This window comes from Brevibacterium senegalense, from assembly GCF_000285835.1.
Classification (GTDB): domain Bacteria; phylum Actinomycetota; class Actinomycetes; order Actinomycetales; family Brevibacteriaceae; genus Brevibacterium; species Brevibacterium senegalense.
Map to the genome: position 1 here is coordinate 324399 of NZ_HE978602.1, position 56965 is coordinate 381363.

Consider the following 56965-nt stretch of genomic DNA (forward strand, 5'->3'; position numbering starts at 1 on the left):
CGGATGCTGGGACGCAACCGGCGCCGAGGCCGTGGCCGGCTGCCGCTCGGAGCCGCCGCCCTGCCGCGGCGGGTGGGCGGGCCGGCCGACGCTGAGGCCGCGGACCCGTTGCGCACTCTGCGCCGGGCCGCTGCGGTCGCGGCCGCCGCGGGGGTCGCGGTGTCGCTGCGGGACTCGGTGCGCTGGCAGGCGGACGTGGCCCGGCGCACCGGTGTGCGCGAGGCCTCGCCCGTCCACCATCTGGCCGGGTATGCGGTGGGGCTGGGCGGCTGGGTCGTGCTGCACGGCGCGGGGCGATTGTCGCGGGGACTGCGGCGCAGGCTCGTCGCCCGTCTGGTGCGTTCACTGCCGATCGTGCCGCCCGCGCTGGTGGCCGGGGCCGCCGCCCTCGTGGTGATCCGGTTCTACGGCTGGATGCTGGCCGGGGTGCTGGCGCAGGCGGACCAGAACGCGGTGATCCAGTCGTTCGCGCAGGTGGGCGTGGGAGCGGGGCCGGCGGAGCGTGTCCGGTCCGGGTCGCGGGAGTCCTTCGAACCGTTCGCAACGATGGGCCTGCACGGACGCGCCTTCGTGACGGGAGGCCCGCGCGGGGCGCGGATCCAGGAGGTGTGGGGCTCGCTGTCGCCGGGCGCGCGGGACACGGCGGCGCGCGGGCGCGGAACGACGGAGCCGATCCGCGTGTTCGCGGGCAGACTGGGCCACCCGGATCCGCGGGATGCGGCCGCGGCGGTCGTCGCGGAGCTCGAGCGCACCGGTGCGTTCTCCCGCCGCGCGATCCTTGTGGCGATCGGGACCGGGTCCGGCTGGGTGCCGCCCTGGTCGACGAGCGCCTTCGAGTACCTGCACCGCGGCGACTGCGCCGTCGTGTCCGCGCAGTACAGCTTCGCCGGGTCGTGGCTGGCCTTCCTCATCCACCGTCGGGCGGCGCGCGAGGTCGCGCGGGAGGTCATGCGCGCGGTCCGTCGGCGGCTGCGGCGGATCCCGCCGGAGCGTCGTCCGCGACTGTATGCGGCGGGGGAGTCGCTGGGTGCCTACGGCGGGCTGGGCGCGTTCGTGTCGCCCGGCACGATGCTGCGCGTCGTGGACGGGGCGCTCTGGACCGGGGCGCCGCGCGGCGCGCGTGTGTTGAGCCGGATCCTCGAGGATCGGCGGCACGGGAGCAGCGAGGTGCGTCCCGTCTACGGCACCGGTCGGCACGTCCGGTTCGTGACGCGCCCGGAGGAATTGACCCAGGCCCCACCCGGTTTCACCTACGCGCGCTGGGTGTCGCCGCGGGTGGTCTTCGCGCAGCACGGCTCGGATCCGGTGGTCTGGTGGGATCCGTCCGTACTGCTGCGGCGGCCCGATTGGCTGCGCGAGGCCCGTGCCGCCGACGTGTCGCCCGGTGTGCGCTGGCGGCCGTTCGCGACGTTCTGGCAACTGACGGCGGACATGCCGCGGTCCGTCGAGCTGCCCGGCGGGCGCGGCCACAGCTACCACGGCGAGACCGTCCACTACTGGAACGCGGTCCTGGATACGGGCCTGAGCGCGGAGGACTGCGACGAGATCGCCCGCGCGATCAGCGTCGACCTGGCACCGTTCACCGGCGCCCTGCCGCTCACGGACACGGGTGCGCGCATGCGGGCGGGGACGTCGTCGTTCCCTGCGAAGCCCCTCGGGTGAGTGCCCGGGGATGCAGAAGGGCCGGTCCGCTGGTTGCGGACCGGCCCTTCCTCACGGGGTGCGCCTCCTCAGCGATCGTGCGTCACCCGCGTGTGTCCCTCAGAGGGTGCGGCGTCGTGCTGCGAGGAGTGCGATCGCACCGACCACCAGGAGTCCGCCACCCACCACCAGTGCGGTGAGGCCGGTACCCGTGCGGGGGAGGTCTCCGTCGCCTCCCTGGTCGTTGCCGCCCTGGTCGTCGTTGTCTTCGCCCTGATCGTCGTCGCCCTGGTCGTCGTCACGACCGTCGTCCGTCGGATCCGCGGAGGGGTCCTGCGAGGGGTCCGTGGACGGGTCGTCCGTGGGATCGACGCTCGGATCCTGCGAGGGATCGTCGGTGGGCTCACCCGTGGGGTCCTCCGTCGGCTGATCCGTGGGGTCGCCGGTCGGATCCTCGGTCGGCTCGTCCGTGGGATCCTCCGTCGGCTCCTGAGTGGGCTCGTCGTCATCCGTGGTCCGGTTCAGTCCCATGACGAGCGGGTCGTGGTCGGACGACCGGAACGGTCCCTCCGCGTACAGGTTCGTGACGTTGCCGTTGTAGCGGCTGTACTCCAGGCCGATCGACTCGACGGAGTTGATGTTCCAGATGTCCGCGCCCGCGACGTCCTCGACGAGCGACTCGGAGGTCAGCACGTGGTCGAGGCTGCCCACGCGCGCGCCGAACAGGTAGGTCTGCTCGTCCGTGAACTCCTTGCCGATGTTCGTGTACCCCGCCTCGTAGAAGACCTGCATGGGGTCCTCCTCCGTGTACGAGTTGAAATCGCCCAGCAGCACGACGTCCTCCGTGCCCGCGGCCTCCTTCTGCTCGTCGGCGAAACCGACGAGAGTCTGGGCCTGCGCCACGCGATCCGCGTTCGAGTTGCCCTGGCCGTCGCCGTTGTCCACGTTGCCGTCGCCCGAGCCGGAGCCCTTCGACTTGAAGTGGTTGACGATCGCGACGAACGGCTCCTCGTCGTCACCGGTGGTGAAGGCCTGGGCCAGCGGCTCGCGCGCGTTCCCGAACGCGTCGCTGTCCGTCAGGATGGCGGAGTCGCCCACCGGCTGGACCTCGTCCGGCTGGTAGATGAAGGCGGTGCGGATGACGTCCTCGTCCGCGGGCAGCGACTGGGGCGACTGGGCGAACGCCCAGCGCTCACCGCCGGCCTCCGCGTTGAGGGCATCGACCAGGATCGACAGCGACTCGTCGCGGTCCTTGCCGAAGGCGTCCGAGTTCTCGATCTCCTCGAGCGACACGACGCTCGCGTCCAGGGTGTTGATCGCGTCGACGATCTTCGCCTGCTGGCGCTCCAGGTTCGCCGCGTCGTACGCGCCGCGCGCATCGCAGCCGCCGCGCACCGTCGTGGGGTTGCCCTCGCGGTCCTCGTAGTACGTGCACCCGTCCAGCTGCTCGCCGGTGGTCGTGAAGTAGTTGAGCACGTTGAAGCTGGAGACGGTGATGTCCCCGCCCACCTCCTGCGGGGCGGCCTCGCGCGTGTCCGCGAACTCGACCGGCTGCGCGTCAGCGGCGTTCTCGCCCGTCAGCCACGTGGTGGGCTGCAGACGCCACTTGTCGAAGCCGTAGCCCACGACGACCGGAGTGGTGAAGGTCGTCGCCGCGCCCACGCGCACCGGCGCGTCCGTCGACAGGTAGGGGACGGGCACGTCGGAGGCGCTGCCGGTGTAGTCGACGCTGCCGCCGTCGTCCAGGACGACCTCGCGCTGCAGGTTCTCCGCCTCGTACTCCTGCGCGGGCGCGCCCGGGGCGACGACGTCCGTCGCCTGGAACAGGGGCTCCGTGCCGTTCACCAGGCTGATCTCGCCGTAGCGGTTCGTGCCGTAGTTGTCCGTCACCGTGATGTCGCCGGTGGGCAGGACGAGCATCGACTCGTGCGCCTCGCGGGCGTCATCGCCCTCCGGGAAGACGCCCTCGATGGGGGTGGGCGCCTCGAGCGCCTCGTCCAGCTGGACCGGGCCCTGCGAGTCGACGGTGATCTGCGTCTGTCCGTAGTACTCGGAGACCCGCCCGGACACCCGCACGGAATCCCCGGTCGCCACGGACGACGCGGTGTCGGGGGCGTAGACGAAGAGCCCGTCGGAGGCCTCGACGGCGGCCTTCGCCTCACCGCCGGAACCCCCGGTCTGGATCGCGAAGCCGTTCAGTCCGCCCTCGGACCAGACTGCGGTGACGACGCCCTGGGTCGTGACGGTCTCGCCCACCAGCGGCGATTCGGCTCCGGTGCCCTGGATGTCCGCGATCGGGGTGATCTCGCCCGGTTCCGGGGGATCGGTGGGGTCGTCGGTCGGGTCCTCCGTGGGCTCGCCCGAGCCGCCGGGGCGCTCGCCCGGGGTGGGCTCGCCGGCGACCCACGAGCCGTCGATCAGCTGGATCGACTGGCCCGCGGGTGCGGTCGCGCCGGTGGGGGTGGCCTCCTGGCCGTGCACGGCCTCGGGCATGAGTGCCGAGGTCGTGGCGGTGACGCCCTGTCCGCCCACCACACCGCCGATCTGGTCGAAGTCGACCAGCGCGCCGTCCGCGTCGACGACGAAGGCGGAGGAGCCGTACGATCCGTCCGCCCGGGACCCTGAGTTGACCGAGTTGGTGATGGGGACCTCGACGGCCAGCGCGCCGGAATCGGGGACCGTCGTGCCGTCGTCCAGGGTCGTCACGTGTCCGGCGGACTGGGGGCTGCCGCCGCGGGTGACGGTGCCCACGGTCCAGCCGGAGACGTCGGTGCCGGGCTCTGCGACGATCTCGACGAAGTCGGTGTCGTCGCCGCCGGCGTAGGCGATCTCGGAGATCTCCGCCGCATCCGCCGCCTGGGCGGAGATCGGCAGGAGTGCGGGGGTGACGGCGACGGCGGCGGTGACCGCGGTCGCCAGTGCCGCGCGGACGGGCACGGGTGTCGTGAGACGCATGGGGTCCTCGTTCGGGGGAGGCGGTTCTGTGCAGACGTTCACACGCTACCCAGGGAATCCACAGACGGGGAGAGTCTCAGGCGAACAGGACATGAACGCAGCGAAGCGCAGAGGTCTTGACGGGGCCGGTCCCCTGTCTTACTGTATTAATCACTTAGTACAGTAGGACAAGGGGTGCAGGAATGGAGTTCGACACCTCATCCCCGATCTGGGTGCAGCTGGTCGGCGACTTCTCCCGTCGCATCGTCACGGGGGAGTGGCCGGCGGGTGGCCGCATCCCCGGGGTGCGGGAGATCGCGGTCGAGGTGGGAGTCAATCCCAACACCGTGCAGCGAGCACTCGCAGAGATGGAGCGGGAGGGGCTGTGCCGGTCGGAGCGCACGGCCGGGCGCTTCGTCACCGATGACATGCAGAGGATCGACCGCGTGCGCGCGGCTCTCGTCCGGGACGCGGCCGATGACTACATCCGGCGGGCCCGCGGCCTGGGGATGGGCCGGTCGCTCGCGCAGGACCTCCTCGTACAGAGATGGAGTGACCATGACGACAGTGCAGACCGGGACGACGACCAGACCGTCGAGGCGGGAGGGGAGTGACATGAGTGGAGCACCGACTGGCGGCGCTGAGGCGCCGCAGGACCTCGCAGCACAGGGTGCCGCCTTGGTCAGTGTGCAGGGCGTCGCACTGCACTACGGCGGAGTCCGCGCCGTGGACGGTGTCGACCTCGAGCTGGCGCCGGGCCGCATCGTCGGCCTCCTGGGCCCCAACGGATGCGGGAAGACGACCCTCATGAAGATCCTGGCCGGCGTGCTGCAGGGGTATGACGGCCGGGTGCGCATCGCGGGACACGAGCCGGGGCCGGAGTCGAAGGCGCTGGTCTCCTACCTCCCCGACTCCGGTTCCCTGCCCGGCGGATCCACGGTGGAGGCGTGCCTCGAGCTGTACCGCGACTTCTTCGCGGACTTCGACGACGCGAAGGCCAGGGAGATGCTGGGCTTCTTCAACCTCGGCACCTCGATGCGCCTGCGGCAGATGTCCAAGGGCATGCGGGAGAAGGTCCACATCGCGCTCGCCCTGTCCCGACGGGCGCGTGTCCACGTCCTCGACGAGCCGATCTCCGGAGTCGACCCGGCCGCCCGTCAGGTCATCATGGACGGGATCCTGCGGGGCTTCGACGACGATTCGCTCATGCTCATCGCGACGCACCTGGTGCACGACCTGGAGCAGATGCTCGACGAGGTGGTCGTCATGGACCGCGGGCGCGTCGTCCTCACCGGCCAGACGGATGCCCTGCGCGAGGAGCACGGGGCCGGCCTCGACCACATCGTCAGGGGGATGTTCTGATGATCACCGCACTCCTCACACACGAATGGAAGCGCACCCGCACGATGCTGGGACTCGCGACGGGCATCGCGGTCGCCGCGGTCGTCGTGGGGTCTCTGCTCGCGGCGACCGGCTGGGTGGGCGTCTCCCAGACCGGGATCATCCTGGCCGGGCTTGCCACGTTCGGCCTGGTGCCTGCACTCCAGGTGCTGCTGGCCGTCGACTACTGGCGCTCCAGCCACGGCCGCGGTGGTGCGTTCACCCAGACTCTGCCCATCCGCGGGCGGCGGATCTTCGGCGCGAAGCTGCTCCACATGTGGCTCGTGACACTGGCTGCCCTCGTCCTCACCGTCGTGGTCCTCGCCCCCCTCCTGTGGTGGGGCACGGCGACCGCGAACGGATCGGACACCGGCATCATCCGCGTCGTGCAGGACGCGTGGGCGTCGATCAGCCCGTTCGTCACGCCGCTCATGCTCACCCTCCTGATCCTCCTGTTCGTGGGCTTCCTGCTCCTCCCGCCGCTCCAGTACGCATTCTCCGCGTCGATCGGCAGCGAGAAGCGGTTGGGCAGGTTGGGAGTGGCGGGCCCGGTCATCGTCTACATCTGTCTCTATGCCGCGATGCAGGTGCTGAGCTTCGTGGGCCTCGCCGCCGTCCCCCTGGGGATCGGTCTGGTCGATGGGTCCCTGGGTCTCGTCCCCTGGAACGTGTTTGCAGAGATGGCGGCCGGCGAGAACGCTGCGGACGACATCATGCCCATCGGCTTCCTCCCGGTGTTCCTCGTGGTGGCCCTGGTGTGCCTCTGGCGCACGGCCCGGTCGTGGGACCGGAAGATCGCGCTGGCCTGACGGCCCCAGCGGGGCAGAGGATGCCCGGGCGGCCCTCCCGCGCCCGGGCATCCGCTGTTCCCTCCGGCCGTGAGCGGGAGCCGGGTCCGGACGGACGGATGCGGGTTCTACTGTGGAGCCATGAGCTCGACGAACGACGGCGGCGGCGACGACGTCCGCCCGCCGCTGCCGGTGGCCGCGGCCGCGTTCGTCAGCAGCTTCGACCGCTTCGCCGTGAGCCCGCTGCTCATCCTCGTCTCGGTGGATCTGGGGGTGTCACTGGCGCAGGCGCTCGCGATCGCCAGCACCTACTACCTCGCCTACGGGGTCAGCCAGCCGCTGTGGGGCATGCTGTCCGACCGGTTCGGCCGCCTGCGGCTCATGCGCTTCACCCTGCTGGGCGCGGCACTCACGGGGATCGCCTCTGCGGCCGCCCCAGGACTCACGACGCTCATCCTCGCCCGCGCCCTCACGGGCGCGCTGTACGGTGCGGTCATCCCCGCCTCGCTCACGTACGTGGGCGACACCGTGGTCGAGGAGCGCCGTCAGCCCGCGCTCGCCGACCTCATGGCCGCCGTCGCCTGCGGCACCGCTCTGGCGACCGCGCTGGCGGGCGTGATCGGCGACAGTGCGGGTTGGCGCGTGGTCTTCGCCGCCCCCGTCCTCGTGAGCATCGTCTGCGCCGTCGCGCTGGGCCGCCTCACGGAACCGCAGCGCGAGGCCCCGGCGGGCCTGCTGCGCACGGCGGGCCGGGTGCTGCGGAACCGGTGGGTCCTGGCAGTGCTGTTCCTCGCGTTCGTGGAGGGAGCCGTCGTCCTGGGCGTGCTCACGCTGCTGGCACCCGCACTCCAGTCGCAGGGCACGGGTGCGGGCGCGGCCGGAGCCGCGACCGCCGCCTACGGCGTGGGCGTCATCCTCACGAGCCGGCTGGTGCGCCCCCTCTCCCGCCACCTGTCGATGCCGGGACTCATGGGACTGGGCGGTGCCTCGGCGGTGGTGGGCTACGCGATCGTCGCGGTGCACACCTCCGTCTGGACCGTCGTCGCCGTGGCCCTGCTGCTGGGTGCGACGTGGTCGTTCCTGCACTCGTCCCTGCAGACCTGGGCCACCAGCGTCGTGCCGGAGGCGCGTGGCACGGTCGTGTCGCTGTTCGCGGGGTTCCTCTTCGCCGGCAGCGCGGTGGGCGCGGCGGTGGGCGGCCCGCTGGGCGATGCGCAGCAGTGGGCGCTGCTGTTCGGCTCGACCGCGGGAATCGCGCTCCTCGTCACCAGTGGGGCGGTCGTCTTCCGCCTTCGCTATGAGAACCCCGGCGCGCGCGACTGAGCACAGTGAAACCCTCCTGATGTCCCAGGTCATGTCCGACCCCGCCCCTAGACTGGGGGCGCCATCGCGGGCCCGGCCCACGCCGGTCCCGTTCCCCGACCGGCCCAGCCGCGAAGGAGCTCACCCGCCCATGACCAGCGATCGCCCCACAGCCCACCCGCAGCCGACCCCCACCCGGACGACTCCCGCCGGCCGATTCGCGATCGGAGCCGCGGCGGCGGTGCTCGTGGCCTCGGGGCTGGCCGCCTGCGAGTCGGGCGACACCGCGACCGTCGTCACCGCGGACGGCGGCGGCGACACCGCGACCATCGGCACGGACGACGCGGTGCAGGCGACGATCCTCGCCTCCCGGGCCGCCTACGAATCCGCGGAGCTCGTGGTCGCGGGGCCGGTGGACGACGCCCAGGCCGTGGCCGGCATGTCCGCGGACCTGGGCGTCCCCGGTCTGCTGGGGGAACCCGACGAGCTGGGGGACGAGTTGGACCGCCTGGGGGCGGAGACCGTCCTCGTCCCCGCGGGGACGGCCGCAGACGCGAGGGAGGGCCGCGAGGTCCTCGAGTTCGATCCCGCGGACCTGTCCGTCGACGGCGACGTGCCGGACGTGGAGGGCACGACCGCAGGGGACGAGGACGCCGGCGAAGAGGACACCGCCGCCGAGGCCGCGGTCACCCTGCTGCTGGACCCCGCGGATGCCGACGGTCCGGCCGTGCAGGTGGCCCGGGCCTCGGTCGAGGCGGCCGGCGGTCAGGTGGTCGAGGCACCGGGTGCCGACCCCCGGGCCACAGCGGACACGGTCGCCGCGGCTCAGGACGGCGACGGAGACACCGTCGTGGCGCTGGGCGAGGCCTTCGGCGATGCGGAGGTGCTGGACGCGCGGATGGCGACGGCACGCACGGCGCCGGAGCTGCCCGGCGGCGGCCAGGTCGCCTTCCCCGGCCGCCGGATGATCGCGGCGTACGGCTCGCCCGGCGTCCCGTCGCTGGGCATCCTGGGCGAGCAGGACCTGGACGGGGCGGTCGACCGGGTCCAGGAGCTGGCCGCCTCGTATGAAGAGTCCTCGGACGAACCGGTGATCCCCGCGATGGAGATCATCACGACGGTCGCCTCCGGCCAGCCGGGCGCGGACGGGGACTACTCCTCGGAGATCGACCCGGAGACGCTGCGCCCCTGGATCGACCGCGCCGCAGAGGAGGGGATCTACGTCGTCCTCGACCTGCAGCCGGGCACCACCCACTTCCTGGAGCAGGCGAAGCTCTACGAGGATCTCCTCAAGGAGCCCCACGTGGGACTCGCGCTCGACCCCGAATGGCGGCTGGAGGACGGGCAGCGCCACCTCGCGCAGATCGGCTCCGTGAGCGCGGAGGAGGTCAACGAGGTCTCCACGTGGCTGGCGGACGTCACCGCGGAGAACGACCTGCCGCAGAAGGTGTTCATCCTCCACCAGTTCTCGCACTCGATGATCAGCGACCGGGAGGACATCGACGCCTCCCGTGACGAGCTGGCGGTCCTCTTCCACGCGGACGGCCACGGCACGCCCGACCTCAAGCTGGGCACGTGGAACAACCTCAAGGAGGACCTGCCGGACGGCGCCCGCATGGCGTGGAAGAACTTCTACGACGAGGACACGCCCACCTTCACCCCGGAGCAGACCATGGAGGTCGACCCGGCGCCCTGGTTCGTGTCCTACCAGTGAGTGTCAGTCGCGCAGCCGATCCGCCAGTGCGTGGAAGGAGCGGTCCGGCGTGCCGAAGCGGTGCAGCGTCATCGACACGGCCTGCTCGTGCACGTAGTGGCGCAGCTCGACCGCGCCGGAGGCGGTGACGGGTCCTTCGAGGACCGCGACCTCCGGCCGGTCCTGCGTCGTCCGCCGCAGGGCGTCCTCGACCTCGCCCACGACCCGGACCCGGGCACCCACGGTGTCGTCGATCCGACCGGAGGCCACGCGGGCGGCGAACGCGTCCGCGTCCTCGACCACGACCTCGGCGGCGGTGGGGACCGCCTGCGCAGCCTGGGGCACGACGCTCCAGGACACGGGTGAGCCGGCCGTCTGCGCGGCGTGCGCCAGGCGGGACAGCACCTGCGGTGCGACGGCCTCCGTCACCCGGATCGTGACCGGGCGGGGGAGGACCCGCAGGATGTTCGCCTCCGAGGCGAGCCCCGTGGGGTCCTGCGGCCGCATCGCCTCCCAGGCGCGACGGTCCGAGGCCTGCGCGGCATCGAGCCACGCGTCCGGATCCGCGGGGCCGGCGTCGTGCCACGTGCCGAACTGCATGAGGTAGCGGGGCCCGCCGGCCTTCGAGCCCAGCCCCACGCTGGACTTCTTCCAGCCGCCGAACGGCTGCCGCTGCACGATCGCGCCGGTGATCCCGCGGTTCACGTACGCGTTGCCGGCCTCGACGCGGTCCAGCCAGGTGGCCACCTCGTCCGCGTCGAGCGAGTGGATGCCGCCGGTGAGACCGAAGTCGACGGCGTTCTGCAGGTCGATCGCCTCCTCGAGCGTGTCCGCCCGCATGAGGCCCAGCACCGGGCCGAACACCTCCGTCAGGTGGAAGTGCGACCCGGGGGCCACGCCCGTCTTGATGCCGGGCGACCACAGGCGGCCGGTGTCGTCGAGGCGGCGCGGCTCCAGCAGCCACTCCTCACCGGTCTCCAGGGTCGTGAGTGTGCGCAGCAGCTTGTCCTCCGGGTCGACCGTGAGCGGACCCATCGACGCGGCGTGGCTGTGGGTGTGCGCGGCGCCCTCGGGGCCGGTCGTGGGCCAGCCGACGATGAGGGAGGCCGCCGCATCGATCAGTTGATCGTGGAATCGCTTCGAGTCCGCCGTCGAGCCCACGAGGATCGCGAGCGAGGCGGCTGAGCACTTCTGCCCCGCGTGCCCGAATGCAGACTTCACGAGGTCCGCGACCGCCAGGTCCCGGTCCGCGGACGGGGTGATGACGAGCGCGTTCTTGCCGGAGGTCTCCGCCGCGATCTGGAGCTCCGCGCGGAAGGACCGGAAGAGCGAGGCGGTCTCCGAGGACCCGGTGAGGATGACCCGGTCGACGTGCGGATGGGAGACGAGGGCGCGGCCCACCTCGCGCTCATCCGTCCGCACCAGCTGCACGACGTCCTCCGGCACCCCCGCCTGGTGGAGGCACTCGATGATGAGGGCGGAGCAGCGCGGCGTGGGGGAGGACGGCTTGTGGATCGCAGACGCACCGACCGCCAGCGCGGCGACCGTCGAACCGGTGGGGATCGCGACCGGGAAGTTCCACGGCGGGGTGATGAGCACGACGGAGTCCGGTGCGAACTCCGCACCCTCGACGTGCTCCAGGTCCTGTGCACGCTGCGCGTAGTAGCGGAGGAAGTCGATGGCCTCCGACACCTCCGGATCGGACTGGTCGGGGGTCTTGCCGACCTCGTCGGCCATGACGGACAGGAACTCGCCGCGTCGTGCGCCCATGATGTCCGCCGCGCGCAGGAGGACGCGGCCGCGGTGCTGGGCACCTGTGGCCCGCCAGTCGGTGGCCGCATCCCGCGCCCGGGCGACCGCCGCATCGACCGCGGCGGAGTCTCCGAGGTGCTGGGGCTGGAGAGACGCTCCGGCATCGCCGTCGCGGTGTGCCGCCCACCAGGCGCGGTTCGCAGCGAGTGCCGGGTCCGTGTCCGGCTCGTTGCGGAACTCCGCCGGCAGCGCGGGCAGGTCCGCGGCCTCGGCGGAGCGGTCCTGCGTGCGGCGCGGTGGCGGCGGCGTGTCGTCGTGGGTCTCGATCGTGTCGCGGACGATGCCGATGGCCGTGCGGAAGCGGTCCTCCTCCCTGCGGAAGACCGCGTTCCCGTTGCTGAGCTCCGTGATGCCGGACATGAAGTTCTCCGGCGACGAGTTCTCGTCCAGTCGGCGCACCAGGTACGACACCGCGGCGTCGAAGTGCGCGGGGTGGACCGCGGGGACGTAGAGGCGGATGTCGCCCACGTCCCGCCCGATCGCGGCCGCCTGCGCCCGCGCCATCCCCTGGAGCATCTCGAACTCGATCGCGTCGTGGACGCCGCGGGCGCGGGAGAGCTCGTGGGCGAACGCGATGTCGAAGATGTTGTGGCTGGCCACGCCCATCCGCAGGCCGGTGAGGTGCTCGCTCCGCAGCACCCAGTCGAGCACCCGCTTGTAGTTCGCGTCCGTGTCCGCCTTCGAGGGCTCGACCGTGACGGGCCAGCCGGCGAGCTCTGCGTGCACCTGCTCCATGGGGAGGTTCGCGCCCTTGACGAGGCGGATCTTGATGCCCGCGCCGCCTCGGGCCACCCGGTCCGCGGCGTACGCGGACAGGCGCTGGACGGCGCCCAGCGCGTCCGGCAGGTAGGCCTGGATGACGATGCCGGCCTCGTAGTCCATGAGCTCCGGCTCGTTCAGCAGCCGGGTGAAGACCTCGATCGTGAGTTCGAGGTCCTGGTACTCCTCCATGTCGAGGTTGACGAACGCGGCGTCGGCCGGCTGCGCGGCGGCGGAGAGCAGCAGCGGGCGGAGGCGCTCGCACACCATCTGCGTCGACTCCTCGAAGGCCCACAGGTCGATCTGCGAGGCGATCGAGGACACCTTGATCGAGACGTAGTCCACGTCCGGACGGGCCAGGAGACGGCGGACCTCCTCCGTGTGGTTCTCCGCCTCCGCCTCACCCAGCACTGCCTCGCCCAGCAGGTTCACGTTGAGCTTCGAGCCGTCCGCGCGCAGCGCTGCGACGGCGCGGCCGAACGGGCCGGGGCGCGCGTCGACGATCATGTGCCCCAGCATCTGGCGCATCCGCGCGCGGGCGGCGGGCACGACGATCTGCGGCGCGATCGGGACCAGGGCGGCGCCGGCGCGGATCTGGGCCCGGTCCAGCGCGGGCAGCGAGGGCGGGGTGTCCTTCACGAGACTCGCCAGGGCGGCGCCGGCCGCGTGCGTGTCCTCCGTGCGGATGACGCGGTCGACGAAGCCCACGGTGAAGTCGACGCCGCCCTCGTCGCCCAGCACGGCGGCGAGCCTGTCCGCGGACGGGTCCTTCACGTGGAGTCCCGCCGCGACCCGCAGCCAGCGGCGGGCGGTGTCGACGGCGCGGTCGGCGATCTCCTCGAGCTGAGCGGAGCGCTGGTGGGCGGGTGAAGAAGCGGTGTGCGAGATCGTCATGATGCTCTCCTTCGCGTCGTCGTCGACTGCTGCAGGCGGTGTGTGCCTCCAGTGTGGAAGCGGCGGACCTGGTGCGGGAAGGGCGCTGTGAGTCAGAATTATGTGTGAGTCAGAAATGTGGTGGAGAGGGGTGTGGGATGTCCGTGATGGGCGTGGCGGGCAGCGAGGAAGGCGGCGAGGAAGGCGGCGAGGTGGCCGGCAGCGGGATCGGAACGGGGGAGCACGACGCACCCGCGTCCGACCGCCCGCGGCCGGGGCGGCCCAGGATCCAGGAGACCGCGGACCGGGCGGTCGCGCAGCTGCTGGCGGTGGCGGGCGATCGGGTGGACGGTCCGGCGTTCTCGACCCGCGCGCTCGCGGAGCGGACCGGCTTCAGCCAGACCGTCGTGTCCCGCGCGGTCCGCAGGATCGCCGACGGTGCGGACGGTGCCGCGGTGGCGGCCGTCGGAGCGGTGAGAGGTTCGATCCCAGCGGAGGCGGCGATTCCGGCCGTGCCCGTGGAGGAGCCGGTTCTGCTGATGGGGCTGGATCTGGACGCAGGCGTCTGCCGCGCGGAGTTCTCACCTGCTCCGCCGCAGGTGCGTGTCCGCTGGACGCGGAGGCATCTGCGACGCAGGGCGGCGCTGCTGGCGACGCTGCGGGTCCGGGGCGCCGCCCTGCCGCGGGACCTGCCGGAGCGCCTGGCCCGGACCGTCGCGATCACCGGCGACCTGCTGGAGGTGCTGGCGCGTGCGGATGCGGACGCGCCGGTGTCGTGGCGGGTGGGGCAGGTCGAGGCCGGTGGGGCGCGAGGAGCAGGGGAGCCGGGTGGGTCGGGGGAGCCGGGCGGATCGGCTGTGTCGACGGGGGCGGCCGGGGCCGCGCAGGCGGGTGCCGTCGCGGGTGCACCGCCGCGGACCGCCGCTGCCGATGGCCGCACCGCACAGGCTGATCGGTCCACCGCCTGGTTGCCGCGCGCGGGGGTGTCCGTCACGGAGCAGCTGGCCGTCCGACTGCGCGACGCGATCATGGTCTCCGACCTGCGGCCCGGGGACCGCCTGAGCGTGGCGCACTGCGCGCGTCTGCTGGGGGTGCCGCGCTCCGTCGCCTCGGACGTGCTGCGGCGGATGGTCGACGACGAGCTGCTGGACGGCACCGGGGGAGAGGTGCGCATCCCGCAGGCCTCACCGGACGACGTCATCGAGCTCTACGCCGCCCGCGTGATGCTGGGCGATGTCCTGCTGCGGGCGGCGGCGACCCGCCCCCGTGCCCGGCTGCTGCGCGCCCGGCAGGTGCTGGGCGTCATCGAGGACGCGGTCGCCGCCGGGACCAATGTGGGGGACGCGGACCTGCGTTTCCAGCAGGAGGTGGCCCGGGCCTCGGGCCTGGAGCAGACCGTCCGCCTCTTCGAATCGTCCACGGTGCGCGTGCAGATGCTCATCGCACTGCTGGGGATGGACTACGCGCGCGCCGGCCGCAGCATCCTCGCCGACGACCGGCGGATCCTCGCCGCCCTGGTCGCCGGCGATGCGGGGCGGGCGGTCGAGGCGTGGCATCGCAAGACGGATGCGGCGGTGCGGCACATGCATGGCCAGGCCCGCCACGCGGCCTTCGACGTCCAGCTGTGGAAGCGCCTCACCGCCCTGTGATCCGGAGATCGCAGGGCGGTGAGGTCCGGGCTGGAGACAGCCGCGGCGCTGGGCGTGTGCTCAGCTGAGGGCCGTTCGGATCGCGGCGTTGAAGGCCTCGAGATCGCCGGGGCTGCGGGACGTGATGAGGTTCCCGTCGACCACGACCTCCTCGTCGACCCACTGAGCACCGGCATTCTCGAGGTCGACCCGCGTCGACGCGTACGAGGTGAGGCGGCGGTCTCGGGCGAGTCCGGCCTCGGCGAGGATCCACGGTGCGTGGCAGATCGCTGCGACCGGCTTGTCCGCGTCGAAGAAGGCCTTCACGAGCGCGACGGCGCGCTCGTCGGTCCGCAGGGCGTCCGAGTTGAGGGTCCCGCCCGGCAGGACCAGCGCGTCGTAGTCACCGGCGGTGGCCTGCGCGACCGGCACATCGACGGGGAACGTGTCCGCGTGAGTCCAGTCTCCCTCCATCGCCTGCAGCGTGCCCTCCGAGGGCGAGACGACCACAGTCTGGGCGCCTGCCTCGTCCAACGCCGCGCGGGGGCTCGTGAGCTCCACCTGCTCGACGCCGCGGGTGAGGAGGAATGCGACCTTCTTCCCGGTCAGAGGGGTGCGTGCATCAGTCATGGTGCTGTCCTTCCGTAGAGGTGCGTCCTCGAGTTGGAACGCTGAAGGGCCCGGCGCTATTCCACAGCCATCCCATGGCGGGCGATGTGGGCACGGGACACGACCCCTCCACCGCGTCCGAGTGTCGATCCCGGCCGGAATAGGATGTGACGCGGACGACACTCGTCGTTCCGCTGCTGCGCAGAGCGCCGCAGTGCCTGGTCCCGAGCAAGGAAGCTGGTCCCGATGCCTGAATCCTCCGCCGTCCTGTGGCGCCCCGATCCCGCCGCAGCCGACGCCTCGCAGATGCGCGAGTTCCAACGACTCATGGGCGAGCGCCACGACGCCCCGCAGGGCGACTACCAGGAGTTCTGGCGGTGGACGATCGCGAACCTCGACGTCTTCTGGGAGGAGATCATCGCGTTCGCCGGCGTCGTCTGGGAGCGCGGTGACGGGCCGGTCCGCGAGGGCGACACGATGCCCGACGTCCGCTGGTTCCCCGGTGCGCGGATCAACTACGCGGAGAACATCCTGCGGTGGTCCGCGGAGCGGGGAGACGAGCCTGCGATCATCGGCCGGCACGAGGACGACCGCCGCGAGGTCCTCACGTGGAATCAGCTGCGCGGGCAGGTGGGCGCGCTCGCCGCACGGCTGCGCGAGTGGGGAGTGCAGCCGGGAGACACGGTCGCCGCGGTGCTGCCCAACCTGCCGCAGACCGCCGTCGCCCTGCTGGCGGCCGCGTCCGTGGGCGCGGTGTGGTCGGTCGTCAACACGGACTTCGGTGTGCGCGGGATCGCGGACCGGTTCGCGCAGATCGAGCCGAAGGTGCTCTTCACCGCGGACTCCGTCCTCTTCAACGGGAAGCACGTGCCGCTGACGGAGGCCGTGCCTGGGATCCTCGAGGTGCTGCCCACGGTGGAGCGGCACGTGCTCATCGAGCAGACCGGCGGCATTGGCGCCGGCGCGGGGACGGGACACTCATCTGCGCAGATCGCGGTTCCGGAGGGCAGAGAGATTCCCTCCAAGAGCTTCGACGACCTCGTCGCGAGTCCGGAGGAGCCGATCTTCGAGCGGGTCGAGTTCTCGCACCCCCTGTGGGTCCTGTACTCCTCCGGCACGACGGGCAAGCCCAAGGGCATCGTCCACGGACACGGGGGTGTCACCGTCGAGATGAACCGGGCGAACATCCTTCAGTACGACGTGCGGCCCGGCGATATCCAGTACTCCGCGGTCGCGACGACGTGGGTGGTCTGGAACCTCCTCATCGACGCGATGTCGCGCGGCGTCACGATCGTCACCTACGACGGCGCACCTTTCGCCGGCGGTCCGCACCGGCAGTTCGAGCTCCTGGCATCCGAGCGCGCCACCGCGTTCGGCACCGGTGCCGCTGTGCTGTCCACGGCGCAGCGGCTGGGCTACTCGCCGCGCGCGGACTACGACTTCTCCGCGCTGCGGTCGATCCTGTCGACCGGGTCCCCGCTGCCCGATCCCACGTGGGACTGGGTCTACGAGCACATGAGCCCCACGGTCAAGCTGGGCTCCGATTCCGGCGGCACGGACATCGCGAGCGGCTTCATCGGGTCGAACCCGGTGGATCCCGTGGCGCGCGGCCACCTGCAGTGCGCCTACCTGGGCATCGCCGCAGACTCCTGGGACTCCCGCGGCAACCCGGTCGTCGGGGAACTGGGCGAGTTCGTCGTCACGGAGCCCATGCCATCGATGCCGGTGTTCTTCTGGAACGACCCGGATGGCTCGCGCTACCGGGACGCCTACTTCGACGCGTACCCCGGCGTGTGGCGCCACGGGGACTGGGTCACCCGCCACGAGGACGGCAGCTACGTGATCCACGGCCGGTCGGACGCGACGATCAACCGCGGAGGCATCCGGATGGGGTCCGCAGACATCACCCAGATCGTCGACCGGGTGGAGGGCGTCGCCGCCTCGATGGTCATCGGCGCGGAGCTGACCGGCGGCGACTACTACATGCCGCTCTTCGTCGTCCCCGCACCGGGGACGCAGGTCGATGACGCGCTCCGCGAGCGGATCGTCGCGGCGATCCGGTCCGAGCTGTCGCCGCGATACGTGCCGGACGAGATCATCGAAGCGCCGGGCGTCCCGCTCACCCGCACGGGGAAGCTGCTGGAACTGCCGATCAAGCGGGTCCTGCAAGGGGCGCAGCCCACGACGGTCAACCGCGACGCGGCCGCAGACGAGGCGATCCTCGAGTGGTACGTCGACTTCGCGCAGACGCGCCGGGCGGACAGCCCCGCCGACTGACACGTGGGACGGCGACGGGTCGGATGGGGCTGGATCGCCCCGTCCGACTGCCGTCACCAGCTGTGCCCACCGAACGCACTCACCTCCTGCGGGCCAGTGTCAGCGCTCCGGTGCCGACCGCGACGAGGATGAGGGCCAGACCCGCGGCCGCCGTGGCATCGACTCCCGTCCGCGGCAGGGTGTCAGGCTCTGGACCGTCCGGCGCCGGCATCGGGCTGTCCGGGGGAGAGGGCTCCTGCGGTGCGGGCGGCTCCCCGCCTCCCTGGGGAGGCGGTCCGGGCTGCTCGTCCTCCTGGGGCGGACCGGTCTCCTCCGGCGGAGCCGAGTCCTCGGGCGGTGCCGTCTCCTCCGGAGGCGAGGTCTCCTCGGGCGGTGCCGTCTCGGGTGCCTCGGTCTCGGGACCTTCCGTCTCCGGGGCCTCGGTCTCCGGACGTTCAGTCTCCGGGGCCTCCGGCGGCTTGGAGGCTTCGGGCGTGCGCGGCGTCTCCGGTGTCCGTGTGGGAGCGGGCGGAGGCGTGGTCGCGGGCGGAGGGGTGACCTCGGGCGTTGTCGACGGCTCGGGTGAACGCGTGGGCGGAGCCGTGGTGGGTGGCGGCGAGTACGTCGCCGTGGCCGTGGGCACCGGTACCGGGCTCGGAGGCGGCGAGGGCGGCAGCGTGGGACGCGGCGGCCGCTCCTTCTGCTTCCATGTGTCCTCCGCCGTGAGAGTCACCGGCTCACCGGGGGTGACGACCGCCTGCACGCGATCGGATCCCAGGCCGGAGGGCCGGTGGTAGGTGACCTCGGTGGAGGGCAGCCCGTCGACCTCCACCTCGACCGTGATCGGTGCGTCACCCCGCGCGAGCAGGGCCACGGACGTGGGGTCGTCACCGGTCGTGACGCGGTCCTGGGCGGGCTCCGCACCCGTGACGGTGACGTCGACATCGTGCCCGGGCACCTCGTGGCCGGACGCGCTCGTGAGGGACACGAGCGCGTCCATGACGAGGCCGGTGCTCGCGGCCGGGTCCTCCCCGGCCGGTGCGTCGAGCGCATGGATCGTCCGATCCCGCAGCGTGACGTCCAGGGTGTAGGGGCCCGCGTAGCGCTTCGCGTCACGATTGATGGTGGTGTACGTCTGCGCGGCCTCCGCGAAGTCGGAGCCCAGGTCCTTCGGGTGCCCCGGCGGGATCGCGTGGCGGTGGGGGATCGCCTCGTCCAGCCGGACCAGCGCGGACAGCGCGGCATGCGTGGCCGCCGACGACGACTCGCGGTGGGTGCCGAGTGCCCAGGCCGTCCGCGCGGCGGTGATGCTCTTCCCCGCCCCGGCGTTCCGGAAGAAGCGCGGGTGCGGTGTCTTGAGACCGGCATCGGTGCAGTAGGAGTACCGGTCGGAGAACGTGCGGTACGCGCCGTACCAGGTGCGGCCCTCCTTCGCCGTGTACCACTGGCCCGGGCCCAGGACGCTGTCGACCGACTGCCCCAGGAACCACGCCCCCTCCTGCGAGGCCCCCAGCTCCGCCGCCGAGGCCGTGGAGCCTCCCAGCTGTGCGTCGCCGTCGCCCGGGGGAGGGTCGGAGGAGCCGCTGTCGGAACCCGGTGCCTCGATGCTCACGGTGTCGGACTGCGCGGCTCCGAAGAAAGTGTCAGGTGCGCTGGCCGCGGACGCGGCTGACAGGACCGGTGAACAGATCAGGGCGGCGGTGAGGAGCATGGCGCCGGTGGTCCGGACGGCGGTTCGCCCGGCCGCACGTCGTGCCGGGGGAGTGCGAGTGGGTGGAGTGCGCGACGGGACAGGGTGGTACGAACCACGGCGGGACGGGCCGGCGTGGGATGAGCCGGTGTGGGACAGGCTGGTGCGGGACGGGCCCGTGGGGGATGGAGTGGTGCGGGCATCAGTGGGTGGTGTCATGCCGTCATCTGAGTCGTCCGCGACACCGGGCGCACGGGCATCGGCGCAGCTGTGGATGAGCGGCGTCGGATCCACAGCCCGCGGTGCGCAGGACGACACCGCCTGTGCCCAGGCGGGTGTGCGCAGTGCTGAACGGCACTCCCGATTCCCGGGCGGCGCCCGGCCCGGAGTAGAGTCGGGGTGTTGCGACACGAGCGGATGCGGGATGTCCGCGACCTGTTCACAGACCTGATCTGCACGGGAAGAGGCGAGGCTTCATATGACCACACCCACGGAGAACGCGGACGTCGTCCTGATCGGCGGCGGCATCATGAGTGCGACTCTGGGCGCGCTGCTGAACGATCTGCAGCCCGACTGGGACGTGCGCGTGTACGAGAAGCTCGACTACGTCGCCCGTGAGAGCTCGCACCCCTGGAACAACGCGGGCACCGGCCACGCGGCGCTGTGCGAGCTCAACTACTCGCCCCAGGACGCGAACGGCGACATCGACATCACGAAGGCCGTCACGATCAACGAGCAGTTCCACCAGTCCCGCCAGTTCTGGTCGTTCCTCGTGAAGGAGGGGATCATCGCCGATCCCACGACCTTCATCAACCCGGTGCCGCACATGTCGTACGCGCGAGGCGACCAGGGCCGCGACTACATCCGCAAGCGCTACGAGACGATGGTGCAGAACCCGCTGTTCGCGGACATGGAGTACTCGGACTCCCAGGCGCAGCACGCGGAATGGCTGCCTCTCATGTTCGAGAACCGCGGTCCCGGGCAGGTCAACGGCGTCTCGCGCGTGGAGCGCGGCACGGACGTGGACTTCGGCTCGCTCACGCGTCAGCTGCTGAGCCACGTGGAGGACCGCGGCGTCCAGATCCGCACCGCCCACACCGTGACGGACCTGGAGCGGTCCGCCGACGGCTGGAAGGTCAAGGTCCACGACGACCGTGCGGGTCAGTCGTTCGAGGTGAACGCGAAGTTCGTCTTCATCGGCGCCGGCGGCGGTGCGCTGCACCTCCTGCAGAAGTCCGGCATCGCCGAGGGTCGCGGCTACGGCGGCTTCCCCGTCTCCGGCCTGTTCCTGCGCACCTCCGACCCGGAGCTGGTCGACCGCCACTACGCGAAGGTCTACGGCCAGGCCGCGACGGGCGCCCCGCCCATGTCCGTCCCCCACCTGGACACGCGCGTCATCGACGGCAAGCGCTACCTGCTGTTCGGCCCGTACGCGGGCTTCTCGCCCAAGTTCCTCAAGAAGGGCAGCTTCACGGACCTGCCGTTCTCCGTGCGCGGGAACAACCTCCCGGTCATGCTGAACGTGGCGAAGGACAACATCGACCTCGTCACGTACCTCATGAGCCAGCTGGCGGAGACGAAGAAGGGCCGCTTCAAGTCGCTCGAGGAGTTCACCCCCGAGGTGGACCCGGAGAAGTGGGACCTCATCACCGCCGGCCAGCGTGTGCAGATCATGAAGCGCGACCCGCAGAAGGGCGGCATCCTGGGCTTCGGCACCGAGGTCGTGTCCGCCGCGGACGGATCGATCGCCGCACTGCTGGGGGCCAGCCCCGGCGCGTCGACGGTCACCTCGATCATGCTGGGCCTGCTGGAGCGCTGCTTCCCGCAGCAGTACGCCGGCTGGGAGCCGCGCCTCAAGGACATGGTCCCCTCGCTGGGCCGCAAGCTCCACGAGGACCCGGCACTCCTGTCGGAGCTGTCCGACTACACGTCCGGCACGCTCCAGATCGGCTGATCCCGCCACCCGCGCAGGTCGCGGACCGGGCCGACTGCGCGCCGGGGACGCTCGCACACGAGCGTCCCCGGCGCATGTGCGTTCGGGGATCCGTTGCGAAACTGCCACCGGCCGCGCAGGGCATCGGGATGCGCGCGACCGTAGACTCGGGGACGACCAGAGTCCGGCCCGCGGGCCGTTCAGCGCTACTTCCCGAAGGACCACACCATGACGTACGGGTGGAGTGACCCGCGCAGGGGCCAGGACCCCCACCAGTCCCAGCAGCCTCCGCAGGGTCGGCCGGGACCGGACCAGCCTCAGCAGGTCCAGCCCGGACCGGGTCTGTACGGTTCGCAGGGTCATCCGGGACAGCCACCGCACGGCCGGCCTCCCCAGGTCCAGCCGGGGCGACCGGGCCAGCCCGGACCCGGCCCGTATCGCCAGCCCGGTCAGCAGCCCGCGCAGCCCCAGCCGCAGCCGGGCCAGCAGCCCCACCCGGGCCAGCACCAGCCGCACCCCGGGCAGTTCCAGAACCCGGGCCAGGTACGACCGCGCCCCGGCCAGCCACACCCCGGCCAGCCCCAGCCGCACCCCCACCAGCCCCAGTGGCAGGGTCAGCCGGGAGCACCCGGCATGGGGGCCTCGGCGGTGGCGATCCAGCAGAGTCCGGCCGGTGCGGTCGACGGCTCGTGGACGACGCAGTTCTCGCTGGGGGCGAACCAGGTCGACCCGCTGCGCACGCGCAACATCATCCTCCTGGTCGTGGGCATCCTGCTGACGGTGGGGCTGGGCGGCCTGTTCCTCCTCATCATCCTGTTCCAGTCGATCGCCTTCTCCGGGGTGGGGTTCATCATCCTGCTGATGTCGAGCGTCCCGCTGCTGGCGATCTTCGGCACGATCCTCCTGCTGGACCGGTGGAAGCCGCAGCCCATCGTCCTCCTGCTGTCGTGCGTGCTGTGGGGCGCGGTCGCCTCCGTCATCCTCACGCTCGTGGGGCAGCTCATCTTCGGAGCCGCCACCTACGCGCTCACGGGCATCGACACGTCGACACCGTTCATCAGCGCGGTCATCCTGGCGCCCCTGTTCGAGGAGACGACCAAGACCGTCTTCCTCGTCGCGATCGTGCTGGCGGCCCGCCGCTTCTTCGAGGGCCCGCTGGACGGTTTCATGTACGGCTCGCTCATCGGCGCCGGATTCGCGTTCACGGAGAACCTCCTCTACCTCAACGGCGCGTACGGCGAGGCGCAGGCGCAGGGCCTCATCACGCTCTTCTTCATGCGCTGCGTCATGAGCCCGCTGCTGCACTCGAGCTTCAGCGCGCTGGCCGGTCTGAGCATCGGCTTCGCCGCCCGCCGCGGCCAGTGGTGGATGGTCGCCCTCATGTGGATCCCCGGCCTCATCGCGGGCATGATCCTGCACGGCGTGTGGAACGCGGCGGCCAGCCTGCCGCTGTCGGCGATGGGCAGTCTGCTGCTCATGCTGGGCCTGTCGATCGCGGTCGCGCTCTGCTGGTGGGGCACCGGCTTCTTCCTCTGGTACCGCGAGACCAGGACGGCGCGCGACGCGCTCCTGCGTTACGCGAGCGCCGGCTGGCTCTCCGAGGCCGAGGCCCAGATGCTGGGCACCTGGAAGGGCCGCCGCGCGGGTCGCCGCTGGGCCACCGGACCCGCCCGCCGGCACATGAAGGCGATGATCCGCGTCGCCGCCAGCCTGCCGACCACCCGCGACCGCGTCGAGGCCGGGGTGGGCGGGCAGACGGAGAAGGACTACGAGGTCTTCCTCCTCAACCGCCTCTCCGCCGAGCGCAAGATGATGATGAGAGCGATGGGTCTGGCCGCGTAGTGACCGCCCTGGACATCGCCCTCACCGTCTTCCTGGTCCTGGCCGCCGCAGCCGGCTGGTCGCAGGGCCTGGTCGCCGGCGTGAGCACGGTCATCGGGTTCGTGGCGGGTGCGGTCGCCGGCCGGCTGCTGGGGCCCGTGCTGGCCGGGTTCCTGCTGGAGCGCGACATCGTCGCCGAGGCCGGAGCCGCCAACGCCGCCAGCCTCCTCCCGCTGGTGCTGGGGGTGGGTCTGGCCGTGGGCGGCGGCTGGGTGGGCACGACCCTGCGGTCCGGCCTGGGGGAGGGGTTGGGCCGCCGGGCGGACGCCCTGGGCGGCGCCCTCACCGGTGCGCTCGCTTTCGTCCTCGTCGTGTGGCTGGTGGCCGGCTGGGTGCGGACCACGCCGCTCGTGGGTCCCAACGCCGCGGTCGCGGAGTCCCGCATCGTTGCGGCCCTGGACCGGGTCGCCCCCGTCTCGTCCGCCGAGGCCGTGGGCGCCATCGCGCAGGCGCTGGCCGCCAGCGGATTCCCGCAGGTGTTCAGCGGTGAGGAGCACATCCGGTCCGTGGGCGAACCGGACCCCGCGATGGTCGAGGTGGGTCGCGAGGTCGAGGACAGCACGGTGAAGGTGACGACGACCGCGACCCGCTGCTCCGCGCTGCAGTCCGGGTCCGGCTGGGTCTTCGAGGACGACCTCGTCATGACGAACGCGCACGTGGTGGCGGGATCGACGAACCGGATCGTCCAGGTGGGCGGTGCGGGGCGGCCGTACTCCGCGGAGTTGGTGCTGCTGGACCCCGCTCGGGACATCGCCGTGCTGCGCGTGCACGACCTGGACGCGGAGCCCCTGGACCTGGGCGAGCGACTGGGCACGGACGACGACGCCGTGGTCGTGGGCTACCCGGAGAACGGGCCCTACACGATCTCTCCGGCCCGCGTGCGCGAGGCCGTGACCGCGCGGGGACTGGACATCTACGACGAGTCCGAGGTGGTCCGCGAGGTCTACGCACTCCGCGCAGTCGTGCGCTCCGGCAACTCCGGCGGACCGGTCCTCGACGCGCAGGGCCGCGCCGTGGGACTCGTCTTCGCCCGGTCCGGGGAGGACGACGAGACCGGCTACGCGCTCACGCTCGCGGAGCTGGACGAGGCGCTGCAGGTGGGTGTCTCTGCGGCGCCGGTGGCCTCGGGAGGCTGCTCGACGACGGGGTGACGGGCGCACTCGGGCGGGTGCGGCCTCGGCGGGGTCAGAAGTCGTAGGAGACGAGGACCGCGCGGTGGTCGCTGGTGCCGCGGTCCATGACCTCGTCCGCGACGGGTTCCAGTCCCCGGCTGAGGGAGTGGTCGAGGCGGGTGACCGGCAGGCGGGAGGGCCACGTGAAGCCGAATCCGCCGCCCACGGCCTCGCGGGAATCGGTGAGCTCGTCCGTCATCTGCTCAAAGTAGCGGTCCGAGGAGGCGGAGTTGAAGTCGCCGGCGACGATGACGCGTTCCGCGGGATCGTCCGCGACCCGCTCGGAGAGGGTCCGCAGGGCGGCGTTGCGCATCGACTCCTGGCCGGGACGCACGGACGGGACGTGGACCGCGTAGAAGCGGACGTCGCCGTGATCGGTGCTGATGGTCGTCGCGAAGGCGCGGACCCACTGGAGGCCCAGATCGACCTCCTCGGGAGCGCTCATGGGCCACTTGGACCACAGGCCCACGGAACCCTGGACCTCCGCGTACTCGTAGTGCGAGTCCATCTGGTCCTGGATGATCTGACCCGACAGCGACTCGACCTCCTGGAACGTCGCGATGTCCGGGTCCTGCTCGATGACGTTGAGCGCGGTCGCGGACGGCTGGGGGAGCTTCGCGCCCACGTTCTGGGTGGCGACCGTCAGGTCGGTCTCGCCGGAGTCGCCCGCGGGGCGTAGGTACGGCCAGAACATCGAGGCCCAGACGACGGCCGGCACCAGGACGCCTGCGATCGACAGCAGCGACAGGCGGAACAGCGCGATGAGCAGGACGAACGCGATGAGCACCCAGCTCCAGGGGAGCAGGGTGTCGACGATGAGAGCGAGGCCCCGTGTGGTCGGCACGAGGTCGTGCATGGCGATGAGTGCAGCCAGTACGATCCCGCACGCCAGGACGAGGACCCCCTTGGTCGAGGAGCGTCGCGGCGAAGTCACCCGAGGATTCTAGGCCCCGTTCCTGGTGCGATCCTGCATGAACGGTGCCTGCATGCGCAGAGCGGGCGGCGGGGGTGCTCAGCGGCTGGCGCGAGCCTGCCAGATAGCCACGTCCGGGTGCTCGTCGAAGCGGTAGCCGGCGCCGCGGATCGTGCGGACGATCGAGGCGTACGAGCCCAGGCGGCGGCGCAGGCGGCGGACGTGGACGTCGACGGTGCGCGCATCGGGGCGCTCGCCGGACTCCGTCCACAGTGCGTCGATGAGGTCCTCCCGGGACAGGGTGCGTCCGGTGTTGCCCACGAGGGTGGCGAGCAGGTCGAACTCCTTGTTCGTCACGTTGACGGGCTCGCCGTCCGCGTGGATCTCGCGGCGGGGCAGGTCGATGCGCACGGGTGCGTGCTCGTTGACGTGGGCCTGGGAGCGCGCCGGTGCGGCGGCGGGCGGGGTGATGCCCGCGAAGCCGCGGCGGGCGACGGGGCCGGGGGTCTGGACCTGGTCCGAGGCGAGGTCCTCGCGGCGGGCCGGGGGCGAGAGGCGGGAGGGGATGCGCTGACGGACCGGGCCGTGCATGCCGGCGGGGCGGCCGGTGGCGGCCTGCGACCCGTTGGCCACGGCGCGCACGGCGTCGATGTCGCTGCCGATGCCGTCCGGTGCCAGCGCGATGATCGCCTGGGTCTCCGCCGAGGTGGCGAGGTGATTCACCTGATGCTGCAGCGCCTGCGCGATCTCCGTGAGGTTGGTGCCCTCGGCCGCGGCCTTCGCCTCGTCCAGCCCGATGTAGAGGATGATGCCGCGCGCGGCGCGGGGGCCGGCGGAGACTCCGGAGGGGCCGTAGGTCCGGGGGGCCGTCTGCGGGTCGATGGGTGTCAAGCGGGCTCCGGTTCGGCGCGCTGCGCGGGCGCTGCGGGGGTGGACGTCAGCGGGCTGGGGTGCTGCGGCTGCCATGGTTCTCCTGGGGGTGTCCGGCGGGTGCTGCGGTGCGAGGCTCGTTCGCGACCCGGGCAGCGGTGCTCAGCGGCGGTCGCGAACGCAGGGCATGCCGGGACAGCGTGCCCGCGCGGCGGCGGTGAGCGAGGAGGAGGACTGCATAGATGTCATTGTTCGCGACGGCGCGGGGGACGGCAAGTGGTTTGTGACGAAGTGTGACGAACTGTGACGTTTCGTGCGGGCGCGGATCCGTCGGGGTTGTGGTCCGGGCAGCCTCGGATCCCTGAGCTGACGGGCATCGCGGCGGTGTGCGATGCGGGCGCGATCGCACACGGAAGAGCCCCGCACGGACGTCATGAACGTGCGGGGCGAGGGCCGTTGTGACCCGGGGGCGGCTGGCGGGTGACGTCGCTGGGGGTGGTCAGACGACGCCGTAGAGGCGGTCGCCGGCATCGCCCAGGCCGGGGACGATGTAGCCGCGCTCGTTGAGCTTCTCATCCAGGGCCGCGGTGTGAACGGTCACCTCGGTGACACCCTCGTACTTCTCGGAGATCGCGCGCACGCCCTCCGGCGCGCTCACGAGGCAGACCGCGGTGACGCTCGAGACGCCGCGCTCCAGCAGGAAGTCGATCGCCATCGCCAGTGTGCCGCCGGTCGCGAGCATCGGGTCGAGGACGTAGACCTGTCGCCCGGCCAGGTCCACGGGGAGGCGCTCTGCATACGCGTGGACGGCGAAGGTCTCGTCGTCGCGGACCATGCCCAGGAACCCGACCTCCGCCGTGGGCAGCATCTTGAGCATGCCCTCGAGCATGCCCAGGCCCGCCCGCAGGATCGGGACGACGACGGGACGCGGCGCGGACAGCGCGGTGCCGGTGGTCGTGGCGACCGGCGTCGTCACCTCGCGCGGCTCCGTGCGGATGTCGCGGGTGGCCTCATAGGATAGGAGCATGACCAGCTCGTCCGTGAGGGTGCGGAACCGAGCGGAATCGGTGGCCTGATCCCGCAGGACGGTGAGCTTGTGGGCGATGAGCGGGTGGTCTGCGACGTGGAGGTCCATACGGGAAATCTACCGGAGAAGACGCGGCCCAAGCGGTGACATCCGGTCGGGATCGGCGACAATGGGGGTATGGCCTACTTCACCGCAGTGCTCTCCCGCGCAGATGACCGATTCCGGCTCGTCGACCTCGTCCTGGAGGACGTCGAGGATCTGGCCGACCTCGCCGACCTGGTGGACGGCGTGGGCGACGGTCAGGCCGACGGCGAGGCGATCGCCGTCATCGAGCACGAGGACGAGTGGTTCGGACTCATCCGCATCGTCGACGGCGACGCGACCGTGTTCCTGTCCGATGCGGACGCGGCCGCCTCCAGCCCGTACGCGGATCTGCTGGCCGACTACCTCGACGCGCGGCCGGGCGCGTACGAAGCGGACGAGGAGCCCGCGGCGGACGAGGACGAGGCGGACGACGATGAGGAAGGGGACGACGAGGACGCGCAGATGCTCGACCTCGACCAGTCCTCCGACTGGAGCGGCGACCCGGGCCTGTTCGCGGACGCCGGAGTGGCGGCGGAGGACCTGCTCGCGCAGTTGGAGCGCCACGGCGCAGACCCCGCTCGCGTCGTCGCGCACGTGGGGGAGGCCGTCGGATTCGCGGATGCACTGGAAGCGGCCCGCTGACCCCATGACCACACCCGACGGCCGGCGGGAGCCGAGGCTCCGGCCGACTCCCCGGTCCGGTCTGGCCGCGCGGCCGGAGCACGAGGCCTGGATGCGGATGGCGCTCGCCGTCGCCGCGGAGGCCGCCGCGTCCTCCGATGTGCCGGTGGGCGCCCTCGTCGTCGATGCGGAGGGGGCGGTCCGCGGGATCGGCCACAACGTCCGCGAAGCCGTCCACGACCCCACCGGGCACGCCGAGGTCGTGGCTCTGCGGGCGGCGGCCGCGGACCTGGGACGCTGGCGGCTGGACGGTACGGTGCTGGTCGTGACGCTCGAGCCGTGCGTCATGTGCACGGGCGCTGCCGTCGCGGCACGCGTGGACGGCATCGTGTTCGGGGCGTGGGATGACAAAACGGGCGCCTGCGGATCCGTGTGGGATCTGGCGCGCGACCGGGCTTCGTTGCACCGACCGGAGGTCACGGCGGGTGTGCTGGCGGACGAATGCGCGCAGGTGCTGGCGGACTTCTTCGCCCAGCATCGCGGTGAGGGCTGAGGTGCTGGGCGGATGCGGATCCGGCGCGGAGGCTGAGCTGACTCGACGGGCAGGCCGACACGGGTGCGGTCCCAGTCATCCGCTCCAAACTGGGCACTGTTGCGCGGCTCACGTCCGCTGAATTGGGTGCTGAGGCTCCGCGTGTGTAAAGTATTCCGCGGTAGCGTGTCCGAGCGGCCGAAGGTGCGACACTCGAAATGTCGTGTACGGCAACCCCGTACCGTGGGTTCAAATCCCACCGCTACCGCCAGGTGAAACGCCGGGTCTCAGGTTCTGAGACCCGGCGTTCGTCATTCTCAACTCGAACGCTGCTCCGACTGGCCGTCGCCCTGACTGGCCGTCGCCCTGACTGGCCGTCGCCCTGACTGGCCGTCGCCCTGACTGGCCGTCGCCCTGACTGGCCGTCGCCCTGACTGGCCGTCGCCCTGACTGGCCGTCGCCCTGACTGGCCGTCGCCCTGACTAGCCCTGCGCTCTGACTGGCCCTGCGCTCTGACTGGCCCTGCGCGGTCTCCGAAACGGTTCTCGCGAATTGCGGGAATGCTCGCACGCACATCGCGAGAGAACTGTGATGAAGGGGAGGGAGCGAGCACCCTCAGAAACGAGTATCGCGAAGTACGGGAATGCTTTGTCGTACTTCGCGATATTCGTGGGGCTTGGGCTAGTAGCGGCTTGAGGTTGAGATAGCGTCCCCGCGGGGACGCCCCGCCTCGATCCGCACCCGGCCCGGCTCACCCCTCCACGCGCTCGATCGCGCGGGCCAGGCGGGCGATTCCCTCGGCCATCCGGTCGACCGAGGTCCGTGAGAAGCTCAGGCGGATGTTCGACGTGGCGCGACCGTCCGCGTAGAACGGCCCGCCCGGCACGAACGCGGTGCCCTCCTCGACCGCCGCGGCCGCCAGCGCCTTCGCGTCGACCCCCGGGATGTCCAGCCACGTGAAGAACCCGCCGTCCGGGTGCGTCCAGGACGCGCGGTCGCCCAACCCCTGGGCCAGCGCGTCCATCAGCCCATCGCGGCGCACGGAGTACGCACCCCGCAGCACCGGCAGTGACGCCGCGTAGTGGCCCTCCGTGATGTAGGACTCGAGGATCGTCTGTCCCAGCGCGCCGGCGCACTGGTCCGTGTTCGTCTTCGCCTGCGCCATCGCGTCGATGACCGTCGCGGGTCCGGAGGCCCAGCCCATGCGCGTGCCAGGGGTGAACGTCTTGGAGAACGTGCCGATCTGCACCGTCACGTCCGGCCCCAGGGCGTAGATCGAGTCGATGTACGAGCCCTCGAACGCCAGGTCCCGGTACGCGACGTCCTCGATGACGAGCAGCCCCAGGCGCCGGGCGATCTCCACGATCTCCCGCCGGCGCTCCAGCGGCAGCCACAGGCCGGACGGGTTCTGGAAGTCCGGGATCACGTAGACGACCTTGGGGGTGTGGCCCGCCTCGACGGCCGCTGCCTGCGCCTCCTCGATCGAGGCGGGGACCAGCCCCTCCTCGTCGTTGCGCATGGAGAAGCACACGCCGTCGTGCGACCGGAAGACGCTGAAGGCGCCCAGGTACGACGGCGCCTCGACCAGCACCGCGTCCCGGTGGTCCAGCATCGCCTTCGACACGAGGGTGAGCGCATCCACGCCGCCGGAGGTCACGATGAGCTCGTCCTGCTCCGGGCGGACTCCCTGCGTGCGATGCACCTCCTCCCGCAGCACCTCGCGCAGCGACGCGAGCCCGTAGTTGGGCGCGTACTGCAGCGCCACCTGCGGCTGCGAGGCGATCGCCTTCGCTGCGGTCTCGCCCAGCAGTTGCGTGTCATAGAGGGTGGGGTCGGGGAACCCGCCGGAGAAGTCGACCAGGTCGCCTCCTGCGGATGCGAGGGCGAGGACGGCGGACAGTTCGCTGGGACCCGCCTGCGCGCGTGCGGCGAGCCGTGCGAACCACTCATCATGTGTGGTCTCAGTCATAGCCGCATCCTTGGTGCGCACGCGGCCCGCCGCCGAGGCCGTCCGCACCTCGACATGCCGGTCCCCCTCGGTCGGCCGAACCCGTTGATCCGCCCCACCTCGGCAGGCCGGTTCCGCTCTGCGGCCCGCCTCAGGCGGCCGGCTGCGGTGAGAGGTACCCGCGGGCGAACCTCAGCAGTCCCGTGAACGCCTGGGTCTGGGCCGAGGAGTGGGACAGGAAGAGGTCGTGCATGGCGCCGGGCACCCGGTTGAGCACGACCGTGCGGCCCAACTGGATCGAGCGGCGCGCGATCGCGTCGACGTCCAGGACGATGTCGGTCGCCTCCATCTCCGGGTCGTAGCCGATCTTCCGCAGGCTGCGGGTGGAGGTCTGGACGAGGACGGGCACATCGATGTCGAGACCGTCCTCCACCTCCTCGTGACCGGCGAAGACCGCCCGCATCCAGCCGGCGTAGACGGGGAAGGAGTCCGGCGGCTTGAGCCGCGCGTCGTAGGGCAGGCGGCCGTGCGCGGCGGAGGTCGCGACGACGGTGTGGTTGGGCAGGTGCAGTCGCAGTGCGGTCGTCGCGGTCCGGCCCAGCCCCATGATGGGCTGGAGGATCTTGCGGATCGCGGTCGAGTACTGGAACTCCAGCCACGGCGAGTTGAGCGTGATGCCCGCGAGCCGCCCCGGGTTGCGGTGCGCCCACAGCACGGAGATGAGGCCGCCGGTCGAGTGCGCGGACAGGACGATGCGTCGATCCGGGTGCGCCTCCTCGATGACCTCCAGCGCGGCCTCCAGGTCCGCGTCGTACTCGGACAGGTCCGTGATGTAGCCCGGCCGCTGCAGACCCTCGTCCTCGGCGGTGCGGGAGTGGCCCACGCGGTGGACCCGGTCCGGATCCAGGTTGCGGCCGTAGCCCTGCAGGTCGAGCGCGTAGAAGCGGGCGCCCAGGCTGGCCCAGAAGCGGGCCAGGTGCGCGTGGAAGAAGTAGTCGGACCAGCCGTGGAGGAAGAGGACGACGACGTCGTCCAACAGGTCCGATGGCAGCGCCGAGGTGAGGGGGACCCACGTCTCCCGGTCGATGAGGGGAGCCGGAGGGCGTCCGGCGGCGGCCTCGGGCGTGTGCTCCACCAGCGTGGCCTGTGCGCCGTCGGACAGCGGGAGGGTGAGGCTGCGGAACTCCGGGCCCAGCACATCGGGGGCCCACGCGCGGGCGGAGCGGGTGGTGTCCATCGCCCCAGTCTGGTGCACGTCCCTGTGCCGCACCTGGTCGCCGTCGACAGGGGCGGAAGTGGCATCATCTATGTATGACGAACTTCCGCGTGCGCCGTGCCCTGGCCGACACACCCGCCTATCGCCCGGGTCGACCTCCCGCCGCCGTGGAGGGGGTCACCAGCTACAAGCTCTCCTCGAACGAGAACCACCTGGAGCCGCTGGCGGCCGTCGTCGAGGCGGTGGAGGGTGCCTCGGGCGCGCCCGCCCTGTACCCGGATCCGGCGGCGACGGAACTGACCGCCGCGCTCGCGGACTTCCACGGGGTGCCGGTCGACCATGTCGTGACGTCCGCCGGGTCCTCGGAGTCGCTGGCCGCGCTCGTGGGGATCACGCTCGACGCGGAGAAGCAGGTCGTCTACCCGTGGCCGTCCTTCGAGATGTATCCGCAGCTGTCCAGCTTCAGCGGCGCGCGCCAGGTCGCGGTGCCGCTGACCGCGGACGGCCGCCACGACCTCCCGGCGATGGCGCAGGCGATCACGGGCGACACCGGGCTCGTGCTGCTGTGCTCGCCCAACAATCCCACCGGCGCGGTCCTGGGGCAGGCCGAGTTCGACTCGTTCATGTCGCAGGTGCCGGAGGACCTCATCGTCGTCCTCGACGAGGCCTACATCGAGTTCGCGGACGGCAGTGAGGCCGTGAGCGCCCTGCGCACCGCCGACGGCCACCCGGACGCCCCGGTCGACATGGCCCAGGCGCTCGACACGTACTCGAACCTGGCCGTCCTGCGGACCTTCTCGAAGGCGCACGGGCTGGCGGGCCTGCGCGTGGGCTACACGATCGCCCACCCCGCGATCATCCACGAGATGCGGAAGTCCATCGCCCCCTTCAGCGTGGGCGCCGCCGGTCAGGCCGCGGGTCTCGTGTCGCTGGCTCTGCGCGACGAGGTTGCGGTGCGTGCGAAGTCCGTGGGCGCCACCCGCGACGACCTGGCCGCCCGCCTGCGCGGCCTGGGCTTCGACGTCCCGCCCAGCGGCGGCAATTTCGTCTGGCTGTCGCTGGGAGAGCACGAGGCGCACGCCTTCGCGGAGGCGTGCCTGGCCCGCGGGCTGGCTGTCCGCGACCTGGGCCGCGGCATCCGCGTGACCGTGGGGCCCCAGGAGGCGATGGACCGCCTGGTCGAGGTCGCCTCCGCCTTCGCGCAGGAACGCAGCGCATGAGCCCCACCCACACCCGGACGACGGAACAGGACGCCACAGTGCAGGACGCGACAGTGCAGACGACGCAGCCGGCCGGTACCGGCCCGGACCAGCCCCTCACGGCGCCCGAGGTCCCGGTCGACCTGGCGCCGCTCGCTGCGGTCCTGAGCCCCGGGGCCCTCGTCGAGGACGCGGACATCATCGCCGCGCACACGCAGGACCGCGCGGTCTTCGCCCCGTCCGGGCGGGCGCGCGCCCTCATCCGGGCCCGCAGCACGGAGGATGTGCAGGAGGCCCTGCGCTTCGCGCACGAGCACCGCCTGCCGGTCATCCCGCAGGGTGCGCTCACCGGTCTGTCCGGCGGCGCGAACGGCATCGACGGCGCACTGCTGCTCAACGTCGCGCAGCTGGACGACATCCTCGACATCGACACCGTCGAGCAGACCGCGACCGTGCAGCCGGGCGTCATCAACCGGGCGCTCAAGGACGCGCTCGCCCCGCACGGCCTCGCGTACCCGCCGGATCCCGGTTCCGTCGACATCTCGACGATCGGCGGCAACGTCGCGACGAATGCGGGCGGCCTGTGCTGCGTCAAGTACGGCGTCACGAAGGACTACGTCCGCAGGCTCACGGTCGTCCTGGCCGACGGGTCGATCACAACGGTGGGACGCCCCACCGCGAAGGGCGTGGCGGGACTGGACCTGGCCGGCCTGTTCGTGGGCTCGGAGGGGACACTGGGCGTCGTCGTGGAGATCGTCGTCGACCTCATCCCCGCGATCCCGGACCCCATCACCGGAGTGGCGCTGTTCGATGACATCCGGGCCGCGGCGCGGACGATCACGGAGTTCATGTCCTCCGGCGTGAGGCCGTCCCTGCTGGAGATCCTGGACGGCACGTCGATCGAGTGCATCAACGACTACGGCGACTTCGGCCTGCCGGAGGGCGCGGCGGCGATGCTGCTGGTCCAGTCCAACGGCGATGGCGTGCTGGAGAAGGCGACGAAGGACCTCGCGGAGTTCGAGCGGATCGCGCACGCGCAGGGCGCGACGGAGGTGACGATCTCCGACGATCCCGAGGATTCGGAGATGTTCATCGCCGCGCGCCGGTCTGTGGGGCACGCGCTGGAGAAGTACGCGATGAACCACGGCGGCGGCGAGCTGGTGGACGACGTCTGCCTGCCGCGGAAGGCGCTCGACGAGTTCTTCGCGCGAATGCGTGAGATCGCCCGTGAGTTCGACGTCCTCGTCGCCGTCGCGGGGCATGCGGGCGACGGGAACATGCACCCCAACGTCCTCTTCGACGCGGGCGACCCGGATTCCGTGGCGCGCGCCCAGTCCGCCTTCGACGCGATCATGGCGACGGGTCTGGAGCTGGGCGGCACGATCACCGGCGAGCACGGCGTGGGGGTGCTCAAGAAGCGGTGGCTGGCCCGGGAGCTGGACCCGGTCGCGCAGCGCCTGCACCTGGCGATCAAGCGGGAGTTCGACCCGCGGGGCGTCCTCAGCCCCGGCAAGATGCTGGGCGAGCTGAGCGCATGAGCGGGGAGGCGACGGCCGCCCGGGATGGGGCGGCGGAGGCGAGCACGGCCTCGGGCGGGGTGCCGACGGCCGGGGCCACGGCCTCGGGAGGAACCGTCGCGGACCGGTCGCGGTTCGGGTTCACCGTGGGCACGCAGATGCCGGAGGGCGGGCGGACGGGCACAATCCGCACGCCGCACGGCGACATCGCGACCCCGGCCTTCATCCCCGTGGGGACGAAGGCGACGGTCAAGGCGGTCAAGCCGGAGGACGTGGACGCGCTGGGTGCTGACGCGGTCCTGGCGAACGCCTACCACCTGTTCCTGCAGCCGGGGGCGGACATCGTCGACGAGGCCGGCGGGCTGGGCGCGTTCATGAACTGGCCCGGCCCCACCTTCACGGACTCCGGCGGTTTCCAGGTCATGAGCCTGGGTGTGGGGTCGAAGAAGGTGCTCTCGAACGAGTTCGCGGGGAAGGACCGCGCGGACCTGCAGACGGTCGCCCGCGAGGACCGGATGGCGAACGTCGACGAGGACGGGGTCACCTTCCGCTCCCACCTCAACGGCGACATCCACCGGTTCACCCCGGAGGTGTCGATGCAGGTCCAGCACCAGCTGGGTGCGGACATCATCTTCGCGTTCGACGAGCTCACGATGCTCACGAACACGCGCCTCTACCAGGAGGAGTCCCTGGAGCGCACCCGGCGCTGGGCGGAGCGCTGTGTCGCAGAGCACGAGCGGCTGACGGTCGAGCGGTCGCACCGTCCCTATCAGGCGCTCTTCGGGGTGCTGCAGGGCGCGCAGTACGAGGATCTGCGCCGGAAGGCGGCCCGGGACCTGGGGGCGATGGACTTCGACGGGTTCGGGATCGGCGGTGCGCTGGAGAAGGAGAACCTGGGCACGATCGTGGGCTGGGTGTGCGAGGAGCTGCCGGTCGACAAGCCGCGCCACCTGCTGGGCATCAGCGAGCCGGATGATCTGTTCGCAGCGATCAAGAGGGGTGCGGACACGTTCGACTGCGTGTCGCCGTCGCGGGTGGCGCGCAACGCGGCCGTGTATTCGCGCGATGGTCGGTACAACATCTCCGGCGCCCGCTACAAGCGGGACTGGCAGCCCATCGATCCCGAATGCGGCTGCTACACGTGCGCCCACTACTCGCGCGCATATCTGCACCACCTGTGGAAGGCGAAGGAGATGCTGTTCTCCACGCTCGCGACGATCCACAACGAGCACTTCATCGTGCAGCTCGTCGCGGACATCCGGCGCGCGATCGACGAGGGCCGGTACGAGGAGCTCGAGGCCGAGGTCATGGGCCGGTACTACGCGAAGAGGTGAGGGCGAGTCGATTCGTGACATCGCACGGGTGAACCTGCGGGGATCCCACTAGCGTCGGTCCTGACAGACATCAGAGTCGATCACCTCGAGGACGTGCACCATGTCGATCTCCCCGCAGAGCTCCACCACCTCCGCCACAGCCGGGGCCTCCAGCAGTTCCGCTGTCACCACCGAGACCATCATCGAGGCACGCGATGCGGCGTTCGCTGCACTTGCCGGCGGTTTCGACCTGGTCGACCTGTCCGAGACCCTGGGCCCGGACTCCGTCATCTGGCCCGGCGCCCCGGCGCTGCAGGTGACAGAGGCCGTGCAGCACGACACGGACGGATACCACGCCCGCATCGTGTCGACGTTCGAGCACGCGGGGACCCACTTCGACGCGCCGGAGCACTTCGTGCCCGGCGGCGAGTCCGCGGCGGACATCAGCATCGACCGGCTGGTGCTGCCCGTCTCCGTCCTCGATATCCGTGAGAAGGCTGCGGCCGATGCCAACGCCGTCGTCGAGCCTGCGGACATCGAGGCGTTCGAGACCGCACACGGTCCGATCCGGCGGGGCACCGCGGTCCTCATCGATTCGGGCTGGGCCGCTCGCAATGCGGACGTCCTCGCCTACACCGGGTCGGAGACGACGGACAACCTCAAGTTCCCCGGCTTCGGCGTGCCCGCGGCGCAGCTCCTCGTGGAGCGCGGCGTGGTGGGCCTGGGCGTCGACACGCTGGGGATCGACCCGGGCTCCGAGCCGCTCTTCCCCGTCCACCGCGAGGTCACGCACCCGGCCGGGCTGTGGCACCTGGAGAACCTGGTGAACGTCGACCAGCTCCCGGCTCAGGGTGCCGTCCTCGCGGTGGGTGTGCCCCGGATCGCCGGTGGCACAGGTTTCCCCACGCGCGTGTTCGCATTCATCCCGCGGACGTGACCCGGCCCGCGGACCACGATTCGACTGGCGAACGTCACGGGAACGTGAGCCTAGACTCGGCGCTGACACGACGTCACAGCCCGAAGGAGCGCACCATGGAGCAGTTCAGCCCGATCCTCCCCGTCCTCGCGGATGAGGACCTCGACCCACGCGCAGCAGCCGTGTTCGAGGACATCCGCGCCACGCGGCAGACAGACTTCATCAACAACTTCTGGCGGGTGCTCGCCCATGACCCGGCGAACCTCGAGAGGACCTGGGGCGAGCTGAAGGACCTCATGGGGGAGGGGACCTCGCTGGACCCCTTGGTGAAGGAACTCATCTACGTCGCGGTCTCCACCGTCAACAACTGCACCTACTGCGTCCGGTCGCACACCGCAGCCGCACGCTCGAAGGGCGCCAGCGATGCGCAGCTGGCGGAGATGCAGGCGATCGTCGCCGCCGCGAACAAGACCAACCGTCTGGCGATCGGCCTGCAGGTCCCGGTCGACGACGCATTCAGCTGACAGCCGACGTTCGTTCACGGGGGAGACTCCACGGCGCACGGGGGAGACTCCATGTTCCGGGGATGCGCCGAACCCTGCGCGCAGCGGTCTTGTTTTGGTAGAAATGGACCATGAGCGACGAACTCTTCGAGCACGAGACGGAAACGACGATCACCCGTGAGCAGGCGGCGGCGAAGCTGCGCGCACTGGCGGACGCGCTGGAGAAGCAGAACAGCATCCGCGTCGTCCAGAGCGGCCACGACGTGACGGTCCGCGTGGGCGACACGGTCGACTACGAGCTGGAGGTCGAGGTCGAGCCGGGCGGGAAGTCCGAGATCGAGGTGACCCTGTCATGGTGACGCGTGACGACCACCGGGGCGGTGCGCTGCGGTGAACGACGGGGAGCGTCGGGAGGGCGTGGGCGTCGCCGGCGTCCTGCGGCCGGTCGACGTGCTGGCACTCGCGGCCGCCCCGCAGCCGGACCACCCGCGCGGTCGGCCGTCCGTCACGCGCCTCCTCCAGGAGGACGGTGCGAACCTCGTGACCTTCACGTTCGCCCCCGGTCAGTCGTTCCCGGATCATTCGGTGGCACATCCCATCACGGTCCAGTGCCTGTCCGGCGACCTCACCTTCGGCATCGGCGAGGAGACCGTCCGCCTGACCCCCGGCGTCGTCGTCCACTGCAAGGAGCGCGTCCTCCACTGGGTCGAGTGCCCCGACACCGCACCCGGGTCGAACGTCCTCCTCGTCACGATGCTCACCGGCGAACGCGTGTGAGCCGACGATGCACTATGTCCTGAGACAGCACACAGGGCTATAACACTGCAGTTTGCGATTCCTGTTGCTGGTGGAGGGGTGGGGCGGAGAGGCGCCCCGTCTCTCAGACCTTTGCGTCCGTCTCAGCGCCTCCCGGGGCGTAGGTCGTCTCGCGCGCCTTGATCCAGCCGATGACCCGGTAGGTGATCGGCATGAGCACGATCTCGACCGCGACCTTGTAGACGAAGCCCACGATGATGTAGTTGACGAAGTCCCAGCCGGGAATGACGCCGGCGAAGGCGACGATGCAGAAGATGAGGGTGTCCGCGAACTCGCCCACGCCCGTCGAGGTGAGCAACCGCACCCACAGGTGCTTCTCGCCCATCTTCTCCTTGACCTTCACGAGCACGTACGCGTTGAGCAGCTGCCCCACGAGGTACCCGGCCAGCGAGGCCGCGACGATGCGCGGGTAGAAGCCCAGGACCGCCTCGAACGCGGACTGGTTCTCGTACCCCGGACCCGCGGGTGCCACCTGGACGAGGAAGAACACGAGCACCGCCAGCGCCTGCATCGCGAAGCCCATGAGGACCGCGCGGCGGGCGGCGCGGAAGCCGTACACCTCGCTGATGACGTCGCCCAGGATGTAGGCCAGCGGGAACAGGAACGCGCCGCCGTCGGCCACGAACGGACCGATCTCGATGACCTTCGTGGCAGAGATGTTCGAGATGAGGAAGACGCAGCACAGCAGCGCCAGGACGTATGCGTAGAAGCGACCCCGCGTACTCGCGAAAGCAGCGGGGCCCCCAGACCGGGCTCCGGGGTCAGTGGGGTTCGACATCGATCTCCTGTCCGCCCGTCAGATCGACGAGCTGTGTGTATGTGAGCGGCACCATCGCCTCGACGGTGCCGCCGCCGGCCCACAGCTGCGTGTGCAGCCGCAGGTCCCGGTCGATGAAGGTGCGCAGCGGTGCCGGATGACCGGCGGGTGCGACCCCGCCCACGGGCTGACCGGTCGCGGCCAGCACCTCTTCCGGCGTCGCCCGCTTGAGCCGCCGCGCCCCGATCACGGCCGCCGTGTGCTCCGTGTCCACCCGGTGCGCGCCGGACGTCATGATAAGGACCGGCTCCTGCCGCACCTGCGGTGCGTCTGCGGATTCGGACCCCTCCGCCGAGGCCTCGGTCGCCTCGCCGTGGCCGCCGGCCTGACCGATGCCGTGGCTGTGTCCGGGACCGTCCGCGGTGCGCGGGGCAGCGGGGGTCTCCCCGGCCTCGGCGGCGGGCTCTTCGAACTCCGCCGTGAAGACGAGCGAGTTCGCGATGGCCCCCACCTCGACGCCGTGGTGCGCGGCGGCGGCCGCGGCCGTGGGCAGCGGCTCCGGGTGGACGATCACCCGGGAGTCGATGCCCGCGGCCCGCAGCGCGCGCTCCAGCCGGGCGTGGGCGGGATGCGCGGGTCCGGCGGGACGCGTGGGGGCCAGGCCGCGGCGGCGCAGCAGCGGCTCGACCTCGACGTCCGCGCCCAGGAACTCGCGCAGAGCGGTGAGCGGGTCGACGGAGTATCCCGGCGCCAGCACCTGCTTGCGGTAGCGGGCGCCCAGCTCCGGATCCAGCCCGCCGTGGTCCTCGAACAGCTCCGTCACCGCGGCCGCGTACTGCTCCGACCACAGGTACGAGTAGTAGCCGGAGGCGTACCCGCCCGAGAACGTGTGCGCGAAGTAGGTGGACCGGTAGCGGGGCGGGACGACCAGGTCGAAGCCGGCGGCAGACAGCACCTCGGCCTCGAAGAGGAGGACGTCCTCGATCTCCTCGCCGTCCTCCAGCGCGTGCCAGCCCAGGTCCAGCATCGCCGCGGCCAGGTACTCGAGCGTCTCGAAGCCCTGACCGAAGCCCTGGGCGTCCCGCAGCGTCTCGATGACCTCCGGGTCCAGGGCCTCGTCCGTCTCCCAGTGGCGCGCGTAGCCGGGCACCACCTGCGGGTGCAGCGCCCACATCTCGAACTGCTGCGAGGGGAACTCGACGTAGTCGCGGGGGACGGACGTGCCCGCGTGCGAGGGGTGCACGGAGTCCGCGAAGAGGCCGTGGAGGACATGGCCGAACTCGTGGAACAGCGTGATCGTCTCGTCGACGCTCAGCAGCGCGGGGCGGCCTGCGGCGGGCTTGGGCACGTTGAGCGTGAGCGTCGTGATGGGATGCAGTCCGGTCAGGCGCGAGCCGGTCACCAGCTCGTCCATCCACGCGCCGCCGGACTTGCCGGTGCGGGCGTACGGGTCGATGAGGACCAGGCCCAGGGGGCGGCCGCGGTCCTGCACCTCGTACACGCGCACGTCTTCGTGCCAGCCGGACAGGTCGTCGCGGACGGCGAAGGCGAGTCCGTAGAGGGCCGAGGTCGTTGCGAAGACGCCGTCGGTCAGCACCTGCTCGAACTCGAAGTGGGCGGCGACGTGCGCGCTGTCCAGCTCGAACGCCTCCGTGCGGTAGCGCTCCCACAGGTGCAGGACGTCCGCGCGCTCCAGCGGCTGCTCCTCATCGAGGTCGAAGTAGGCGCGGACCCTGCGGGCCTCGCGCGCAAACTGCGTGAGCGCCGGGTCGATGAGCGAGCGCAGGAGGCCGCCGGCGGACTCGACGTCCGGGGCGACCTGATCGTCGATCGAGTACTGCGCGAACGTCTGGAAGCCCAGCACCGCCGCGAGAGCGGCGCGCAGGGCCGTGAGGTCCGTGATGAGCTCGCGGGTGTCGCCGGGACCGCCGGAGCTGCCGCGGCCCATCGACAGGGCGAGCAGCTGTCTGCGTGTCTGCGGATCGGTCAGGCGGGTGAGTGCGTCCTGCTGCGTCGTGTTGGTGAGCGGCAGGCGCAGACCCTCGACGCCGTGCTCCTGCGCATCCGCGCGGGCTGCCGCGAGCGCGTCCTCGTCCAGACCGGCCAGCGCGTCTTCGTCCGGGACGACCAGGGCGCGGGCGGAGGCCTCCCGCAGGAGCAGCTGTCCGAACTCCGTCTCGATCCGATCGATCTCCGTCGCGATCGCGGACACGCGCCGGCGGTCCTCGTCCTGCAAGCGCACGCCCGCGCGGACGAAGTCCTGCAGCAGGAGGTCGTGCAGCCGGCGGTCCTCGGGGATCAGGTCGTTCGTGGGCACGGACTGGAGGAGCTCGTAGAGGTCCTGGTCCAGCTCGATGCCCAGGCGCAGGGAGGTGAGCTGGGCCCACACACTCGCGGCGGCCTCGGCGACGGCGTCCGTCTGCACGTTCGACTCGAGGACGCGCACCAGCGCGGACAGGGAGTCCGCTGGCTGGAGAGCGCGCTCCAGCGCGAGCGTGACGGTGTGGAACGCAGGGTCCTCCGCGGACGACAGGATGTCCGCGACCCCGTCCTGCGCGCGGCGGACCGCCAGGCCGGCGGCCTCGATGAGGTGGTCGGGGGTGATCGCCTGGAAATCCGGCAGGGTGAGGTCCGGTGGGCCTTCCACGAACTCCCACGCCGGGTTCGGCGCGGACGGGACGTGCGGGGGCTGGATCACGGGATCTCCTGTGCTGGGGGACGCGGAGCCCAGGGGCCGCCGTCCGGGGTGGGGACGGGCGGTCTAGGCTTGGCGCGTGAGTGAGTTCGAAGGCTACCTGCGCGGTGATCCGCGTGCCAGACGCATCGAGGTCGGTCTTCTCATGGCAGGCCTGGCGACCTTCACTCTCCTCTACGCCACACAGGCGATTCTGCCGTACTTCACACGCGACTACGGAATCTCCCCCTCCGAGGCCGCCCTGTCCGTGTCCGCGGCCACAGCCGGACTGGGCGTGGGCCTGGTCGTCGCGGTGCCCGTGTCGGAGCGGATCGGCCGGGTCCGGCTCATCCGGTGGTCGCTGCTCATCGCGTCCGTGCTGGCGCTCGTCGTCGCGCTCCTGCCGTCGTGGCCGCTGTTCCTGGCGGCGCGCTTCATCATGGGCTTCGTGCTGGCGGGGTTGCCCGCGACGGCCGCGGTCTACCTCAAGGAGGAGATCCACCGCAGCTACGTGACGGCGGCGACGGGCATCTACATCTTCGGCACGACCCTGGGCGGTCTGGCCGGTCGCGTGGTCTCCGCCCTCACGATCGAGGTGGCGCACCGGTGGGGGTACAGCGGCACCGGGGTGCTGAGCGTGTCCCACCTGGCGCTGCTGGTCACGGCGGTGCTGGCGGTGGGCTGCGCGATCGGGTGCTGGCTGCTGCTCCCGGAGTCGCGCGGCTTCGTCCCGCACTTCGACACCCCCGTCGAGCTGCTGCGGAAGTTCGGCCGTGCCTTCACCGACCCGGTCCTCGTGGGTCTCTACGTGATCGGCGGGCTGGGGATGGGCACGTTCGTGGGCGCCTTCAACTCGCTGGCCTTCAGGCTGGAGCAGGCGCCCTACCTGCTGTCCGTGGGCGCGATGGGCCTCATCTACTTCGTCTACCCGGTCGCCGGAGTGGGATCGGTCGTCGCGGGCCGGCTGGGGAGCCGGTACAGTCTGCGCGCCGTCATGCCGTACGGTCCGCTCGTCGCGATCGTGGGGATCCTCCTCATGTCGCTCACCCACCTCGCCTGGGTGGTGCTGGGGATCGCGATCCTGTCCGTGGGCTTCTTCATCGCGCACTCGCTGGCGTCCGCGTGGGTGGCGCAGCGGGCCAGCGCGTCCGTGGGGGTGCCCGCGCAGGCGATGTCGATGTACATGCTCGTCTACTACGCGGGCTCGTCGATCAACGGCAATCTGGCGCCGCTGGCCTGGGAGCTGCGCGGCTGGGGCGGCGTCACGCTGCTGAGCCTCGTCTTCATGGCGATCGCGTTCGTCATCGCCGTCGCGCTCGCCCGCACCCGTCCCGTCGTGACGTGAGGAGCGTGCGCTGAGCCGCGGCGTCGTGCGTGGTGCGCTGACGTGAGCGTCGTGCGCCGTGCGCCGAGCGTCCGGCCGTGCGACGATTCCAGTGGCACGCGCACACCGCACGACCACGACGCACCGGAGGCAGGGCCATGAGGATCGAGATCACGAGCATCTTCGTCGACGACCAGGACAGGGCACGCAAGTTCTACACCGATGTCCTGGGCTTCCAGGTGCGACACGATGTGCCGTTCGGGAATGGGGCGTCCTGGCTCACGGTCGTCTCACCGGAGTGGCCGGACGGCCCGGAACTGCTGCTGGAGCCCAGCGACCACCCCGCCGTGGGTCCCTACCGCCGGGCGCTCGTGGCGGACGGGATCCCGCTGGCGCAGCTGGCCGTCGACGACGTCCATGCGGAGATCGAGCGCCTGCGCGACCGCGGGGTCACGATCGTGCAGGAGCCCATGGACATCGGCATGGCGATCGTCGCGGTGTTCGACGACACGTGCGGCAATATCATCCAGCTGCTGGAGGCGAAGACGGATCAGGGCGAGGCCTGACCGGAGTGGTCCAGCTCGTCCTCAACCTGGTGGGGCTGCTCGCAGTGGTCGGGCTCTGCGCCGTCGTCGCCGTCGTGGGCTTCACGATGGTCCGTCGCAACCGGAACCTCATCGACAACGGCCTCCGCGTGCTCTCGACGGTCGTGGCCGTGCGGCCCATCTCCGTCGACAGCTCGTTCGCGTACGAGCCGACCGTCCGTTACGAGCTGCACGGTCGCCTGTGGGAGTCCGTGCCGTACGAGGGCCGGCACGCCCTCAAGACCGGGAAGGTCTTCAACTCGCACCGGTCCGGTGAGCAGTTCGTCGGCATGCAGCTGCCGGTCGTCGTCGACCCCCGCGACCCTCGCGTCTCTGCGGTGCCCAAGGACTCCCGACTGGGGATCCTCCTGGTCGTCGTGGGGCTGGTGATGGGCGGACTCGTCCTGCTGTTCGGCCTGCTGGGCCTCGTCGTCTCCGCATTCATGTGAGTGCGGCTCGCCGACCGCGTCCGCTCACTCAGTGCTGGTGACCGGTGCCCTCCAGCGCTGCCAGTGCGTCCTGCGCGCTCACGTCGACGGTGAAATGGCCCATCATGCCGTCGTCCTCGTGGAGCATGAGGTGGCAGTGGAACATGTACGGCAGGTTCGAATGGTCGTCCGGGTGCGCGGGGAAGATGACCGCCAGCCGCATGTCCCGCTGCGGCGGCGTGTAGACGGTGTCCTTCCAGCCCGCCATCTCCGGTGGCGGCGCCTGCCCGCCGATGTCGAGGATCCGGAACTGCGCGTTGTGGATGTGGAAGTTGTGCGGTGAGGAGTCCAGGTTGCTCACCTGCCAGATCTCCGGCTGGTGGGAGGCGGCCTCCAGGTCGATCCGCCCCATGTCCATCGACTTCCCGTTGATCTGCCGCCCGCGCAGGTTCATCTGCCGCTGCTGACCGCGGTCGGCGACCTCCGGGAACGTGGCCAGCACCGCCGGCAGGCCCAGGTCCGCGATCGAGGCCGGGGTCGGCTCCGACACCTCCGCACCCGCCCGCTCCAGCCGGAGGATCGTGAACTCGTCCTCCCCGCCCGCGGCCTGGGAGTCCGCGACGTTGCCCAGGTCCGGCTGCGAGGAGATGAGGGTGACGCCCTCGTCGGGCACCTCGAGGAGAACCTCTGCGCGCTCGGCGGGGGAGAGGCTGAGCGCCTCGACCTCCACAGGCGCCTCGAGCAGCCCGCCGTCGGAGCCGATGACCGTGAGCGGTGCGCCGGACTCCAGGCGCAGTCCGTACGAGCGGGCCTGGGAGCCGTTGAGCAGTCGCAGTCGCAGCACGCGTCGATCGGTCGTGTGCACGGCACCCACGACGCCGTTCGTCACGACGGTCTGCCCCAGCAGCCCCACCTCGGAGTTGAAGTTGTGGCCCAGCATCTCGCCGTCCTCCGTCAGGCGCATGTCCTGGATGATGACCGGGATGTCGTCCACGCCGTACTCGTGGGGCAGGGCGGCGAGGACTCCAGCGGCGGGGGAGGGGGCCTCGGCGGCGGAGGCCATCCCGTCCGCGGGGGCGGAGCCGGGAGCGTGCCCGTCCGCGTCGTCCAGGATCAGCATGCCGGCCAGGCCGCGGCGCACCTGCTGGGCGGTGATCTCGTGCGGATGCGGATGGTACCAGAGGGTCGTGGCGGGCTGGTCCGGGGTGAACGCGACGCTGCGGGTCTCGCCGGGCAGGATCGGGTCGTGGGGGCCGCCGTCCGCGTGGGCGGGGACCAGGAGGCCGTGCCAGTGGACGGTCGTCTCCTCGTCCGTGTCGTTCGTGACGACGGCCTCGACGGGACGTCCGCGCTGCAGGCGGATCGTGGGCCCCAGGTAGTCGCCGTTGTAGCCCCACGTGTCCGTCATGACGTCCGGGATGAACTCGCGGGTGCCGCGGGCGGCGGTGAGGGCGAAGCGGCCGTCCGCGTCCGGCTCCAGGAGCGGCGGGATGGGCAGCGGGGTGCCGTGGGCAGTGACGGGGACCTCGGTCTCCGAGGAGCACGAGGCGAGCACGGGCGCCAGGGCGGCGACGCTCAGGAGGGCGCCGCCGGCGCGCAGGAGGCCCCGGCGGTCGAGCGTAGGAGCGGGGAGACGGGGCGACATGCGATCGATTATCGCGGTCGACGCCGGTGCGGGCACGCGGGCGGGGCGCGGTGAGACGCACGGGACCGGTGGGCAGACGGTTCCCATTGTGACGCCGCGCACCCGCGCGTACGCTGGAGGGAGACGTCGACGGAGACGGAGCGCTCCGCCGCCCGCGCACAGGAGGAGCCATGACCGTTCACACCGCCGCACTCGAGGCCGCCCCGACGATCGACGGGGAGGACTTCTCCCGCGTCGCGTTCACACAGGAGGCCATCGACCTGCTGGTGCGGCTCATCGACCGCAACGGCCCCGTCATGTTCCACCAGTCCGGCGGATGCTGCGACGGCTCCTCGCCCATGTGCTATCCGGAGGGCGACTTCCTCACCGGTGACGCGGACGTGAAGATGGGGACCTTCGAGGTGCCCCTGCCGGACGGGTCGACCAGCAGCGTCGACTTCTGGATGTCCGTCGAGCAGTTCGAGTACTGGAAGCACACGCATCTGACGATCGACGCGGTCGACGGGCGCGGCGCCGGATTCAGCCTCGAGGGGCCGGAGGGCAAGCGGTTCCTCACCCGTTCGCGGCTGTTCGAGTGAGCGTGCGGCTGGTCTGCTGAGCGGCGGGCAACCTGCCCGCACATTCCTACCGGCGCACCGTGCCCTGGCTGGAACGTCAGTCCAGCGCAGACAGCTCCTGCCAGTCCTCCCAGGAGTACACCCAGTCGGAGATGTCGCTGTGCTCCGTCGTGAGGTCGACCGAGGAGCCGGTGATCTCCACCGGATCCCCGTAGAGCGCCATGTCGAAGTACTCCTTCGCCCGCTCCGTCGACAGGTTGATGCAGCCGTGCGACACGTTGGCCTGTCCCTGCGAGCCGACGGACCAGGGCGCGGCGTGGACGAACTCGCCGTTGTTGTGGATGCGGACGGCCCAGTTGACGTCCGTCTCGTAGTTCCACTGCTCGGATGTCATCGTGTAGAACTCGTGCTTGGCCATGACGACGTGCGTGCCGTTGTAGGACGGCGCCTGGGCCGAACCCAGCGAGGTGGGCCAGTCCGCGATCTCCTCGCCGTCGCGCTCGATCGTCATCCGGTGCGTCTGCGCATCCGCGACCACCCGCTGGTCGCGGCCCACCTCGAACGCGAGGTCCACGTCCTCCTTGCCGTACCAGCGCGGCGAGTACTCGACGCCTTCCAGCGGCAGGCTCACCTGCACGTCCACGTCCGAGGGCCAGAACTCCTTCGGCCGGTAGTGGACGCGGCTGATGCCGTCCGTATCGTACAGCCAGCCCCACGAGCCCTCGACGTCGACGGGCTCGCCATCCTCGTCCGTCACCTCGACGCTCAGGCGGGCCTCGATCGCCGCGCGCGCATCCTCCGGGATCGTCGAGTTGAACATGACGATGATCGGGGCGCCCACACCCACGGTCTGGTCGTCCGCGATGACGGTCTTGGCCGTCAGCTCCTCCTGGGCAGTGGTCTCCGGGGTCGTGACCGTGCCGGTCACGGTGTGCTCCGCACCGTCGGGCGACTCCGTGGTCGCCTCCCACGTGTAGGTCGCACCGGTGACCAGATCGACGCTCGACTCCCAGCGGGTGCCGGTCTCGTCCGCTCCCGAGGTCGCAGTCGCCTCACCGTCGTCGCTCGCCTCGCCGTCGGCGGACCCGGTGGCGTCGTCGGACTCCGTCGATTCCGCGGGCTCCGTCGCCTCGCCGTCGGATTCGGCATCGACCAGTCCGGGTGCCGTCTCGACGGAACCACCGGCGGCGGCTTCGGAATCGTCCGCGGCCTGGGCGTCATCGCCGGGTTCAGCCGCATCACCGGACTCCGCGTCCTCGTCCGCACCGGGGTCCAGGTCGCCGGTGTCGACGGGGACGGTGTCGTGGTCGGCGTCCATGAGTCGGACCTCGGTGAAGACTCCGCCGTCGACGGCCAGCTCGAGTTCCTCACCCGCGTGGATGTGGACGGAGCCGGTGTCGGTCGCGTCGTCGGTCGCATCGGTGTCAGCGGAGTCGCCGTCTACGGCGTCCGACGCGGTGCCGGACGCGGACGGTGCGTCGGTCGGGTCCTGGGCGTCGGCGTCGACCTCGCCGCCGGCGGTGGCGGTGTCATCTTCGACCGGGTCATTCACGACGGACACGACGGGCGCGGGGTCCGACTGCGCGCCGGTGGGATCGTCGCCGGGACCACTGGGAGTCCCCGGCTCGCCGGGCGTGCAGCCGGACAGGACGAGAGCGACGATGCCCGCGGTGGCGAGAAGTGTGTGGGCGCGACGACGCACGGAAACCTCCGGAAAGTAAAGCGACTCCACGGATCGTACGTCGCCCTGATCAGGTGCGGATCCACGCATGAGCGCACTTCGGTCGCGATCGTGTCTCGACAGGTTCCCGATCGGTGACACGAGCCACGATCAGGGGCCGCCACCTGCGCTGATGCCGTGATCGCCGCTCGTGTCGTGTTGCGGAATCGTGACAGTGGTCGGGTGACCACAACGAACGTAATTCCGGAGCGGGTGAGCACGACGTGTGCTTGAACACAGTATGGCCTGCGGGTGGACGGCGATTTCGCCTGCGCGGTGGGGTTCGGGTAGAGTCATCGGCGGAGGATTCGCCTAGCGGCCTATGGCGCACGCCTGGAACGCGTGTTGGGTTAACGCCCTCAGGGGTTCAAATCCCCTATCCTCCGCCAACGGGAAGGCCCCTGACCTGGTTCAACAGGTCAGGGGCCTTCGTCGTGCGACCCTGGATCGCGTTCGGTGTGACCGTGAGGCGCGCCGGTGCCGCAGTCGACGCCGTCCTTCCGCTTCCTGCGCCACCAGGCGGACAATGGGTCCGTGGACTGGTGGACCGATACGTCGCTGCTGGAGCTGGAGCTACTGGCTCTCGCCTTCGTCCTGTGCGCCCTCATCGGCATCGAGCGGCAGGTGCGGCAGAAGGCGGCAGGCTTCAGGACGCACGTCCTGGTGGGGACCGGCTCTGCGGCGTTCACGCTCGTCTCCAGCTTCGGGTTCGCGCACATCCTGGGCGACGGGGTGACGCTGGACCCCTCGCGCATCGCCGCCCAGATCGTGACGGGTATCGGATTCCTGGGTGCGGGTGTCATCTTCACCCGCCGGGACGTGGTGCGCGGTCTGACGACGGCTGCGACCGTCTGGGTCTCGGCCGCGGTGGGGATGGCGGCGGGCGCGGGCATGGCGTCCCTCGCCATCGGGCTGACCGCGTTCCACCTCATCGCCCTCGTCGTCGTGGGGCCGCTGGTGGCGCGGATCCCCACGCAGGACACGAACCGGGTGGTCCGCATCGTCTACGTCGACGGTGAGGGCGTCCTGCGACGCCTCCTCGAGATCGCCTCCAAGTCGGGGCTCTCCGCCTTCATCCTGTCGACGCGCCGGACGGACGACGGACTCGTCCACCTGGACGTGCGCTTCAAGGGGCGCACGCCGCTGCACGTCCTCGTCCCGCATCTGCACGAGGTGGACGGTGTCCGCGCCGTGCACGTCCAGCGCGACGCCGACGACGATGAGGAGGAGTCGCGGGCGTAGCGCTGGACGTGCACCGGGCTCCCGGGCGCGATCGAGTCGTCAGTCGGCCCGGCACTGCCCGCTCGGCCGACCGTGCACGAGGGTCGCAGTGTCAGCTCAGGGCGCTGCGGATCGCCGCGTTGAACGCGTCGAGGTCGCCGGGGTTGCGCGAGGTGATGAGGTTCCCGTCGATGACGACCTCCTCGTCGACCCACCGGGCGCCGGCGTTCTCGAGGTCGACCCGCGTCGACGTGTACGAGGTGAGGCGGCGGTCCCTCGCGACCCCGGCCTCGGCGAGGATCCAGGGTGCGTGGCAGATCGCTGCGACGGGCTTGTCCGCGTCGAAGAAGGCCTGCACCAGCGCGACGGCGTGCTCGTCGGTCCGCAGTGCATCCGCATTGAGGGTCCCGCCCGGCAGGACCAGGGCGTCGTAGTCTCCGGCGGAGGCACGTTCTGACGCGTGGGCGATGGGGTGCCCCGTGGGTGCTCGCCTGCAGTGAGGGCGGATTCGCACTGCGCCGTGGAGGTCGCCGGGTCACGCGTGGGGGAGTGGTTGCTCCCGGCTGCAGTCGCTGGTCTCCAGCTGGAACGTCGTGTGCTCGATGCGCTCCTCGAAGTGATCGCGCACGCAGGCGCGCAGATCCGCCAGGACCTCGTCCGCGTGGCTGTCGGTGAAGCATTCCGGCTCCACCTCCACGTGGGCGGTGAGGACCGGCAGGCCCGTCCCGATCTTCGTCACGTGCAGATCGTGGATCCCCCGCACGTGCGGATTCTCCAGCAGGTGGCTCTCCAGGTCGCCCAGGTCCAGCCACGCGGGCACCGCCTCCATGAGGATCCGGACCGCGCCGCGCAGGATGAGGAACGCGCGCGGCACGATGAGGGCCGCGATGACGAGTGCCGCGATGGTGTCGATCTGCCGCCAGCCCGTCGTGGACAGGACGATCGCGCTCACGATGACCGCGACGGAACCCAGTGCGTCGTTGAGGACCTCGAGGAACGCCGCCCGCAGATTCAGGTTCGTGTTCCGGTCGCCGATGAGCACCGACAGCGACAGGACGTTGCCCACCAGGCCCACGATGCCGAACACCAGCAGGCTGCCGGCGGGGATCTCCGGCGGATCCAGCAGTCGCTGCCAGCTGACGGCCAGCGCGTACAGGCCGACCGCCAGGAGGACGAGAGCCTGCAGGGCGGCCGCCAGGACCTCCGCCCGGCGCATGCCCCACGTGTGCTTCGCGGTCGTGGGGCGGAGCATGAGGGAGGCGGCGATGAGCGCCATGAGGAGGCCGCCGGCGTCCGTGAGCATGTGCGCGGTGTCGACGAGGAGGGCCAGCGAGCCCGTGAGGATGGCTCCGACCGCCTGTGCGACGAGGATCGACGCGGTGATGCCGAAGGCGATCGCCAGTCGAGTCCGGCTGCTGGTCGCCGCTCCGTGGTCATGATCGTGTGCCACCGGCACCTCCCTTCATATCTACATATTAACATGTATGCATATGTAGGGGAGGGGTGGCTGCCACCGACGCAGAGGCGTCGACGGTCGGCTGTGCGGGACTCGACGGCGGGCGCCGCGGCAGGGGGCGCTGCCCAGCGCTGCACCTGTCCGCGCGTCAGTGGCCCTTCGACCCCAGCGGGGTGAGGCTGATGATGCCCAGGACCAGCGACCCCACGAGGAAGCCCAGCACCATCGAGCAGAGGGTGTTGACCAGCCAGGCCAGCAGCCCGCCCACGGCAGCGATGCCGGACAGGGGCACTTCGAGGGTGTGGACCAGGTCGTACGGCAGGGTGACGCCCAGGTCCGCGAGCCCCACCAGCAGGATGTGGCCGCCCACCCACAGCATCGCGAAGGTGCCGATGAAGGCGAGGCCGTCCAGCACGCGCGGCATCGCCGCGACGAGGCCGCGCCCCACCTTCTGCGCGCCGGCGCTGTCCCTCTTCGTCATCGCCAGGCCCACGTCGTCCATCTTCACGATGAGGGCGACCGCGCCGTAGACCAGCACCGTGATGCCGATCGCCACGACGACGAGGATGATCGCCCGTGCGATGAGCGACTCCGCGGCGACCTCGTTGAGCGAGATGACCATGATCTCGCAGCTGAGGATGAAGTCCGTCGTGATCGCCCCGCGGACCACCGTGTCCTCGGCCTCCTTGCCCTTGAGCTGGGTGGGCTCGTCCGTGCGCTCGGCGTGCTTCCCGCGCAGCTTCTCCCACACCTTGTGCGCACCCTCGTACGAGAGGTAGGCGCCGCCCAGCATGAGGAGCGGGGTCAGGATCCACGGCACGAACGTGCTGAGGAGCAGCAGCACGGGCAGGATGATGAGGAGCTTGTTGATGAGCGAGCCGCGGGCGATCCGCCAGATCATGGGCAGTTCGCGCGCGGGCTTCACCCCGGTCACGTACTGCGGGGTCACCGCCGCGTCGTCGATGATGACGCCCGCGGCCTTGGCGCCTGCCCTCGCGGATCCGGCCGCGATGTCGTCGACGCTGGCGGCGGCGATGCGGGCCATCGCCGCGACATCGTCCAGAAGGGCGACCAGGCCGCCGCTCATGCGCGTGCCTGCTGTCCGGTGATGATCATGATCCGCATGCACACAAGAATAGAGGCGCCTGCGTCCCGGAGTCGGCACTCGACACTGGGAAACCGGCGAGAGCGCGACCCGCAGGCACGGTGGCCCGCCGAGCCTCCTCTCAGCGACGCTGCCGCGCCGGCGACGTCTCCGATCGGATCACGAAGTCCACGTCGAGGGTGAGCACCTGCTTGCCGTGCTGGTTCACCAGCTGCCCGGAGGACACTCCCATCGCCCGCCCGTTCACCGCCGGGTCGATCCGCTCGACCCGCATGGAACCGGTGAGCGTGTCGCCGGGCCGCACCGGTCGCAGGAAGCGGACCTCGCGCAGCTGCCGGCCGGCGACGATGTCGTATCCGGTCAGCACCTGTGTGACGCTCAGGCGCTGGTAGACCGCCAAGGTATGGATGCCGCTGGCGATGAGACCACCGAAGTCGGATTCCCGCGCCGCGTCCTCATCGACGTGGAAGTACTGCGGGTCCCAGTCGCGGCCGAAGGCCAGGACCTCCTCCTCCGTCACGGTGTGCGAGCCCAGCTCCACCTCGACGCCCACGGGGATCTGCTCTGCCGGCAGGCGATCCGCGGGTGCGTGCGGCTGATCGGGTGCTGTCATCGTCGACTCCTCCGAGGTGATCGGCACGAAAAAGGACTTCCCACGCACCCGCCAGAGCTCACTTACCCTTGCTGCCTTTCGGCCCTGGGGGAGTTCGCAAGATGACGCCGCGTGGGAAGCCGGGATCCAGTCTAGTCCAGCCCCCTGCGGATCGGCCAACCGGGGCAGTGCTTGAATGTGCCCATGACCTCGTCGTCCGCATCCGCCGCCGTGCCCGCCTCCTTCGTCGTGACCCTCCACTGCACAGACCAGCCGGGCATCGTGGCCGGGATCAGCCGCGTGCTGGCCCGGCACGGCGGCAATGTCACGGAGTCGAAGACCTTCGAAGATGCGGTCCACGGCACGTTCTTCGCCCGGTTCGCCTTCACCCTGCCGTCCGTGGACGGAACCGGGGACACAGCGCCCGGGGCTGGGGCCGGGGACACCGCCGCCGAGGCCGGTGCCGGCACAGCGTTGTCGGTCGCCCCCGTCGCCCAGGCGGCAGACAGTGCCGCTGACCCGGCCGCTTCCGCTGTCGCCGGACTGCGGGAGGATCTGGACGCGGTGGCCCTCGAGTTCGACATGACCCTGGACCTGCGCCCACTGGGACGGCACATGCCCGTCGTCCTCATGGTCTCGAAGTGGGAGCACTGCCTGCGCGACCTGCTCTACCGCGCACAGGCCGGCCACCTGCCGATCGACATCGTCGCGGTCGTGTCCAACCACCCGGACCACCGGTCGCTCGTCGAGTGGCACGGGGTGCCGTTCCACCACGTCCCCGTCACGAAGGACACGAAGCCGCAGGCCGAGGCGCGTCTGCTGGAGATCGTCCGCGAGACGGGTGCCGAGCTGGTCGTGCTGGCCCGCTACATGCAGGTGCTGTCGGAGGAGCTCAGCCAGGAGCTGAGTGGCCGCTGCATCAACATCCACCACTCGTTCCTGCCCAGCTTCAAGGGGGCGAAGCCCTACCACCAGGCGTTCGAGCGCGGCGTCAAGATGGTGGGCGCCACCGCCCACTACGTCAACAGCGACCTGGACGAGGGCCCGATCATCTCCCAGCGCATCGCCCCGGTCGACCACTCGTTCAGCCCCGCGGACCTCCAGCGTCACGGGCAGGACGCGGAGGTCGCGGCCCTCACGGACGCCGTCCGCATGCACGCGGAGCACCGGATCATCCTCCAGAGCGGCCGCACCGTCGTCCTGCGCTGAGGGTGATCCTGCGCTGACGGGCCTCAGGGCGGAGCTCTCGGTCGAGGGTGATCAGTCCGCAGCCGCGGCCATGACGGTCGCGGTCATCTCCTGGACCTGCTCCAGGTGCTCCTCCTCGACGGCGCCGGTCCAGACGACGGGCTGCTGGGCGAGCGACCAGCCCAGGCCGGTCGTGATTGCTTCCATCGCCTTCTCCGCGCCCGTCGTGTCGTAGCCGCCGTGGATCCAGTAGGAGAACGGGCGACCGGCCGTGGGTTCGCGGACGTGGTCGTAGACGGTGTCGAAGAAGTGCTTGAGTGCGCCAGAGATGTAGCCGAAGTTCGCTGTCGTGCCCAGCACGTAGGCGTCCGCTGACAGCACCTGGTCGATGTCCGGCTCCAGGGCGGCGACCTCGACGAGCTCCAGATCCCCCAGCTCGGCGAGCTCCGGAATCTGTGCGGCACTGAGCGCTGCGTCCGCGATCCGCCGCGTCGACTCCGTGGGCGAGTGGTGGATGAGCAGGATCCGTGTCATGTGTCCACGCTACCCCGTAGGGTGAGCAGCATGGGAGACGTGGATCACAGGAACGAAGTGGGCGGCGGGGCAGCGAGCGACACGGTGGGCAGCCCCTTCGACAATGCCTCCGTCGCGGCACGGCTGGGCGGGGAGACCTTCACTACGCAGGTGGGTGACCTCGTCTTCGACGGCTTCCGGGTCGCGGGCGCGGAGGCGACCGGGGCCTCGGGCACGGCGGTCCTGGTGCACGGCTGGCCGCAGTTCGCCGCGTGCTGGGAGGACACGGCGCGGGCACTGGTGGACGCGGGCATCGACGTCATCGCGTACGACCAGCGGGGCTACTCGCCGGGCGCCAGGCCGGACGAGGTCGAGGACTACACGGTCGAACAGCTGGTCGCGGACCTGCACGCGCTGGTGCGCGCGTGGGGACTGACGCGGTTCCACCTCGTGGGGCACGACTGGGGCGGTGTCCTGGGCTGGCAGTACGCGGCGCAGCACCCGGGGGGCCTCGTGACGTTCACGTCCGTGTCCTCGGCGCACACCCTGGCGCACGGCAGGCGCATGAAGGAGGACCCGGACCAGTACGAGCGCATGCACTACATGCGGCAGATCCGGAAGGACCCGGCCGGCGTCGAGGCGCGGATGCTGGCCGACGGCGGCCGGCGGCTGGCCGCGATCTACGGCGACGCGGTGTCGCCGGAACGGGTGCAGTCGTACGTCGACCGGTTCTCGGAGCCCGGCGTGCTCGCGGCGGCTCTCGCCTACTACCGGGCGCTGGGGCTGGGACATACGCCGCAGCTGGACCCGATCACGGTGCCCACGCTCTATGTGTGGGGCAGCGAGGACCTGGCCTTCTCGCGGGGTGCGGCGGAGCTGACGGGCGGCTACGTCGAAGCCGACTACCGGTTCGTCGAGATCCCCGGCGCTTCCCACTGGCTGCCGGAGCAGGAGCCGGGCGTGGTGTCCGGCGCGGTCATCGACTGGGTCCGGGAGCACTGAGGGTCAGTCTGCGTCGTCGGTGCGCGGGGGATCGTCCGTGGATCCGTCGTGCGTGGTCCGGCGGGTGCGGGGACGGTGCTTCTCCTCCGCGCTCCGCTGCAGCGTTCGCGCCAGCACGATGAGGATCCCCGCGGATGCGAGCACGAGAACGACCGTGACGATGATCGTGAGGGTCAGGGCGAGCGGGGACATGGTGCTCCTGGCGGGCGATCGGGCGGGGGCGGACGGCTGCACTGAGGCGGACGGACACGGAGCCCCGACCGGGCGGTCGGATACGGAACCCCGACTCAGCAGGCGGGTCCGTCTGAGTGACACAGTAGTGGCGGCGGGACGGCCCCGCAGTGATCGAGCGGCGAGGAGTGCCTGCATGGCGGTGATCCGCGATCCGTTGCGCGGCCGGGAACGACCGGCGGCACCGTCCCACACGGACGACCAGATCATCGAGCGGCTCCTGGAGGTGGGGGCGGAGTCCACGGTCGCGCTCACGGGGGCGGGGATGAGCACGGCCTCCGGCATCCCGGACTACCGCGGACCGGACGCGTCGCCGCGCTCGCCCATGACCTACCAGGCGTTCCTGGCCGGACCCCTGCAGCGGTCCCGGTACTGGGCGCGCAGCTGGGTGGGCTGGGACAGGATCGAGTGGGCGGAGCCCAACGACGGGCACCGGGCTCTGGCCGCGCTGCGCTTGGCGGGGACGATCACGCAGAACGTCGATGGGCTCGACCGGTTGGCGGGGGTGCGCGACATCGTCGAGCTGCACGGGCGGTTGGACCGCGTCCTCTGCCTCACGTGCCGTCGGACGTACTCGCGGCAGTGGCTGCAGGAGGAGCTGACGGCGCTCAACCCCGACTTCCTCGACCGGATCGACGTCGATCCGCGTGAGATCGAGGTCGCCCCCGACGGCGACGCGGAGCTGGAGCAGACGCGCGACTTCCGGGTGCGCGACTGTCCGCAGTGCGACGGTCTGCTCAAACCGGATGTCGTCTTCTTCGGTGAGACCGTCGACACGCGCGTCGTCGAGCGGGCCCGCGACCTCGTCGAGGCCGCGGATGCGCTGGTGGTGCTGGGGTCCTCGCTGGCCGTCATGAGCGGACTCCGGTTCGTCCGGGCGGCGGCGAAGCTCGGTGCGCTCGTCGTCATCGACACGGACGGTCCCACCCGCGGCGATGACCTGGCGGACATGCGGTCGCTGTCCCGGACAGCGGATTTCCTCACCGCGTGGGAGCGAGCGGTGCGGGATTCCGAGTGAGGAGCGGTGCGAGACCCGGGGTGAGGTGCTGTGGGCGCCGCTGGATGATCCGCTGCGAATCGTTCGCACCTGATCATCCGGTGACGTCTTGCTGTCCATCGGGCGACATGGCCCCGGCAGTCCTCGACACGCGGTGAGGACTGGGGCACGCTTGGGATATGACTTCGCTCGCACGTGAAGAACGATTGAGACTGGCCTCCCTCCTCCGGAAGGTGGGACCGGACGCTCCCACACTGTGCGAGGGGTGGAAGACACGTGATCTGACCGTCCACCTGGTCATGCGCGACCGCGATCTGCCGGCGATCATGGGCGAGCACCTCAAGCTGTTCGCCAAGCGCCACGAGCGCGTCGACGAGCTCCTGCGGAACACTCCCTGGATCGAGCTGGTGGGCAAACTGGCGCAGGGCCCCACCGCCTGGAACCCCAGCTCGTGGGGCGTGGGCGTGGATTCGATCATGAACACCGCGGAGTTCCTCATCCACCACGAGGACGTGCGCCGTGCACAGCCCGGCTGGCACGTCCGGGAGCTGGGCACCGACGTCCAGAAGGACATGCTGGGCCTGGTGCGCGCGCTCGCCCTCCCGTATGCGCTGCGCCGTGGTCTCCACCTGGTGCTCAAGCCGCGCGGCTTCGACGAACTGCGCGCCGGCCGCACGAACAACTCGACTGTGACGGTGAGCGGCCTGCCCGTCGAGCTGCTGCTCTACCTGTTCGGTCGTGAGACGCACGCGCAGGTCGACGTCCGCGAGTCCGCACCTCTCAGCGGTGACGACGACGCCGAGGTCGTGGGCGGCACCCCGGACGAGATCGCCGCCGCCGAGCAGGACACGAGCACGAACACCGGCGAGTGGCCCATGGTCGTCCAGCAGGAGAAGCGCAAGCGCGGCCCGATCGTCGAGCGCCCGGAGGGTGCCGAGATTTGACCGTCCCGCTCGACCTGGCGTACCCGTTCACGGGGAGCTGGGAGGTCCGCAACAGTCCGGCGAACCGGGTGCCCAGCCACGGCAGCCGTCTGTTCGCCACGGAATACGCGATCGACTTCGTCCCCGTCGACGACTCCGGGCGTACGGCACCGTTCACACTCCGATCGCTCGTCCGTACTGAGGCCCCGGAAGAATTCCCCG

General features: G+C 71.0%; 48 protein-coding genes, 2 tRNA genes, 1 other RNA gene and 1 pseudogene (1 of these 52 running past the window's edge). 32 read left to right on the top strand and 20 right to left on the bottom strand.

Features of this window, described 5'->3' with window-relative positions:
• Positions 1-1662: alpha/beta-hydrolase family protein (locus tag HGBR_RS18800; protein WP_161601853.1), on the top strand; the 1662-nt coding region annotated here is incomplete at its 5' end.
• 99 nt (positions 1663-1761) lie between these two features.
• On the opposite strand, the gene HGBR_RS07245 is transcribed toward HGBR_RS18800, so the two are convergent.
• Entirely contained in the window at positions 1762-4596 is a 2835-nt protein-coding gene (locus HGBR_RS07245; protein ID WP_019158670.1) for an ExeM/NucH family extracellular endonuclease, read from the bottom strand.
• A gap of 182 nt (positions 4597-4778) precedes the next feature.
• On the opposite strand from HGBR_RS07245, the gene HGBR_RS16950 reads away from it, so the two are divergent.
• The 5 genes from HGBR_RS16950 (at position 4779) to HGBR_RS07270 (ending at position 9759) form a co-directional block, all read left to right on the top strand.
• Positions 4779-5189, top strand: a complete 411-nt coding sequence (locus HGBR_RS16950; protein ID WP_019158671.1) for a GntR family transcriptional regulator — start codon at positions 4779-4781, stop codon at positions 5187-5189.
• 1 nt (position 5190) lies between these two features.
• The gene (locus HGBR_RS16955) at positions 5191-5937 is read left to right on the top strand and encodes an ABC transporter ATP-binding protein (protein WP_083882783.1); all 747 of its coding nucleotides are present in this window, start codon (positions 5191-5193) and stop codon (positions 5935-5937) included.
• Positions 5937-6764, top strand: a complete 828-nt coding sequence (locus HGBR_RS07260) for a hypothetical protein (protein ID WP_019158673.1) — start codon at positions 5937-5939, stop codon at positions 6762-6764. The genes HGBR_RS16955 and HGBR_RS07260 overlap by 1 nt, the downstream gene beginning before the upstream one ends.
• 120 nt (positions 6765-6884) lie before the next feature.
• On the top strand, positions 6885-8066 hold the full coding sequence (locus HGBR_RS07265) for an MFS transporter (RefSeq protein WP_019158674.1): 1182 nt from the start codon (positions 6885-6887) through the stop codon (positions 8064-8066).
• 130 nt (positions 8067-8196) lie between these two features.
• Complete coding sequence (locus tag HGBR_RS07270) at positions 8197-9759, top strand: hypothetical protein (RefSeq protein WP_019158675.1); 1563 nt, start codon at positions 8197-8199, stop codon at positions 9757-9759.
• A 3-nt stretch (positions 9760-9762) separates the two neighbouring features.
• On the opposite strand, the gene HGBR_RS07275 is transcribed toward HGBR_RS07270, so the two are convergent.
• Complete coding sequence (locus tag HGBR_RS07275) at positions 9763-13203, bottom strand: bifunctional proline dehydrogenase/L-glutamate gamma-semialdehyde dehydrogenase (protein WP_019158676.1); 3441 nt, start codon at positions 13201-13203, stop codon at positions 9763-9765.
• A 137-nt stretch (positions 13204-13340) separates the two neighbouring features.
• Here HGBR_RS07275 and HGBR_RS21010 point away from each other — a divergent pair, with 137 nt between their 5' ends.
• Positions 13341-14831: an FCD domain-containing protein gene (locus HGBR_RS21010; RefSeq protein ID WP_019158677.1), complete on the top strand. Its 1491-nt coding sequence runs from the start codon at positions 13341-13343 to the stop codon at positions 14829-14831.
• 60 nt (positions 14832-14891) lie between these two features.
• Here the strand turns inward: HGBR_RS21010 and HGBR_RS07285 are convergent, their stop codons facing one another.
• On the bottom strand, positions 14892-15440 hold the full coding sequence (locus HGBR_RS07285) for a type 1 glutamine amidotransferase domain-containing protein (RefSeq protein ID WP_019158678.1): 549 nt from the start codon (positions 15438-15440) through the stop codon (positions 14892-14894).
• 225 nt (positions 15441-15665) lie between these two features.
• On the opposite strand from HGBR_RS07285, the gene HGBR_RS07290 reads away from it, so the two are divergent.
• The gene (locus HGBR_RS07290; RefSeq protein WP_019158679.1) at positions 15666-17696 is read left to right on the top strand and encodes an acetoacetate--CoA ligase; all 2031 of its coding nucleotides are present in this window, start codon (positions 15666-15668) and stop codon (positions 17694-17696) included.
• Positions 17697-17775: 79 nt separating this feature from the next.
• Here the strand turns inward: HGBR_RS07290 and HGBR_RS18810 are convergent, their stop codons facing one another.
• Positions 17776-19287: an LPXTG cell wall anchor domain-containing protein gene (locus HGBR_RS18810; protein WP_147522352.1), complete on the bottom strand. Its 1512-nt coding sequence runs from the start codon at positions 19285-19287 to the stop codon at positions 17776-17778.
• A 556-nt stretch (positions 19288-19843) separates the two neighbouring features.
• Between HGBR_RS18810 and HGBR_RS07300 the strand changes: the two genes are divergently transcribed.
• The 3 genes from HGBR_RS07300 (at position 19844) to HGBR_RS07310 (ending at position 24330) form a co-directional block, all read left to right on the top strand.
• Positions 19844-21319, top strand: a complete 1476-nt coding sequence (locus HGBR_RS07300) for a malate:quinone oxidoreductase (protein ID WP_019158680.1) — start codon at positions 19844-19846, stop codon at positions 21317-21319.
• 207 nt (positions 21320-21526) lie between these two features.
• Complete coding sequence (locus tag HGBR_RS16975) at positions 21527-23140, top strand: PrsW family intramembrane metalloprotease (protein WP_147522354.1); 1614 nt, start codon at positions 21527-21529, stop codon at positions 23138-23140.
• Positions 23140-24330, top strand: a complete 1191-nt coding sequence (locus tag HGBR_RS07310) for a MarP family serine protease (RefSeq protein WP_019158682.1) — start codon at positions 23140-23142, stop codon at positions 24328-24330. The genes HGBR_RS16975 and HGBR_RS07310 overlap by 1 nt, the downstream gene beginning before the upstream one ends.
• Before the next feature lie 34 nt (positions 24331-24364).
• Here the strand turns inward: HGBR_RS07310 and HGBR_RS07315 are convergent, their stop codons facing one another.
• From HGBR_RS07315 to upp, 3 genes are all read right to left on the bottom strand, one after another.
• Positions 24365-25285 carry an endonuclease/exonuclease/phosphatase family protein gene (locus HGBR_RS07315; protein ID WP_019158683.1) on the bottom strand — a complete coding sequence of 307 codons (921 nt, stop codon included), beginning with the start codon at positions 25283-25285 and terminating at the stop codon, positions 24365-24367.
• Positions 25286-25363: 78 nt separating this feature from the next.
• The gene (locus tag HGBR_RS07320) at positions 25364-26230 is read right to left on the bottom strand and encodes a winged helix-turn-helix domain-containing protein (RefSeq protein ID WP_026077417.1); all 867 of its coding nucleotides are present in this window, start codon (positions 26228-26230) and stop codon (positions 25364-25366) included.
• Positions 26231-26633: 403 nt separating this feature from the next.
• The gene (upp, locus tag HGBR_RS07330) at positions 26634-27269 is read right to left on the bottom strand and encodes a uracil phosphoribosyltransferase (RefSeq protein WP_019158686.1); all 636 of its coding nucleotides are present in this window, start codon (positions 27267-27269) and stop codon (positions 26634-26636) included.
• Positions 27270-27338: 69 nt separating this feature from the next.
• Between upp and HGBR_RS07335 the strand changes: the two genes are divergently transcribed.
• The 3 genes from HGBR_RS07335 to HGBR_RS07345 all read left to right on the top strand — a co-directional run bounded on the left by HGBR_RS07335 (position 27339) and on the right by HGBR_RS07345 (position 28669).
• Positions 27339-27887, top strand: a complete 549-nt coding sequence (locus HGBR_RS07335) for a tRNA adenosine deaminase-associated protein (protein ID WP_019158687.1) — start codon at positions 27339-27341, stop codon at positions 27885-27887.
• Positions 27888-27891: 4 nt separating this feature from the next.
• The gene (gene tadA / locus HGBR_RS07340; protein WP_218915950.1) at positions 27892-28419 is read left to right on the top strand and encodes a tRNA adenosine(34) deaminase TadA; all 528 of its coding nucleotides are present in this window, start codon (positions 27892-27894) and stop codon (positions 28417-28419) included.
• Between the two features lie 159 nt (positions 28420-28578).
• Positions 28579-28669 (top strand) — tRNA-Ser (locus HGBR_RS07345).
• A gap of 480 nt (positions 28670-29149) precedes the next feature.
• On the opposite strand, the gene HGBR_RS07350 is transcribed toward HGBR_RS07345, so the two are convergent.
• Positions 29150-30367, bottom strand: a complete 1218-nt coding sequence (locus tag HGBR_RS07350; RefSeq protein WP_019158689.1) for an aminotransferase-like domain-containing protein — start codon at positions 30365-30367, stop codon at positions 29150-29152.
• Between the two features lie 130 nt (positions 30368-30497).
• A complete protein-coding gene (locus HGBR_RS07355) occupies positions 30498-31583 on the bottom strand; it encodes an alpha/beta hydrolase (RefSeq protein ID WP_019158690.1) in 1086 nt (361 codons plus the stop codon).
• A gap of 74 nt (positions 31584-31657) precedes the next feature.
• On the opposite strand from HGBR_RS07355, the gene HGBR_RS07360 reads away from it, so the two are divergent.
• The 7 genes from HGBR_RS07360 to HGBR_RS07390 all read left to right on the top strand — a co-directional run bounded on the left by HGBR_RS07360 (position 31658) and on the right by HGBR_RS07390 (position 37787).
• Positions 31658-32782 (top strand): aminotransferase class I/II-fold pyridoxal phosphate-dependent enzyme, encoded by a 1125-nt coding sequence (locus tag HGBR_RS07360; protein WP_019158691.1) that lies wholly within the window; start codon positions 31658-31660, stop codon positions 32780-32782.
• Positions 32779-34299 (top strand): FAD-binding oxidoreductase, encoded by a 1521-nt coding sequence (locus tag HGBR_RS07365; protein ID WP_019158692.1) that lies wholly within the window; start codon positions 32779-32781, stop codon positions 34297-34299. The genes HGBR_RS07360 and HGBR_RS07365 overlap by 4 nt, the downstream gene beginning before the upstream one ends.
• Positions 34296-35612: a tRNA guanosine(34) transglycosylase Tgt gene (tgt, locus tag HGBR_RS07370; protein WP_019158693.1), complete on the top strand. Its 1317-nt coding sequence runs from the start codon at positions 34296-34298 to the stop codon at positions 35610-35612. The genes HGBR_RS07365 and tgt overlap by 4 nt, the downstream gene beginning before the upstream one ends.
• A gap of 100 nt (positions 35613-35712) precedes the next feature.
• A complete protein-coding gene (locus tag HGBR_RS07375) occupies positions 35713-36528 on the top strand; it encodes a cyclase family protein (RefSeq protein ID WP_019158694.1) in 816 nt (271 codons plus the stop codon).
• A gap of 95 nt (positions 36529-36623) precedes the next feature.
• On the top strand, positions 36624-37031 hold the full coding sequence (locus tag HGBR_RS07380) for a carboxymuconolactone decarboxylase family protein (protein ID WP_019158695.1): 408 nt from the start codon (positions 36624-36626) through the stop codon (positions 37029-37031).
• 110 nt (positions 37032-37141) lie between these two features.
• A complete protein-coding gene (locus HGBR_RS07385) occupies positions 37142-37369 on the top strand; it encodes an amphi-Trp domain-containing protein (RefSeq protein WP_019158696.1) in 228 nt (75 codons plus the stop codon).
• A 31-nt stretch (positions 37370-37400) separates the two neighbouring features.
• Positions 37401-37787, top strand: a complete 387-nt coding sequence (locus tag HGBR_RS07390) for a cupin domain-containing protein (protein ID WP_019158697.1) — start codon at positions 37401-37403, stop codon at positions 37785-37787.
• 103 nt (positions 37788-37890) lie between these two features.
• Here HGBR_RS07390 and HGBR_RS07395 read toward each other — a convergent pair whose 3' ends face one another.
• Entirely contained in the window at positions 37891-38604 is a 714-nt protein-coding gene (locus tag HGBR_RS07395; RefSeq protein ID WP_019158698.1) for a queuosine precursor transporter, read from the bottom strand.
• Complete coding sequence (locus tag HGBR_RS16980; RefSeq protein ID WP_019158699.1) at positions 38588-41281, bottom strand: M3 family metallopeptidase; 2694 nt, start codon at positions 41279-41281, stop codon at positions 38588-38590. The genes HGBR_RS07395 and HGBR_RS16980 overlap by 17 nt, the downstream gene beginning before the upstream one ends.
• 76 nt (positions 41282-41357) lie before the next feature.
• Between HGBR_RS16980 and HGBR_RS07405 the strand changes: the two genes are divergently transcribed.
• The 3 genes from HGBR_RS07405 (at position 41358) to HGBR_RS07415 (ending at position 43614) form a co-directional block, all read left to right on the top strand.
• Positions 41358-42602: an MFS transporter gene (locus HGBR_RS07405; protein WP_019158700.1), complete on the top strand. Its 1245-nt coding sequence runs from the start codon at positions 41358-41360 to the stop codon at positions 42600-42602.
• Positions 42603-42739: 137 nt separating this feature from the next.
• A complete protein-coding gene (locus tag HGBR_RS07410) occupies positions 42740-43147 on the top strand; it encodes a VOC family protein (protein ID WP_019158701.1) in 408 nt (135 codons plus the stop codon).
• Between the two features lie 5 nt (positions 43148-43152).
• A complete protein-coding gene (locus tag HGBR_RS07415) occupies positions 43153-43614 on the top strand; it encodes a DUF3592 domain-containing protein (protein WP_019158702.1) in 462 nt (153 codons plus the stop codon).
• A 28-nt stretch (positions 43615-43642) separates the two neighbouring features.
• Here the strand turns inward: HGBR_RS07415 and HGBR_RS21015 are convergent, their stop codons facing one another.
• The gene (locus HGBR_RS21015; RefSeq protein ID WP_019158703.1) at positions 43643-45238 is read right to left on the bottom strand and encodes a multicopper oxidase family protein; all 1596 of its coding nucleotides are present in this window, start codon (positions 45236-45238) and stop codon (positions 43643-43645) included.
• A gap of 170 nt (positions 45239-45408) precedes the next feature.
• Here HGBR_RS21015 and HGBR_RS07425 point away from each other — a divergent pair, with 170 nt between their 5' ends.
• Positions 45409-45816, top strand: coding sequence for a DUF779 domain-containing protein (locus tag HGBR_RS07425; RefSeq protein WP_019158704.1), 408 nt, complete (start codon positions 45409-45411; stop codon positions 45814-45816).
• A 76-nt stretch (positions 45817-45892) separates the two neighbouring features.
• Here HGBR_RS07425 and HGBR_RS16985 read toward each other — a convergent pair whose 3' ends face one another.
• Positions 45893-47497 (bottom strand): Ig-like domain-containing protein, encoded by a 1605-nt coding sequence (locus HGBR_RS16985; RefSeq protein ID WP_019158705.1) that lies wholly within the window; start codon positions 47495-47497, stop codon positions 45893-45895.
• A gap of 319 nt (positions 47498-47816) precedes the next feature.
• Between HGBR_RS16985 and HGBR_RS07435 the strand changes: the two genes are divergently transcribed.
• Positions 47817-47904: transfer RNA gene (locus HGBR_RS07435), tRNA-Ser, on the top strand.
• A gap of 88 nt (positions 47905-47992) precedes the next feature.
• Positions 47993-48757 (top strand): MgtC/SapB family protein, encoded by a 765-nt coding sequence (locus HGBR_RS07440; protein ID WP_019158706.1) that lies wholly within the window; start codon positions 47993-47995, stop codon positions 48755-48757.
• A gap of 91 nt (positions 48758-48848) precedes the next feature.
• Here HGBR_RS07440 and HGBR_RS16990 read toward each other — a convergent pair.
• The 5 genes and pseudogenes from HGBR_RS16990 to ffs form a co-directional block, all read right to left on the bottom strand.
• A pseudogene (locus tag HGBR_RS16990) lies at positions 48849-49184 on the bottom strand (DJ-1/PfpI family protein); the annotation flags it as partial.
• 87 nt (positions 49185-49271) lie between these two features.
• The gene (locus HGBR_RS07450) at positions 49272-50186 is read right to left on the bottom strand and encodes a cation diffusion facilitator family transporter (protein WP_019158708.1); all 915 of its coding nucleotides are present in this window, start codon (positions 50184-50186) and stop codon (positions 49272-49274) included.
• Positions 50187-50340: 154 nt separating this feature from the next.
• Positions 50341-51279: a DUF808 domain-containing protein gene (locus HGBR_RS16995; RefSeq protein ID WP_019158709.1), complete on the bottom strand. Its 939-nt coding sequence runs from the start codon at positions 51277-51279 to the stop codon at positions 50341-50343.
• Positions 51280-51418: 139 nt separating this feature from the next.
• Complete coding sequence (locus tag HGBR_RS07460; protein WP_026077424.1) at positions 51419-51910, bottom strand: MaoC/PaaZ C-terminal domain-containing protein; 492 nt, start codon at positions 51908-51910, stop codon at positions 51419-51421.
• Between the two features lie 28 nt (positions 51911-51938).
• Positions 51939-52034, bottom strand: an RNA gene (gene ffs, locus HGBR_RS19450) — signal recognition particle sRNA small type.
• A gap of 59 nt (positions 52035-52093) precedes the next feature.
• On the opposite strand from ffs, the gene HGBR_RS07465 reads away from it, so the two are divergent.
• Entirely contained in the window at positions 52094-53098 is a 1005-nt protein-coding gene (locus HGBR_RS07465) for a formyltetrahydrofolate deformylase (RefSeq protein WP_019158711.1), read from the top strand.
• A gap of 51 nt (positions 53099-53149) precedes the next feature.
• Here HGBR_RS07465 and HGBR_RS07470 read toward each other — a convergent pair whose 3' ends face one another.
• Entirely contained in the window at positions 53150-53611 is a 462-nt protein-coding gene (locus HGBR_RS07470) for a flavodoxin family protein (RefSeq protein WP_019158712.1), read from the bottom strand.
• A 39-nt stretch (positions 53612-53650) separates the two neighbouring features.
• Between HGBR_RS07470 and HGBR_RS07475 the strand changes: the two genes are divergently transcribed.
• Positions 53651-54592, top strand: coding sequence for an alpha/beta fold hydrolase (locus tag HGBR_RS07475; protein ID WP_245533289.1), 942 nt, complete (start codon positions 53651-53653; stop codon positions 54590-54592).
• A 3-nt stretch (positions 54593-54595) separates the two neighbouring features.
• On the opposite strand, the gene HGBR_RS07480 is transcribed toward HGBR_RS07475, so the two are convergent.
• Complete coding sequence (locus HGBR_RS07480; protein ID WP_019158714.1) at positions 54596-54784, bottom strand: hypothetical protein; 189 nt, start codon at positions 54782-54784, stop codon at positions 54596-54598.
• 175 nt (positions 54785-54959) lie between these two features.
• Between HGBR_RS07480 and HGBR_RS07485 the strand changes: the two genes are divergently transcribed.
• The 3 genes from HGBR_RS07485 to HGBR_RS07500 all read left to right on the top strand — a co-directional run.
• Positions 54960-55841, top strand: coding sequence for a Sir2 family NAD-dependent protein deacetylase (locus HGBR_RS07485; protein ID WP_019158715.1), 882 nt, complete (start codon positions 54960-54962; stop codon positions 55839-55841).
• A gap of 158 nt (positions 55842-55999) precedes the next feature.
• On the top strand, positions 56000-56764 hold the full coding sequence (locus HGBR_RS17000; RefSeq protein WP_083882787.1) for a TIGR03085 family metal-binding protein: 765 nt from the start codon (positions 56000-56002) through the stop codon (positions 56762-56764).
• Positions 56761-56965 carry the 5' end (the start) of a M23 family metallopeptidase gene (locus HGBR_RS07500; RefSeq protein WP_019158717.1) on the top strand. The gene runs 410 nt beyond the window's last position, so 205 of the gene's 615 nt are visible here — the first part of the coding sequence; its start codon is at positions 56761-56763; the stop codon falls past the right edge of the window. Before HGBR_RS17000 ends, HGBR_RS07500 begins: the two co-directional genes overlap by 4 nt.

Excerpts from the sequence above, each read along its gene's own strand:
- HGBR_RS07245 (WP_019158670.1), bottom strand. The coding sequence starts at position 4,596 with ATGCGTCTCACGACACCCGTGCCCGTCCGCGCGGCACTGGCGACCGCG.
- HGBR_RS16950 (WP_019158671.1), top strand. The coding sequence starts at position 4,779 with ATGGAGTTCGACACCTCATCCCCGATCTGGGTGCAGCTGGTCGGCGAC.
- HGBR_RS16955 (WP_083882783.1), top strand. The coding sequence starts at position 5,191 with ATGAGTGGAGCACCGACTGGCGGCGCTGAGGCGCCGCAGGACCTCGCA.
- HGBR_RS07260 (WP_019158673.1), top strand. The coding sequence starts at position 5,937 with ATGATCACCGCACTCCTCACACACGAATGGAAGCGCACCCGCACGATG.
- HGBR_RS07265 (WP_019158674.1), top strand. The coding sequence starts at position 6,885 with ATGAGCTCGACGAACGACGGCGGCGGCGACGACGTCCGCCCGCCGCTG.
- HGBR_RS07270 (WP_019158675.1), top strand. The coding sequence starts at position 8,197 with ATGACCAGCGATCGCCCCACAGCCCACCCGCAGCCGACCCCCACCCGG.
- HGBR_RS07275 (WP_019158676.1), bottom strand. The coding sequence starts at position 13,203 with ATGACGATCTCGCACACCGCTTCTTCACCCGCCCACCAGCGCTCCGCT.
- HGBR_RS21010 (WP_019158677.1), top strand. The coding sequence starts at position 13,341 with ATGTCCGTGATGGGCGTGGCGGGCAGCGAGGAAGGCGGCGAGGAAGGC.
- HGBR_RS07285 (WP_019158678.1), bottom strand. The coding sequence starts at position 15,440 with ATGACTGATGCACGCACCCCTCTGACCGGGAAGAAGGTCGCATTCCTC.
- HGBR_RS07290 (WP_019158679.1), top strand. The coding sequence starts at position 15,666 with ATGCCTGAATCCTCCGCCGTCCTGTGGCGCCCCGATCCCGCCGCAGCC.
- HGBR_RS07300 (WP_019158680.1), top strand. The coding sequence starts at position 19,844 with ATGACCACACCCACGGAGAACGCGGACGTCGTCCTGATCGGCGGCGGC.
- HGBR_RS16975 (WP_147522354.1), top strand. The coding sequence starts at position 21,527 with ATGACGTACGGGTGGAGTGACCCGCGCAGGGGCCAGGACCCCCACCAG.
- HGBR_RS07320 (WP_026077417.1), bottom strand. The coding sequence starts at position 26,230 with ATGGCAGCCGCAGCACCCCAGCCCGCTGACGTCCACCCCCGCAGCGCC.
- upp (WP_019158686.1), bottom strand. The coding sequence starts at position 27,269 with ATGGACCTCCACGTCGCAGACCACCCGCTCATCGCCCACAAGCTCACC.
- HGBR_RS07335 (WP_019158687.1), top strand. The coding sequence starts at position 27,339 with ATGGCCTACTTCACCGCAGTGCTCTCCCGCGCAGATGACCGATTCCGG.
- tadA (WP_218915950.1), top strand. The coding sequence starts at position 27,892 with ATGACCACACCCGACGGCCGGCGGGAGCCGAGGCTCCGGCCGACTCCC.
- HGBR_RS07350 (WP_019158689.1), bottom strand. The coding sequence starts at position 30,367 with ATGACTGAGACCACACATGATGAGTGGTTCGCACGGCTCGCCGCACGC.
- HGBR_RS07355 (WP_019158690.1), bottom strand. The coding sequence starts at position 31,583 with ATGGACACCACCCGCTCCGCCCGCGCGTGGGCCCCCGATGTGCTGGGC.
- HGBR_RS07360 (WP_019158691.1), top strand. The coding sequence starts at position 31,658 with ATGACGAACTTCCGCGTGCGCCGTGCCCTGGCCGACACACCCGCCTAT.
- HGBR_RS07365 (WP_019158692.1), top strand. The coding sequence starts at position 32,779 with ATGAGCCCCACCCACACCCGGACGACGGAACAGGACGCCACAGTGCAG.
- tgt (WP_019158693.1), top strand. The coding sequence starts at position 34,296 with ATGAGCGGGGAGGCGACGGCCGCCCGGGATGGGGCGGCGGAGGCGAGC.
- HGBR_RS07375 (WP_019158694.1), top strand. The coding sequence starts at position 35,713 with ATGTCGATCTCCCCGCAGAGCTCCACCACCTCCGCCACAGCCGGGGCC.
- HGBR_RS07380 (WP_019158695.1), top strand. The coding sequence starts at position 36,624 with ATGGAGCAGTTCAGCCCGATCCTCCCCGTCCTCGCGGATGAGGACCTC.
- HGBR_RS07385 (WP_019158696.1), top strand. The coding sequence starts at position 37,142 with ATGAGCGACGAACTCTTCGAGCACGAGACGGAAACGACGATCACCCGT.
- HGBR_RS07395 (WP_019158698.1), bottom strand. The coding sequence starts at position 38,604 with ATGTCGAACCCCACTGACCCCGGAGCCCGGTCTGGGGGCCCCGCTGCT.
- HGBR_RS07410 (WP_019158701.1), top strand. The coding sequence starts at position 42,740 with ATGAGGATCGAGATCACGAGCATCTTCGTCGACGACCAGGACAGGGCA.
- HGBR_RS21015 (WP_019158703.1), bottom strand. The coding sequence starts at position 45,238 with ATGTCGCCCCGTCTCCCCGCTCCTACGCTCGACCGCCGGGGCCTCCTG.
- HGBR_RS07425 (WP_019158704.1), top strand. The coding sequence starts at position 45,409 with ATGACCGTTCACACCGCCGCACTCGAGGCCGCCCCGACGATCGACGGG.
- HGBR_RS16995 (WP_019158709.1), bottom strand. The coding sequence starts at position 51,279 with ATGAGCGGCGGCCTGGTCGCCCTTCTGGACGATGTCGCGGCGATGGCC.
- HGBR_RS07460 (WP_026077424.1), bottom strand. The coding sequence starts at position 51,910 with ATGACAGCACCCGATCAGCCGCACGCACCCGCGGATCGCCTGCCGGCA.
- HGBR_RS07465 (WP_019158711.1), top strand. The coding sequence starts at position 52,094 with ATGACCTCGTCGTCCGCATCCGCCGCCGTGCCCGCCTCCTTCGTCGTG.
- HGBR_RS07470 (WP_019158712.1), bottom strand. The coding sequence starts at position 53,611 with ATGACACGGATCCTGCTCATCCACCACTCGCCCACGGAGTCGACGCGG.
- HGBR_RS07480 (WP_019158714.1), bottom strand. The coding sequence starts at position 54,784 with ATGTCCCCGCTCGCCCTGACCCTCACGATCATCGTCACGGTCGTTCTC.
- HGBR_RS07485 (WP_019158715.1), top strand. The coding sequence starts at position 54,960 with ATGGCGGTGATCCGCGATCCGTTGCGCGGCCGGGAACGACCGGCGGCA.
- HGBR_RS17000 (WP_083882787.1), top strand. The coding sequence starts at position 56,000 with ATGACTTCGCTCGCACGTGAAGAACGATTGAGACTGGCCTCCCTCCTC.